This window comes from Streptomyces sp. NPDC096132, from assembly GCF_044763345.1.
Lineage (GTDB): Bacteria > Actinomycetota > Actinomycetes > Streptomycetales > Streptomycetaceae > Streptomyces.
Map to the genome: position 1 here is coordinate 1 of NZ_JBIWGA010000048.1, position 41,749 is coordinate 41,749.

The following is a 41,749-nucleotide window of genomic DNA, read 5'->3' on the forward strand; positions in this document are numbered from 1 at the left end:
GCGGGGCCCCCTCACCCGGGCCCGCGGCGGCCGTCCCCGCCCCGGGGGTGCGCCCCCCCCCTTTTTGGGGGGGGTGATGTCCCGGGGGCCGCCGCGGGGGGGGGGGGGGGGGGGGGGCGCCCGCGGTCCGGGGGCCGGTCAGCTCCAGGCGCTGAAGCTGATGCCGGACGGCTTGGCCTTGTTCAAGGTGTTGCGGAAGCGGTCGTTCTTGTCCTGGAGCGGGAAGTTGGCCTGGCCCCAGTCGGAGTCCGCGAGCGCGTTGAACGCCGTGCGGTACTTGCTCCACAGGGTGTCGTAGGGCGCCAGGGCCGGACGGTCCCAGCCGCCGTCGCCCCAGGCCTCCGCCCGCTCGCCCACCTTGGCGAAGCGGAAGGAGTGCGTGCCGAGGTCGCCCTCCTTGTGGTAGACGACCTTGAAGCGCTTGCCCACCCGCTCCACGTCGTTGAACCGCTTGGTGGTGTAGTTGCCGTGGGCGGACGTGGACACATAGCTCGGCCACTGGTCGCCGTTCTTGTACCAGACCACCGCGGCCTCCCACTCGTGCCGGTGCCCGATGTCGAGGACGGCGTTGCCCTGGTCCTTCTCGAAGTACAGGGTGTAGACGATGCCGCACCAGCCGGTGCCCTTGTCGCACTTGGACCGTGAGTAGGTGTTGGCCTTGCCGAGGTGGTTGGTGCGGCAGCCGCCGGTGATCGAGCCGGAGTTGTTGAGTCCGCCGTTGAGCCGGCCGCTCGCGTCGACGGCGGCCGCGGGGAAGCAGCTGTCGGAGTCGTAGTCGAACAGCGGCTGGAACATCTCCTGCGTGGGGGCGCCGGCCCCCAGGTAGGGGAAGGGGGTCAGGATCGCGGCGTCGGCGCTGCCGGTCAGACCGATGGTCAGCGCGGCGGCGCTGCCGGCGACGACGGCCGCTCTGCCGAGACGGGACGTGCGCTTGCTCTTGACTGCCTGGGACATGGGGATGTTCTCCAGTGGCTCCGGGTGCGGGGCGGTGCGCCACCGAAGCTGGCAGCCTCCGAGTTGATCAGCACCCCCTTTTCGTCACCGCAATCAATTCGGTGGGTCATCAACCTCACATCTTGTGTTGGTTCACGTCGGATCGTGGGGGAACGTAGGTTGTGGCCCGATGGGACGTCCCGAACGACCGCTGGACCCCGGGGCCGGCCCCGTTCAGCGCCTCGCGCACGACCTTCGCGAGCTGCGCAGAGCCGTCGGGGCCCCCTCGTACCGCGCGATGGCGAAGACGGCCGGCTGCTCCGCGACCACGCTGTCCCAGGCGGCCGCCGGGGAACGGCTCCCGTCGCTCGCGGCGCTCCGCGGCTACGTCCGGGCCTGCGAGGGCGACCCGGGCGAGTGGGAAGCCCGGTGGAAGGACGCGGAGGCCGAGCTGGCGCGGAGCCCGGTCGACCGCGATGAGGACGCGACACCGCCGTACCGGGGGCTGGCCCGCTTCGAACCGGACGACCACCGCCTGTTCTTCGGGCGGGACCGGCTGGTGGAGGACGTGCAGGAACTGGTGTGCGGCGAGCACCGGTTCGCGGTGCTGTTCGGCGCTTCCGGCAGCGGCAAGTCCTCCCTGCTACGGGCGGGACTGATCCCCCGGCTGCGGAAGAGGATCACGGAACTCGGCTGTCCGGCGGTGCTGCGCGTGTTCACCCCGGGGCCGAGACCGGCCGCCACCTACGGGCATCTGCTGGCCCCGGCCCCGGGGGAGCCGGACAGCTGGGTGGTCGTCGACCAGTTCGAGGAGGTCTTCACCCTCTGCCGGGACCCCGCCGAGCGGTCCCGTTTCCTGGAGTTGCTGCTCGCCGCCCGCGACCCGGACTCCCGGCTGAAGGTGCTGATCGCCGTCCGGGCCGACTTCTACGCCCGCTGCGCCGAGCACCGGGGCCTGGCGGACGCGTTGCGCTCCTGCGCGCTGCCGGTCGGCCCGATGACCGCGGACGAGCTGCGGGAGGCGGTGGTCCGGCCCGCGCAGGCGGCGGGGCTCCTGGTCGAGCGGGAGCTGACCGCGCGGATCGTCGAGGAGGTCCTGGAGCGGCCGGGCGGGCTGCCGATGCTGTCGCACGCCCTCCTGGAGACCTGGCGGCGGCGCAAGGGGCGCATGCTGACCCTCGCCGCGTACGAGGCGGTCGGCGGGGTCAGCGGCGCGATCGCGGCGAGCGCCGAGCAGGTGTACCGGCGACTCTCCCCGGTCCAGGCGCGTACCGCCCGCCGGCTGCTGCTGCGCATGGTCGAGCCGGGGCAGGGCACCCCCGACACCCGGCGGCCGCTGACCCGCGCCGAACTGGAGGAGTACGCGGACCCCGAGGCACGGGTCGTCCTGGAACGGCTGGCCGCCGCCCGGCTGCTGACCGCCGACGAGGACGGCTTCCACCTCGCCCACGAGGCCCTGATCGGCCGTTGGCCCCGGCTGCACGGCTGGATCGAGGAGGAACGGGAACGGCTCCGGCATCACCGGCGGCTGACCGAGGCGGCCCGTGCCTGGCTGGAGCACGACCGCGACCCCGGCGCGCTGTACCGGGGCAGCCGGCTGGCGCGGGCCGAGGAACTGTTCCCCGACCACGCGACCGATCCCGCCCTGACCGCCACCGAGCGGTCCTTCCTGCTCGCCGCGTGCGAGGCCCGGGAGGCGGAACGGCGGGCCGCCGCCCGGTCACGGCGCCGGGGGCGGATGCTGGTGGGCGCGCTGTCGGCCGTCATGGCGGTGTGCCTGGTGGTCGCGCTGGCCGCGTTCGAACAGCACCGGGACAACACGCGGCAGCGCACGCAGAACACCGCCCGCCGGATCGCCGCCGTCGCCGACGGTCTGCGGACGACCGATCCGCGGGCCGCGCTGCTTCTGGGGGCCGCCGCCTGGCGGATCGCCGAGCTGCCGGAGACCCGCCGGGCCCTGCTCGGCTCCCTCGCCCAGCCGGAACCGGACGCCTTCACCGACCCGTCCGCGCCCTCTCTCGAGCAGCGCTTCCTCGTCGACTCCGGCCGTACGCTGCTCGGCGTCGGGGACCACGTCTGGCAGACCTGGGACGTGGCCACCCACCGCCGAACGGGCCGGGGCACCGTCCCCGGCGGCGACGCGCTCGCGGCCGGACCGGACGGCCGGATCCTGGCGCTCGCCGGGGAGGACGGCGTACGGCTGTGGGACACGGCCACCGGTCGCTGGGCCGCCGCCCGGCCCGCCCCCTACGCGTACGACCTCGGGCTCGCACCGAGCGGCCGCAGCTATCTGCTCGGCCGGACCGACGCGGACGGTGTGCAGCTGCGCTCCGTCATGGACGACAGGCTGCTGTTCGAGACCCGGGACGCCGACCGGGCCAACGTGATGCCGAGCGCCGACGACCGGAAGGTGGTCGTCTGCCCCACGGGCCGCGCACCCCAGGTGTGGGACACGGCCGCCCGGCGCACCCTGCCCGGCGCGTGGCGGAAGGCCGGAGCGATCTGTGACGACGACACGTCGGCGGTGGCGTTCGGCCACGGCAGTCCCGACCGGTTCGCCGTCGTCACCGCGACCGGCGTCCGCGTCTGGGACATCCCGTCGGGACGCCTGGTCGCCGAGATCGCCGACCGGGGCGTGCAGCGCGTCTCCCTCAGCGCGGACGGCGCCTTCCTGGCCGTCGCCGGCACCGACGAGATCCGGATCTGGCGGCTGTCCGCCCCCGCCGCCCCCGTCTTCCGTCACCCCCTCGCCAACCAGCACGTCTACGACCGCCTCGCCTGGGACCCCGACCGGCCCTTCCTGCGCTACCTCGAGGGCGGCACCGTCCACACCCTCGACCTCACGACGGCCCTGACCTCCCAGTGGCGCGGGCACCCCCTGGACGGTGTCCTGCTCAGTCCCGACGGCACGACCCTCGCCACCGCGCAGCGCTCGGGCACCCACTACCGCTTCGCCCTGCACGCCACCCAGGACGGCAGGCACCTGCACACCCTGCCCTCCCCGCCGATGCCCGTCTCCCGGGACCCGAGCCTCCCGGTCGTCCCCCAGGACACGGCACCCCTGATGGCCTTCAGCCCCGACGGCGGCTCGTTCGTCTACGGCATCTCGGTCGCCGGACGGCAGTCGTCCCCCCAGCGCTTCACGGTCTGGGACACCGTCCGGGGCCGGGAGCGCACCTCGCTCGACCTGTCGGCGTCGGCGGCGGCGACCGCGGTGGTCGCCCTCGCCCTGGACTCCGGCGGCCGCACCCTCTACACCACCCGCACCCCGGCCATCGGCACGCTGAGCAACGAGGCGTGGGACGTCGCCGGGCACCGCCGGACCAACGCGGTCACCGACTCCGACCTGGCCGGCCTCCACCTCGCCGTCCGCCCGGACGGGCGGCTGCTGGCCGGCGACAACCGCGTGGCCCGTGTGCCCGACGGGCCGTTTCTGGCCAAGGACCTCGTCCAGGGCGAGGAGATCAACACCCTCGCCTTCAGCCCCGACGGGCGCGCGCTGGCGGCGGGCGACAAGACCGGCCGGGTCGGCCTGTGGGACGGCGGTCTGCGCCATCGTGAGGGTGTCCTGCGCAACGTCTTCCCCGCACCGCTCGGCGACGGCACCCCCGAGGCCGTCGGCGCCCTCGCCCTCAGCCCCGACGGCCACACCCTCGCCGTCGGCGGCGACGCGGGCACCCTCCAGCTCTGGGACACGGCCACCCAACAACCCCTCGGCGGCCCCCTCCCCACCCCCGGCGAGGCCATCGACACCCTCGCCTTCAGCACGGACAGCACCACCCTGTACGCCGGCGGCAAGCACGTCCCGCTCCAGCGCTACCACATCGCCCCGGAGCAAGCCGTCACCCACGTCTGCGCACGCACGGACGGCACCGACCTGACGAAGGCGGAGTGGCGGACGTACGTCCCGGACGCGCCGTATCGCAGGACGTGCGGGTAGCGGCGCGATGCGCTAGCGGCCCTCCGCCCGTTCCTGGGCCGTGGGTGGTGTGGGGGTCGCTCTCGCCGGGATCGCGTTGGCCGCGGTGATCAGGGTCGCGGCGGCCAGGACGGCGGCGGCGAGGGCCCTGGCGTAACGGTGTCCGTGGTGGGGGGATGTGGGTCCGGGCACGGCAACCTCACAACATCGGCGGACTACGGTTCACGACACTCATGTATTAAGCATGCTTAACTCGCCGTTTAACCTAGAGGCTGCGATAGTCCAACGGCAAGAGGCACAGGGGTAGTTGGGGGTACCGAGGCGTGGGAGAGCGGGACGAGCCGGAGGTCATCGGGCGGCGGGTGCAGCGGTTGCGCGTCGAGCGGGGGCTGACGCAGAGGCAGTTGGCGGAACCGACGTACACGCCCGCCTATGTGTCGACGCTGGAGGCCGGCCGGGTGCGGCCCTCCGACGAGGCGCTCAAGCACATCGCCGAGCGGCTCGGCGTGGACTTCGAGGAACTGGCGACCGGGCGTTCCGCACGGCTCGTCACCGACCTGCGGCTCCGGCTGACCGAGGCCCAGCGGGCCCTCGCCACGGGGGCGGCACAGGAGGCGGCGGCGCAGTACGCCGTGCTGCTCGCCGAGGCCGAGGAGCACGGGCTCGCCGAGGAGCAGGCCACCGCGCTGCTCGGGCTCGGCGAGTGCGAGATCTCCATCGGCGACCTGGAGAAGGCCCGGCAGTACTTCGAGCGGGCGGAGGGGTGTCTGGCCGACGCGCCGCTGCCCGTACGGGTTCCCGCCCTGCGCGGGCGGGCCGTCGCCCACTACCTCGCCGGTGAACTGCGGTACGCCGTCTATCTGCTGGAGTCCACGCTCGACGAGCTCAACCGGGGCGGACTGCACGACCCCGACGCGCTGCTGCTGCTGTACGCCTCCGTCATCGGGCCGTACATGGACATGGGCGCGCAGGCCCGCGCCGCCCAGGCCGCCGAGTTCGCGCTCGCCCTCGCGCCCCAGGTCGCCGACCCCGCGCTGGTCGCCCGTATGCACCGCTCCGTGGCCCGTACGCTCCTCGCCGAGGGCCGCCTCGCCGAGGCCGACGCGTCCCTCGCCAAGGCCGCCGAGCTGTACCGCCAGCTCCAGCTCCGTACCGAACTCGCCAACTGCCACTGGATGCGCGGCTACGTCTACGCGCAGAACGGCGAACTGGAGCGGGCCGAGGAGGAGTTGAAGCTGGCGCGGACCATGCTCGCCGCCCAGCGCGCCGCTCTCTACGGCAGTCAGGTCGCCGTCGAGCTGGCCGACGTACTGCACCGCCGAGGCAGGTCGGAGGAGGCCGCCGAGCTTCTCCACGGCGTCCTCGGGGACCTCTCCTCCGAGCGCGGTGCCGTCCACTCCGCCGCCGCTCACCGGCTGCTCGGCATCATCGCCGAGGACGCCCGGGACACCGAGGCGGCCGAGGAGCACTACGTCCGGGCGCTGAGCCTGCTGGAGCGGGCAGGAGCCGCCGGCGACCTCGCCGACCTGTGCCGTCTGCTGGGGGATCTGCTGCGGCGCACGGGACGCGTGGAGGCCGCCCTCGACGCCTACCGCACCGGCCTGGGCCACCGCACGGCCCCCGGCACCACGACCCTGGGCCCGGCCCCGGCCCAGCCCCCGCTCTAGGTCCTGTCCGGGTCACAGGATTCTCCGGGGAAGGACCCGGGGTGCCCACAGGTGTCCGCTCTAGCGTGCGCCGGGTGCAGAATCAACGGACTGTGGCCGACGGCCTGCGGGTCGTCGTGCGCGCGTTCGTGTACGCCGTGCTCGGCGGGGCCGCGCTGGTCGCCATCGCGACCGTCGTGTCCGTGCTGGGGCCGATGCTCGCGCTCGACCTGTACACCCCGCCGGTGGCCGCCTGGTGGACCGTGTTCACCGCCGTCGCCGTCCAGGGCGTGCCCTTCCTCCTCCTCGGTACGGTCGTGTCGGCGGCCATCGGCGCCTTCGTGCCCGAGAACGCCCTCCGACGCCTCCTGCCCCGCAATCCCGCGCTCGCCGTCCCCGTCGCCGGTGTCGCCGGGGCCGTGCTGCCGGGGTGCGAGTGCGCGTCCGTACCGGTCGCCGGGAGCCTGATGCGGCGCGGGGTCGCCCCGGCCGCGGCCCTCGCCTTCCTGCTCTCCGCGCCCGCCATCAACCCCGTCGTGCTCGTCGCCACCTCCATCGCCTTCCCGGGCCGCCCCGAGATGGTCCTCGCCCGGCTGCTCGCCTCACTGGGCACCGCCGTCGTCATGGGGTGGCTGTGGGCGCGGTTCGGGAAGGAGGAGTGGCTGCGGATGCCGAAGCGGGACACCCACCACAGCACCGGCGCCCGCGCCTTCCTCACCGGCCTCCAGTACGACTTCCTGCACGCCGGAGGCTTTCTGGTCCTGGGGGCCGCCGCCGCGGCGACCTTCAACATCGCCGTCCCCCGCTCCGTGCTCGACGTCTTCACCGGCTCCGCGTGGCTCGCGGTGCCGCTGCTGGCCCTCCTCGCCGTCGTGCTGTGCGTGTGCAGCGAGGCCGACGCCTTCGTCGCCGCCTCGCTCAGCGCCTTCCCGGCCACCGCCCGGCTGGTGTTCATGGTGGTCGGCCCGATGGTGGACCTGAAGCTCCTCGCCCTGCAGGCGGGCACCTTCGGCCGCTCCTTCGCCGTCCGGTTCGCGTCCGTGACCTGGCTGGTCGCCGTGACGGCCGGCGTGCTGGTGGGGTGGTGGCTGCTGTGAGGCGGTACGGCCCGACGGTCCTCCTCCTGCTCACGGGCGCGGCGGTCCTGCGGATCACCCTGTTCGGCGACCTCTACCTGCGGTACGTGCAGGCGGGCCTGCGGCCGTACCTGATCGTCTCCGGGGCGGCGCTGGTGCTGCTGGGGCTGGTCACGGCCGGGCTCAGGACCCCGGAGGACCATCAGGTCCGGGGAGAAGCCGAGGGACGGCCCGACGACGAGCACCGCCACCAGCACCGGCACGGTCCCCGTACCGCCTGGCTTCTCACCCTCCCCGCCCTCGCCCTCCTCCTCTTCCCTCCCCCCGCCCTCGGCTCCTACAGCGCCGGCCGGGAGGCCGCCCAGCGGGCCGCGCAGGGGGTCGGCACGTTCCCCGCGCTCCCCGCGGGAGACCCCCTCACCCTCACCGTCGCCGAGTTCAGCTCCCGGGCGATCTATGACAGCGGCCGCTCCCTGAAGGGCCGTACCGTACGGCTGACCGGCTTCGTCACCCGCGGTGACGACGGCGCCTGGTACGTCACCCGCCTCCTCGTCACCTGCTGCGCCGCCGACGCCACGACCGGCAAGGTCGAGATCCGGGGCGCCGACGACGACGCGCCCCCCACCGACACCTGGGTCACCGTCACCGGCACCTGGCGTCCGAAGGGCACCCTGGGCTCCGACGCGGCCTGGCCGCCGACGCTGGACGCGGAGAAGGTGACACGGGTGGAACAGCCCGCGGATCCGTACGAGAAGCCCTAGGGGGTGTCGACACCGGTTCCCGCCGTGGGCGGAGGGTACCCGGCGGATGCGGGAAGTGGTCGGACCAGCACGTTGTGCGGAGGTGATCGCCGTGCGCGACCGGGATCGGGAGCGGATCGCGGCGGTCATCGCCGACGCGGTCCGCGGTGCCGAACCGGGCGAGGTGCCCGGCCGGCTGTGCGCCGCCGCGGTGCGGCTGCTGCCGGTGACCGGCGCGAGCGTGTCGCTGTGCGGCGAGGGGATGCCCGTACCGCTGAGCGCGAGCAGTGAACGGGCCGCGCATCTGATGGAGGTGCAGGCCACCCTGGGCGACGGGCCGTGTCTGCGGGCCGCCGAGACCGGGGTGCCGGTGTTCGCCTCCGACCTGACGTCCGGCCGGGACGCCGTCCGCTGGCCGGTCTTCGCCCAGCAGGCGGCGGCCGCGGGGGTGCGCGCGGTGTACGCGCTGCCGCTCGGCGACCGTACGGTCTGCGTGGGCACCCTCGACCTCTACCGGGACGTCCCCGGCGAACTGGCCGGCGACGAGGTGCGTACGGCGCAGCTGGTGGCGGACGTGCTGATGGCGACCCTCATGACCCTGCCGCTCGCGGAGGACGACGGTCTGCGCCCGCCCGGTGAGGAACCCTGGCTGAGCACCCTCGCCACCGACCACGACGTCGTCTACCAGGCCGTCGGGATGGTCATGGCACAGCTCGGCGTCGGCGCGGACGAGGCACTCGCCCGGCTGCGGGCGCACGCCTTCGCGCACGGCCGCACGGTGCTCGACGAGGGCCGCGACGTGGTCGGCCGCCGCACCCGCTTCGACGAGGCCGACTGACCGCCGCTCAGACCTGCACCCGCCCCTGCTTGCGCACGTCCTCCAGCCGCCGCACCCCCAGCTGCACGGCCGCCTGTGTCGCCTCGTTCGGTACGTCGTCCAGGGCGCCGTTGGTCAGGGCGAACGCGTCCTCGCCCGCGCGGACGGCGGCCACGTCGAGGACGAGGACGGTCGGCTCCCCGTCGGCGTTGTCCTCGGCGGTCCCCCACAGCGTCAGCGACACCCGCAGCCCCTGCCGGGCGTCCCCCACCTCCGGCAGCGGCAAGTCGGTGACCTGCACGTCCTCCACGATGTCCTGGCCCGCCCTGGCCGTGAACCGGGCGCACTTCTGCGGCAGCGACCGCAGCCAGGCCAGTGTCCGGTCCGCGTCCGCCGGACCCTTACCGGTGAGCTGGTAGCGGAGCTGCGCGGACCGGTCGGGATCGTCGAGCCCCACGACCGCGCGGGCCGGGGCACCGAACAGCTCGTCGGTGTAGAGGGCGTCGAGCAGCTTCTGGCACTCGGCGACGGGCGTGCTCGCCTTCAGCAGCCCGTCCCGCCAGGTCGCCGCGCCCTGGGTGGGGATCCAGGGCGCGCCGAGGTCGGTGTCGGTGATGAGCGCCGCCTGCGCCTGGGTGTCGGTGAGGACGGGCGGGGTGCTCGGCGCGGCGGGCTTGGACGTCGACGCCCGGGCGCTGGGATCGGCGGGGTCGGCGGTCGGCGGGTGCTCCAGACCGAGGGCGGCGCACCCGGTGACCGTCGTGAGCAGCAGCGAGGAGACCAGGAGAGCGCGGCGGATCATCGAAAGGTGCCTCCTGCACTGGGGAAACGGTTCGGGCATACGGGCCTGCTCCCACGGCAACACCGCGGCCCCGGCGCGACCAGCGCGGCGGGCCGTACGGGTGACCGGCGTTGCTGCGCACGGTGGAAAACGTGTGGCGGAAAACAGGTCGTGCGCGGTCGGTCCCCGCTGCTACCGTCCCCGCATGCAGCGCGCCCAGCCGTCCTTCACGACGACGCCGGTGAGAGTCCCGGCGCGCTGAGCCGATCCATCGAATGGATTTCCGTAGCCCCGGGGCGAGTGCCCGGGGCTTCGTGCTGGGTGCTCGTCCGTCCCCGACCCGGAGGAGCAGCCCCATGAACGACCACCGTCGCCTCGGCCGCGAGCTCGACCTCTTCGACACCGATCCGCTGATGGGGGCGGGCCTGCCGTACTGGCTGCCCGACGGCGCGATCGTGCGCCACACCCTGGAGGAGTACGTCCGGGAGGCCGAGCGCGCGGCCGGCTACCGGCACGTGTACTCGCCCGTCCTCGGCAAACGCGAGCTGTACGAGATCTCGGGGCACTGGGACCACTACGGCGATGACATGTTCCCGCCCATGGAACTCGGTGCGGAGCAGGTGATCCTCCGCCCCAGCCTCTGCCCCCACCATGCCCTGATCTACCGCTCCCGCTCCCACAGCTACCGCGAACTGCCCCTTCGCATCGCCGAGTTGGGCGGCATGTACCGCTCCGAGCTGTCGGGGGTGCTCGGCGGGCTCACCCGGGTCCGGTCCATCCAGCTCAACGACGCGCACATCTTCTGCACCCTGGACCAGGCGGTCGAGGAGGCCCGCGCGGCCCTCGCCCTGATCGGCCGCGCCTACGCCGACCTGGGCATCAGCGCCGCCCGGTACCGCCTTTCCCTGCCCGGTGAGGGCGGCAAGTACGTCGCCGACCCGGAGCTGTGGAGCCGGGCCACCGCGCTGCTGCGGGAGGTGCTGGACGGCTCCGGGATCGCGTACGAGGAGGCCGAGGGGGAGGCCGCCTTCTACGGCCCGAAGATCGACGTACAGATCGTGGACCGGGCCGGCCGCGAGGCCACCCTGTCCACCGTGCAGATCGACTTCCACCAGCCCGAACGCTTCGACCTGCACTACATCGGCGCCGACGGGGCGAAGCACCGGCCGGTGATGGTGCACCGCAGTGTCATCGGCAGCGTGGAGCGGGCGGTGGCGCATCTGATCGAGGAGCACGGCGGGGCGTTCCCCGGCTGGCTGGCGCCGGTCCAGCTGGTCGTGCTGCCGGTGTCGGAGGCACAGGAGAAGGCCGCGGCGGACCTGGTGCGCAGGGCGTCCGAGGCCGGGCTGCGGGCCGAGGTCAGCGGCGAGGGCAGCCTCGGGGCGCGGATCCGGGCGGCGCGGCTGGTGCCGTACCAGGCGGTGATCGGGGAACGGGAGGCGGCGGACGGGCTGGTGGCGCTGCGGCTGCGGGACGGCCGCCGGCCGCAGGCGCTGGACGCCGGGGAACTGCTGCGCCGGATCGGGGAGCGGGTCGCGGCCCGCGGAACCGAGCTGTGGGCGTGAACGCCCGCGCGTAGGGTGCACGCAGCGACGGCTCGACGGAAGGACTCCCGAGGTGACCGACCAGCCCATACCCGTGATCATCGACTGCGACACGGGCGTGGACGACGCCCTCGCCCTGCTGCTCGCCGTACGCCATCCGGGACTGGACCTGCGCGCGGTCACCTGTGTGGCCGGGAACACCGGCGTCGACGGCGTGGTCCGCAACACGCTGACCGTGCTGGAGGTGGCGGGCGCCGGTGACGTCCCGGTCGCGCGCGGCGCCGAACGCCCGCTGATCGAGGCGGCCCGCTCGTCGACCGTGCACGGTGTGGACGGCATGGGTGACATCGACGGTCTGCCCGCACCGACGCGCACCGCCGCCGACGTGGACGCGGTGACGCTGCTGCGCCGCGAGATCCTCGCCTCCCCCCGCCCGGTGACCCTGATCCCCACCGCCCCGCTCACCAACATCGCCCTGCTGCTGCGGACCCACCCCGAGGTGACCCGCAACATCGAGCGGATCGTGTTCATGGGCGGCGCGGTGGCCGTCGGGAACGCCACTCCGGTCGCGGAGTTCAACGTGTGGCACGACCCGGAGGCGGCCGCGATCCTGCTGACCGCCGGGGTGCCGATCACCATGTACGGGCTGGACGTGTTCCAGCGGGTGGTGGTCCCGGGGGCGGACGTACGGCGCCTGCGCGCGAGTGCGGAGCCGGGTGCCCGGCTGGCCGGCGAACTGCTCGCGCACCGCCCGTCCGCCCCCGAGCCCGACGGCGACGAACTCGCCGGAGGCCTCGGCGACGCGGGCGCGGTCTGCGCGGTGGCCGACCCGGCCGGCCTGACCACCCGGCTCCTCCCCGTGGAGGTCTCCCTGGCCCCCGGCCCCACCCGCGGCCAGACCATCGTCGACCGCCGCCCACGCCCAGGGGAGTCGGAGCTCCACGGCGGAACCACCCGCGAACAGGCCCTGGTCGACGTGGCACTGGACGTGGACGTCAAGCGGTACGTGCAGCTGTACCTGGAGACGGTGGAGGGGGCCTGGGCGAGGCCTTAGGGGGTGCCGGACTCGTCCTTCCCCGGGGCGGGCTCGGACAGCTCGGCGAGGCCGGGGAGCATTTCGGCGAGCGCCTTCAGCAGCTTGTCCATGTCCACCACCTCGGGCAGCGGGTCGTAGAGGAAGCACACCCCGCCGGCCGTGCGGGAGACGGCCGGTCCGGCGTACCTCGCCAGGCGGTACGGCAGATCCGAGGCGTAGAACCGGTCGGTCGTGCCCGCGCGGTCCTCCTCGACCATCACCAGGTACGGGATGTCGACGGCGACCCGGAGGCCGATCTCCGCCGCACTCCAGCGGCGCTCCAGGCGCAGCATCGGCCCGCTGCCCTCCACCTCGAAGACCACGATCAGCCAGTGCCGCATGTCCCTGCGCCCCACCGGCTCCCAGCGCCTGGCGACGGTGACCCGGTGTCCGCCGAACGGGCCGGTCACGGCGGAGCCGGGCAACGTCCGCAGCAGCCAGGGGAAGTGGCCCGCGAACCCGGCCCACTGCGCTCCGTCCGGACCGACCGTGATCCGGCTCCAGCCCGGACGGGCGGCCAGGACCCCCATCGCCCGGTCCGCCCTGGTGACCCGCCTGGCGGTCCGGAACGCGAGCGTGCCTCCGACGACGAACGGCGCCAGGATGATGACCGACCACATGATCCAGGGGAACATGGACGTCCTTTCCTACCGGCTCGGGAAGCATATGCGCACGCATCTTCCCGTCCGGGGACCCGGCAGGACATCGGTGGATCCACGTAGAGGGCTACGGAGAAAACCGCCGCCCGCGCGGGCTCACACCCCGCCGCCGAAGAAGACCTGCACCTCCCGGATGAGCCCGTCCCGGACGGTGATCGCCTCGACGTTGCGGTACCGGCCGCCCTCCGCGAGCTCGTACTCGTAGTGGACGAGGACGAGTTCGTCGTCGGCCGGGGTGACGTGCAGCAGCCGCTGTTCCGCCATGCGGTCGGCCGTGGGGAAACACCGGGCGAAGAACGCCGCCTTGTCGATGTGGTCGTCCTGCGGGCTGGTGAAGGTGAAGTCGTCGGCGTAGAGGAGGACGGCCGCCGCCCGGTCCTGTGCCCTGTAGTGCCGGAACGCGGCCTCCACGACGTCTTTCGGGCTGCCGGTCATACGGCCACCGTACGACCGCGTGCCGCTGACCGCGTGCCGGCGGCCGGCCGACGCACGTCCGCCCCGGCACCGTGCGGGTGCCGGGGCGGACGTACCGGAGAAGCGAGGGTTACGCGCGGGTCGCCTTGCGGCGGCGGGTGGCGACCACGATGGCGCCGCCGCCGAGGAGCAGGGCGGCCGCACCGCTCACGATCAGCGGGGTGTTGCTGTTCGCGCCGGTCTCGGCGAGGTCACCGCCACCACCACTGCTGGTGCTGGGCGTGGAGGCGGGGGTGGTGGCCGACTCGGAGGCGGACGGGGTCGGGGTGCTCGACTCCGACTCCGACGCGGACGGCGACGGGCTCGTGCTCTCGGACGAGGAGTCCGAGGGGGTGGAGGCGGACGCCGACGGCGACGGCGAGGAGTCCCCGCCGCCCGCCGGGGCCGACGGGGACGCCGGCGGCTGCTCCGACGTGCAGTCCTTCGTCCCGCCGTTCCAGGCGGCGATCAGCTTGTCCTTGATGACCGGCCGGTCCGGTCCCTTGGGCAGGTCGCCGTGCTCGAAGCCGTCCTTCGCGTCGAGCTTGCCGTCGAACTTCACGGCACCCCGGTACAGGTCGATCTGCGCGTAGCAGCCCGCGTCGGGGACGGAGATGTCGAGCGTGTCGGTCTGCCCCGGCTTGACGGTGACGCTGTCGAAGTCGACGAAGACCTGCTCACCGGAGGTGCCGAAGGTGGCGCCGTGGGCGAGGTAGGAGGCCAGGGAGGCGGTGCAGGTGCTCGCGTCGCCGGCGGTGCGGACGGTGATGTGGACCTTGCCGTCCTGGGTCGGCTTGAGGTTCTGGTCGTCGACCCGGACCGAGTCGTAGAAGTTCTTGCCGTCGAGCGAGAACTGGCAGCGGTCGGTCCCCGTCTCCGTGCCCGCGCCCGTCCCGGGCTGGTAGTGCCCGCCGGACTTCCACCCGTCCCCACCGGGCGTACTGGCCCAGGCTCCGGAAGCGGCGGCGACGGAGGCGGCGCAGAGGGTGAGCGAAGCGGCGCCCGTCCCCAGCAGGCGGCGCGCGGTGACACGTCTCGCTATGGACATGCGTATCCATTTCTTGGCGAATGCCGGGGCAATGCCAGGGCTGATTGGTCAGATCAGAGAAGAGAGATGGTGCTCAGAAGAAACACCGGGCCCCTTGGTCACAGACGCCACAGTGTCCGCCCATCGTCGTGCGGACCTGAGAGCGCTGTCAACCTGCGCTAAACCCTGCTGAGTTCAAGTTTCCGTCACGACTTCATCACGTGTGGAACGATCCCCTCCGGACCACCCGGACGTTCGCTTTCCCGGCAACCTGGACAGACTTCCGTCCGTGACCGACTTCTCCTCCCGCAACCCCGACTGGTGGCGCCAGGCAGTCGTCTACCAGGTGTACCCGCGCAGCTTCGCCGACGCCGACGGAGACGGCCTCGGTGATCTGAGGGGCGTCACCGACCGGCTGTCCCATCTCGCCTCCCTCGGCGTCGACGCGCTCTGGCTCAGCCCCTTCTATCCTTCCGAACTCGCCGACGGCGGCTACGACGTGGCCGACTACCGGGACGTCGACCCGCGCCTGGGCACCCTGGCCGACTTCGACGCGCTGGCCGCCGAGGCCCACCGCCTCGGCCTGAAGGTGATCGTCGACCTCGTCCCCAACCACACCTCGCACCGGCACCCCTGGTTCCAGGAGTCCTTGGCCGCGGGGCCCGGCTCCCCGGCCCGCGACCGCTACGTCTTCCGCGACGGACGCGGCCCGCACGGCGAACTCCCGCCCACCGACTGGCAGTCGGTCTTCGGCGGCAGCGCCTGGGAGCGCGTCCCGGACGGCCAGTGGTACCTCCACCTCTTCACGCGTCAGCAACCCGACCTCGACTGGCGCCACGAGGAGGTCCGCGAGGACTTCCGTACGACCCTGCGCTTCTGGTCCGACCGGGGCGTCGACGGCTTTCGCGTGGACGTGGCCCACGCCCTCGCCAAGGACCTCGGCGAACCCCTGCGCGACCTGGGCGCACCGGAACTGAGCGGCGAGGAGGCCCTCGTCCGGCTGCCCGCCGGCACCCACCCCTTCTACGACCGCGACGAGGTCCACGAGATCTACCGCGACTGGCGCCGCGTCCTCGACGCCTACTCCCCGCCCCGCACGGCGGTGGCCGAGGCCTGGGTCCCGGGCGCCCGACGCGCCCTGTACGCCCGCCCCGACGAACTGAACCAGGCCTTCAACTTCGAGTATCTGCAGGCCTCCTGGGACGCGGACGCGATCCGGCGGGTGATCACCGACTCCCTCGCCACGGCCCGCACCGCCGGTGCCTCGGCGACCTGGGTGCTGTCCAACCACGACGTCGTACGCCACCCCTCCCGCCTCATGCTTCCGCCCGGCACGGACGAGAACACCTGGCTGCTGTCGGGCGGCCACGCACCGGCCGTGGACGAGGCGCACGGGCTTCGCCGGGCCCGGGCGGCCACGCTGCTGATGCTGGCGCTGCCGGGATCGTCGTACGTCTACCAGGGCGAGGAACTGGGTCTGCCCGAGGTCGCCGGTCTGCCCGTGGAGGTCCTCCAGGACCCCCTCTGGGAGCAGACGGGCCGGGTCCGCAAGGGCCGCGACGGGTGCCGGGTCCCCCTTCCGTGGACGACCACGGGACCGTCGTACGGCTTCGGCGCCGCCGGTGCCTGGCTGCCGCAGCCGACGTCCTTCGCGCGGTACGCGGTCGAGGCGCAGGACGGTGTGGCGGGCTCCACCCTGGAGCTGTACCGCACGGCCCTGCGCCTGCGCCGCAAACTCCTCGACGGAGAGGAACTGACCTGGCAGCCGGACACCCCGCCCGGCGTGCTGGCCTTCGCCCGCTCGGACGGCTGGCGGTGCGTCACCAACCTGTCGGCCGCGCCGGTGCCGCTGCCGCCGGGGGAGGTGCTGCTGAGCAGCGCACCGAAGTCCGACGGCACCGGGCCGGGCCCGCTGCCACCGGACACGACGGTGTGGCTGGCCTAGCCTCCCGTGCCCGCGTTCGCGGCGGCGCCGGCTGTCGAGTTGGCCGCGCCGCCCGCGATGCCGTCGATGTCCACCGGGGTGGAGGTGGCGTTCGGCGGCGGGGTGAGGACGACCTGCGGCTGACCGGCGGGCGGGGCCGGCGGGGTCAGGTCCGACTTGGGCAGCTTGGGCGCGGTGGTCTGCTGGAAGATCGTCGAGTCGAAGTCGACCAGGCCGGTCTTCTCCATCACCGTGATGTGGTCGAGGACGGTGTCGTTCGCCTGGTCGGCCAGGGCGCGCACCAGGGAGTTCTTCGTCGTCGAGCGGATCTTCGCCACGGTGTTGAAGATCGAACCGTGCGTCATGCGCAGGATGTTGGCGAAGTCGGTGTCGAACTGCGCGCCGGTCTCGCCCTTGAGCTGGGTCACGAAGCCCTCCTGCTGGGGGCTCGCCACGTTGGGGATCGTGATGTTGAGCATCGGCGCGATCTTGCGGCAGGTGGTGTCGAGGGCCGCGTGGCCGTCGACGAGGTGCTCGCTCGCGGTGAGGACCGCCTTGCTCGTGCCCTTCTGCAGGCCGATCTGGCCCAGCGGGTACTCCCACAGACCGGCGGCCCGCACCTTCACGACGAAGTCGCGGTCACCCTCGGTCAATGGACCCCACTGGGTGTTGGCGATGACTCTGTCGGTGGACGTCGACACCGTGTCCAACCCCAGCATCGAGGGGTAGGCCAGGGCGCCCAGAGTCAAGGTCAGGGCTCCGCCCACGAAGAGAGTTCCCATCGCGTTCCGCGAGAGTTGCACCGTTCCTCCTGCCCGGTCGGGAACCCGCCGGCGGTGGGACTCCGGCGGGTCGGACGCAGAGAAGTACGGACGAAGGGGCGCCGCGACTCTATGAAGTTCGTAAAATCTTTGCGGAACGGTGAGTTCCCACAAGAAACTCACTTCTGAACTCGGTTGTCGGGAGGGGGAGTCGATGAGGGCGAGCGTCGCCGGGATCACGTACTACCCGTTGAAGGGGTGCGCGGGGGTCCCGCTCACGGAGGCCACGGTGACACCGGCCGGACTGCCGCACGACCGCGCCTACGCGATCGTCGACGAGCGGGGCGAGTTCCGCTGGCAGGGGGCGGACCCCCGGCTCGCCCTGATCGTCCCGCAGCTGCGGGACGGAGAGCTGACGCTGAGCGCACCGGGGAGCGAGCCGCTGAGGGTGACGGGCGACGGCGGCGAGGCCGAGGACTGGCTGACGGAGGTGCTGGGCCGGCCGAGCCGGCTGGTCCGCCCGCCCGCCGGAAACCATTCCCGCCTGCACATCGTCTCCCGCGCCAGCCTGGACGCCCTGAACCGGCGCATCGCCGAGCGCGGCGCCCGCCCCCTCCCCATGAACCGCTTCCGCCCCAACCTCGTGATCGACGGCTGGACCACCCCCCACACCGAGGACGCCCTCCCCCGCCTCACCATCGCCGGCACCGAACTCGCCTTCACCGAGCGCACGGTCCGCTGCGCCATCACGACGATCGACCAGGACACCGGCCGCCGTGCGGGCCCGGAACCCCTGCGCACCCTCGCCGACTACCGCAGGGTGCGGGACGGCGGCGGGGTCGTCTTCGGCGCGTACTTCGCGGTGCGCACACCGGGGAGGGTGACGGTGGGGGACGAGGTGTCGACGCCCGGCTGACCCGCGCGACCCGGCGCCCGGCGCCGCCCGGCAGGTGGGCACCGCCCGGCCAGGGGGCGCCGCCCGGCCAGGGGGTGCCGCGCGGCCAGGGGGCGCCGCCCGGCCAGGGGGTGCCGCGCGGGCGGGTGGGTGCCGCTCCGGCCAGGGGGTGCCGCCCGGCCAGGGGGTGCCGCGCGGCCAGGGGGTGCCGCCCGGCCAGGAGGTGCCGCGCGGGCGGGTGGGTGCCGCTCCGGCCAGGGGGTGCCGCCCGGCCAGGGGGTGCCGCGCGGGCGGGTGGGTGCCGCTCCGGCCAGGGGGTGCCGCCCGGCCAGGGGGCGCCGCCCGGCCAGGGGGTGCCGCGCGGGCGGGTGGGTGCCGCTCCGGCCAGGGGGTGCCGCGCGGGCGGGTGGGTGCCGCTCCGGCCAGAGGGTGCCGCCCGGCCAGAGGGTGCCGCCCGGCCAGGGGTGCCGCCCGGGCCAGGGGGTGCCGCCCGGGCCAGGGGGTGCCGCTCTGGCAGGCGGATGATGCCGTGGTTCGGGGGAGGGTTGCCTCTTCGTACCGCCCACCCATACGGCCCACCCGACCCCTCCTCCGCGGCGCTCGGCGGGTCGAATGGGGGGATGACGCCTGACGAGGACGAGACGGAACGCGGTGGGGGCCCCGCGCCCTTCGGGAGGCAGGTGTATGTCGCCCGGCTGCGCCGGGCCGCGGACCAGGTGGCCGCCGCTCGTCTGACCGGGCTTCTCGTCGCCCCCGGCCCCGACCTGATCCGGCTGTGCGGTTACCGCCCGCGGACCGCCCCGGACCGTCTCACGCTCCTCGTCCTCACCCCCGAGGGCGAACCCCGGCTCCTGGTCCCCGCCCGCGACCGCGCGGTCGCCGCCTCGGCCCCCGCCGCGGGTGCCGTCCGTGTCAGCACCTGGGAGGACGACCAGGACCCGTACGCCGCCGCGGCCGGTCTGCTCCTGCCGCACGGTCACTACGGCATCTCCGACACCACGTGGTCCGTGCACCTCCTCGGCCTGGAGGAGGCCCTGCCCCTCACCACCTACCGGCCCCTGTCCACCGCCCTTCCCCTCTTCCGCGCGGTCAAGGACGAGGACGAGACGGCCCGCCTCACCGCGGCGGCCGTCGCCGCGGACGCGGTCTACGAGGCCGTCCTGGCCGTACGGTTCAGTGGCCGCCGCGAGTCCGAGCTGGCCGCCGACCTCGCCGGTCTGCTGCGGGCCCACGGCCACGACCGGGTCGACCGGGCCCGGGTCGCCTCCGGCCCCCACGGCGCGGACCCCGGCCACCGGTCAGGCGAACGCAGGATCGAACCCGGCGACACGGTCGTCCTGGACTTCGGGGGCCGCCGGGACGGCTACGCCTCCGCCCTCACCCGCACGGTCCATGTGGGGCCGCCACCGGACCAGGTGCGCAGGGTGCACGAGATCGTCCGTACGGCCCAGGAGGCCGCCCTGGCGGCGATGCGCCCCGGGGTGCCGTGCGCGGAGGCCGACCGGGCGGCCCGCGCGGTGCTCGCGGACGCCGGGCACGGCGAGCACGCCCTCCCGGCCACCGGCCACGGCCTCGGCGTCACCCCCTACGAGCCGCCGTATCTCGCCCCGGGCGGCACCCAGCTCCTCGCGCCCGGCATGTGTGTCCAGGCCGCCGCGGGCATCCTGCTGCCCGGCCGTCTCGGGGTGCGCCTCGGGGACGCCGTGACCTGCACGGCCGACGGCGTCCGGTGGCTCGGCGGCGCCCACCGCGAGCTCGCCGTAGTGGCCTGACTCAGGCCATCCAGAAGAACACCGCCGTCATCCGCTTCTCCTCCAGCGTCGTACCGGAGTAACCGGTCGCGCTGTGCACGAGGTTGGCGTGGTAGAGCAGCAGCCGGTTGTACTTGTGCGGAACCCGTACGTCCTCCTCGAAGGCGTCGGCCGTGACGAACCGGGTGCCGAGGGCCTCGACGAGGTTGGTGTGCGGGGCCTGGACGACGTTGCCGCCGAGCCGGCCTCCGGGGAGGGACTGGCGGTAGAAGCTGGTCCCGCAGTCCTTGGGCTGGGCGGGATTGAGGTACAGCACGGCCGCGTACCGGCACAGCGCGCGCGAGTCGGAGTGCGGGCGGGGCGTGCTCTCGCCCTCGCCGACGACCTGGACGCAGTTGTGGTTGAGGGTCCCGCCGCCGGGCGCCTGCTGCACCCACAGTCGCCGCGCGCCGGTCGCCTGCCTCACCAGCCGCTCCACCCGGGCCAGTTCACCCGGCTCCAGGCCGGGCATGGTGCGCAGTCCGGGCCAGCTCTCGGAGGTGTACGGGTACCCCTCGACCCAGTCGTCCTTGGCCAGACAGCGCTCCCGGATCGCCGCGATGCCGGCCTCGGGGAAGACGTCGTCCAGCACCCAGTAGTCGCGGCCTTTGGTGGGCTTGCGGTAGGGGAGGACGGGGAGAGTAGCGGCAGGCCTCGGCTGTGGCATGGACATGCTGCGAATCTAGGCCGGGGGTTCGTCAGCTCTCGCCCGCGAATTCCCCCGGAGTCTGGAGAGAAGTGGTCAACGGGTCGTCAATATCGGTCAAGAAAAGCCCTGTTCGCTGACCCTCGGGAATCGTGATGATCTTCCCGTTCTCGTCCAGGGTGCGGGTGCTCCAGTACTCGTCCCACTGGTCGCCGACGTGCTCGGGGACCTTGCCCTCCGGGTAGCGGGCGTACCCCTTCGGCGGCTCCTGGCCGTTGTCCACGCAGTCGCTGCCGCTGCTGCCGACGGCCAGGACCGGGTACTGGCCTCCGCCGCACTGGGCGTCCTGGATCGAGAACGAGCAGGCGGACAGCAGCCCGGCGGCGATGGCGCAGGCCAGGGCCAGGACCGGCACGGACCGGCGCGACGTACGGCGGACTCGGCTGCTGCTGTTCATGGCTTATCCCTCTCGGCCTCTCGCTCGACCTCGCGTCGGCGTGTGCCATCAGCCTGCGGGAAGCGGAAGGATCTCTCCTGAGTACGGCTACTCAGGCGGCCAGGGGTGCCCTACTCGACTCGAGAATCGACTCGCCCGGTTCAGAAGCCCTCCCCGAGCACCCGTTCCACCAGCTGGAGTTGGGCGTCCGTCAGCCCCGGGTCGGTGAACTCGGCCGGAGGCTGGTCGTCGACGGTCAGCGTGTACTGGTAGGCGTCGGGCACGCCGGGCCCGGCCGGGTGCCGCTCCTCGGCCTCGGCGAGGACCTCGCGCGCGAGCCGTTCCAGCGCGGCCCCGTCGGGCCGGACGGAGGTGTCCGCCTCGGCCCGGCGGGGCAGCCCGAGCAGCCCACCGCTCCTGATCAGCCGGATGCGCATGTCGGCGGAGGCTCAGTGGACGCTGAGACCCACGTCGGACCAGGCCTTGACCACCGACTCCAGCTCGTGCCGGGTCCCGTAGAGGCGCTCCGCCGTGTCCCTCGTCGCCCGCGCGAACTCCTCGAAGTCGCAGGTCTCGGAGAGCTGCCCGGAGGTCATCGTCTCGTACCAGATCCGTCCCGCCCGCTCCCAGGCGAAGCCGCCGATGGCGATCGCGGTCAGGTAGAAGGCGTGGTTGGGGATGCCGGAGTTGATGTGCACGCCGCCGTGGTCGAAGCTGCCGTGCACATAGTGCGTCATATGGGCCGGCTGCGGGTCCTTGCCGCCCAGCAGCGGGTCGTCGAAACCGGTCCCCGGTTCCTTCATCGACCGCAGCGCCTGCCCACGGATCTGCGGCGTGAACAGGCCCGCGCCGATCAGCCAGTCGGCCTGGTCGGCGGTCTGGTGGCGGTCGTACTGCTTGACCAGTGAACCGAAGACATCGGAGATCGACTCGTTCAGCGCGCCGGACTGGTCCTGGTAGACGAGGCCGGCGGTGTACTGCGTGACGCCGTGGGCGAGTTCGTGGCCGATGATGTCGGGCGCGATGGTGAAGTCGTTGAACACGCGGGCGTCACCGTCGCCGAAGACCATCCGCTCGCCGTCCCAGAAGGCGTTGTTGAACCGGCGACGGTAGTGGACCGTGGCGTCCAGCGGCAGATTGGCGTCGTCGATCGAGTGCCTGGCGTAGACCTCCTGGAAGAGCCTGAAGGTCAGACCGAGGTTCTCGTACGCACGGTTGACGACCCCGTCGAGCGACGGGTCACGCCCTTCCGCCCTCACCAGGTCGCCCGGCAGGTCCGCCGAGTGGTGGGTGTCGTAGATCGTCCGCTCCAGCACGAACTCCGTGGGCGTGGCGGGCGAGACCAGGCTGGGCGAGAGGATCCGGTTCTCCCGGAAATCGGCGTCCACGGCCAGCGTGTCGTGGGCGGCCTCGCGGACGTGCGGATTGTCGGCCTCGGTGAGCTTCTCGAGGATGAACGGCGGGAGGATGCCGCAGACGCAGCGCATGGGGAATCCCTCCTCGGAGGGCTGTGCGATGAGGTGACTCACGAGATCCCCTGCAGCGGGGACTCGTGGCGAAGGCCGCGTTCTCACGCCGGCCGGACGGGTCCCGTGCTTCTCATTCTGCGCCGGTGGGCGGACTCGCGCATGTGGAGCCGCTGACGGCGGCTCAGTACCGCACCGCCCTCGCCACCTGTGTCCTGACATCGCCGGAGAGGTCGCGGTTGCTGCGGGCCGTGGCGGTGCCGGTCTTGCCGGCGGCGACGTCGGAGAGGGTGACGACGACCGTGTCGAGGCGGTTGCCGCCGGTGTCGGTGAAGTCGACCTGGACCGCGAAGGACTTGGTCGAGTCGGTGGTGTTGGTGACGGTGACGTCGACCGTGGCGCGGCCGTCCTTGTCCTTGCCCGGGGTGCCGAGTTCGACGTCGGACGTCACGTCGACGCCGTTCTTGATCTCGTCCAGTTCACGGCCCGCCTCCGCCGTCGCCGAGGCGAACGCGGACGCCGCCTCCGAGGCGAGCGAGGACGCGGCCGACGAGGCCTCGCGGCCCAGTGACTCCGCCGCGGAGGCGGCCTTGCTGGCGGCCGACGACACGGACGAGGGGGTGTCGTCGTCCGAGCAGCCGGTCAGGACGGCGGCACAGCAGACCGCCGCCGCCGTCAGCAGCACGCCCTTGGTGCGCGGCATCTCGCCTCCTGGTGTCTCCCGCGGGACTCCTTCCAGTGAAGGGGTGGCCGGCTTCCCCCGCATGCCGGGTCACCCGGACGGATGGCCAAGGGAGGCGCGGGTCAGCGCTTCGCCTTCTCGTACCGGCGCGTCGCCTTCTTGTACTGGCGCGTCAGTTCTCCGCCGCGTTCATCCCTCGCGCGGATTTTCGACGGCGGTCCCCCTCCCCGGTGACACCTAGGCGAGCCTCACGCTCGGCGATCATGTGCTTACGCTGTGATGATTGATGGGTGGATCGGTGGAGAGCGTGTGCGGGAGTGGCATGGGATTCGGCTTCGGGCAGCGGCGCGGCGGCCAACTTCCCGTGGAGATCACCAGCTTCGTGGGCAGAGCCGAGGAACTCGCCCTGATCAGAGGCGCGGTGGGGCGGTTCCGCCTCGTCACCCTCGTGGGGCCGGGTGGTGTCGGCAAGAGCCGTACGGCGCTGCGGGCCGCCGGGGCCGCCGCGGGACGGTTCGGGGACGGGGTGTGGCTGGTCGAACTGTCCGGGCTGCACGATCCGGAGCTGGTGCCCGCCACCCTCGCCGGGGTGCTGCAGCTGCCCGAGCAGCCGGGGATGACCCCGCTGGACGCGGTCGTGGAGCATCTGCGGGAGCGGCGGATGCTGCTGATGCTGGACACCTGCGAGCACCTGGTCGACGCGTGCGCGATGCTCTGCGACATCCTGCTGCGGGAGGCTCCGGGCCTGACCGTACTGGCCACCAGCCGGCAGCCGCTCGACGTGCCCGGCGAGCACTGCGTCCCGATCGCCCCGCTGAGCAGGGAGGACGCCCTGGAGCTCTTTCTACGGCGGGCGGCGGCCGTCGCCACCCTCGGTGAGGCCGACCGGCATCGCACGCTCGCGCTGGTCGACCGCCTCGACGGGATGCCGCTCGCCCTCGAACTCGCCGCCGTCCGGCTGCGCGCGGTGCCGCTCGCGGAACTGGTCGCACGGCTGGACCAGCGGTTCGAGGTGCTGACCGGAGGGCGCCGCACCGCTCTCACCCGGCACCAGACCCTGCGCACGGCCATCGACTGGTCCTACGACCTGTGCACCCCGCAGGAGCGGCTGCTGTGGGCGCGGCTGTCCGTGTTCGCCGGTTCCTTCGAGCTGTCGGCCGCCGAAGTCGTGTGCGGGGGCGGGGAGTTACCGCGTGGCGAGGTGGTGGGCGCGCTCATCGGGTTGGTCGACAAGTCCGTGGTGCGGCGGATCGGGGAGGACGGCGGGCGGTACCGGCTGCTCGACACCATCCGGGAGTACGGCGCCGGGCGGCCGGCCGGCGCGGACGGTGCCGCCGACGCCGTACGGGAGCGGCACTTCGCCCACTACGAGCGGCTCGTCGGACGGTTCTGGGACGAGTTCCTCAGTCCGGCGCAGGTGGGGCTGCACCGGGCGGTGCGGGAGGAGATCGCCGATGTGCGGGCCGCCCTGGAGTACGGGTGCGCGGCCCCGGGGCGGGCGGTGGACGCGCTGTGGCTGGCGACCCGGCTCGGGCCGTACTGGCGGGCGGCGGGGACCCTGTCGGAGGGCCGGCACTGGATCGACAAGGCGCTGGAGCGGGTGGAGCAGGACTGTCCAGAGCGGGCCTGGGCGCTGCTGATGACCGGGATCTTCGGGGTGTGGACGGCGGATCTGGAGACGGCGCTGGAGCGGTTCCCGCAGGCGCACGCGGTGGCGCGCCGGGTCGGCGAGTCGCGGGTGGAGCTGTCGGCGGAGGCGTATCTCGGGGCCCTGACGGCCTTCGGCGGGGCCGTGGAGCAGGGGCTCGCCGAGGTGGAGGCGGCCCGGCTGCGGATCGTCGCGTCGGGGGACCGGCTCGGGATCGGGGTCGTGCACTACGAGGCCGCCCTGCTGCGGGCCGTGTTCGGGGACACGGCGGGGGCGCTGGAGCTGTGCGCGACCGGGCTGGCGTATCTGGAGGGGTGGGGCGAGCGGCAGCTGTACGCGTCGACGGTGACGACGAAGGGCGTCATCCACATGCTGACCGGCGAGGACGCGCAGGGCGAGGCGTGTCTGCGGCGGGGGCTCGAGGCCGTCAGCGAGATCGGTGAGGTGCTGGTCGGGGCGCTGGCCGCGCTGGGGCTCGCCTGGCACGCGGCCCGGGGCGGGCGGTGGGCCCGGGCCTGCTGGCTGCTCGGGTACGCCGAGAACGCGCGCCGGCTCAGCGGGGACCCGGTGGCGCTGCTGCCCCGCCTGGTCGAGGAGCAGGAGGCGGTGCAGCGGGCGGTGTGGGCCGCGCTGGGCGCGGAGGCGTTCGAGCGGTGGCGGGAGACGGGGGCGCGGATGTCGGGGCGGGAGGTGCTGGAGGCGGTGCGGGCGGACGCGGAGACGCCGGTGCCGCAGCCGGTGCGGGCGGAGGCGGAGGCGGAGGTGCCGGTGGCGGGAGGACCCGCGTTCGCCGTACGGCCGCCCGCTCCCCGTGGCGGGCCCCGCTCGGCGGACTCCCTCACCCGGCGCGAGCGGGAGGTCGCCGCGCTGGTCGCGCGGGGGCTGTCCAACCGGGAGATCGCCGAGCGGCTCGTCATCTCCAAGCGCACGGTGGACGCCCATGTCGAGCACATCCTCGCCAAGCTCGGCATCACCTCGCGCACGGAGATCCCGGCGACGGTGACCGGACCGTAGGGGTACGTAGGTAGGGGCGCGCGCGGGTCCCCTGTGGGGTAGGTGTACGGATCTTCCGCGCACCGGTGTGCGCCGCCGCCCCCGGCGCGGCAGCCTGGTGGTGCCGCCCGGGGCACGGGACGGGCCGGGGGCCGACAGGCCGGTCCCTCGGTCGGCTGTCATGGCAGGCGTCCGGCACCGGACCCTCCCCGGCGGTTCGCGGGGCTGCCCCTGGTCGGCGGGGCAGCCCCCACCAAGTGTGACGGGCGTCACATGGGGGGGCTGTCACGTCCGGCCCCGGCCACTTGTCCCATGGGCGTCACCGTCACCCACAGGGAGTGGTCACGATGAACACCCACCCTCGCATCGTCGTCCTCGGCGCCGGCTACGCGGGCCTGTTCGCCGCGATCCGGCTCGCCCACCGCACCCGGCGCACCGGGGCACGCATCACGCTCGTCAACCCGTCCGACCGGTTCACCGAGCGGCTGCGGCTGCACCAGACCGCCACCGGTCAGCGCCTCGCCGACCACCGCATCCCCGACCTCCTCACCGGCACCGGCGTCGTCTTCGTCCGGGGCACCGCCACCGACCTCGACCCCGAGGCGCGCACGGTGACCCTCGACGCGGGCGCCGCGACCCTCGCGTACGACACCCTCGTCATCGCCCTCGGCAGCGCGACCGACACGAGCCGGGTGCCCGGGGCGCAGGAACACGCCTGCACGCTCAACGGGCGGGACGCGGCCGAGCGGCTGGCGGCCCGGCTCGGCGAGGTGGAGACGGTGGCCGTCTGCGGCAGCGGACTCACGGGTGTCGAGATGGCGACGGAGATCGCCGAGTCGTACCCCCGGCTGCACGTCACCCTCGTGGGCGCCGAGGAACCCGGCGCGCTCATGGGCGCGGGGGCCCGGGCCCATCTGCGCCGGGCGCTGGACCGGCTCGGGGTCGAGGTGCGCAGCGGGCTGCCGGTCACGAAGGTGCTGCCGGACGTGGTGGAGCTGGCGGGCGGGGAGTCGGTCGCCGCCCAGGCGTGCGTGTGGACGGCCGGAGTGCGCGTCCCGGCCCTGGCCGCCGAGGCCGGGCTCACGGTGGACGAGCGCGGCCGGATCGTCACCGACGCGACGCTGCGGTCGGTCTCGCACCCTTCCGTGTACGCGATCGGCGACGCCGCCGCCGTGCGGATGCCGTGGGGGCTGCTGCACGGGACCTGCGGGAGCGGGATGCCGACCGCCCAGTACACCGCCGACGCCGTCGCCCGCCGGCTGCGCGGCAAGGAGCCCGGGCCGTTCCGGTTCGGGTACGTCCACCAGGCGGTGAGCCTGGGCCGCCGGGACGCCGTCATCCAGTTCACCCACCCCGACGACACCCCCCGCCGCGCCTACCTCAAGGGCCGCCTCGCGGTCCGCTACAAGGAGGCCGTCAGCTCCAGCCCGGTGCCGTTCTACCGGCTCAGCAGGCGGATGAACGTGACCGCGACGGTGTCGAAGGCCGGCCGCGCCGCCTAGTGCCGGGGCACTGGCTACGCCCTGGGAGACGATGGAGCCATGACCGAGACGGACGTCTATCTGGAGCACCGGCGGCTGCTGTTCGCGACCGCCTACCGGATGCTGGGCAGTGTCGCCGACGCCGAGGACGTTCTGCAGGACGCCTGGCTGCAGTGGCACACCGCCGACCGGGCCGCCGTCCGCAACCCCCGCGCCTACCTGGTCCGCACGGTCACCAACCTGTCCCTCAACCGGCTCACCTCCGCCCGCGCGACCCGCGAGCGCTATGTCGGCCCCTGGCTGCCGGAGCCCCTGCTCACCGCACCCGACACACCGGCCGAGGAGACGGAGATGGCGGACACCGTGTCCACCGCGATGCTGGTGGTGCTGGAGACCCTGACACCCGTGGAGCGCGCCGTGTTCGTGCTCCGGGAGGTCTTCGGCTACTCGCACGCGGAGATCGCCGGCATCCTCGGCCGGCCCGAGCCGACGGTCCGCCAGACCGCCCACCGCGCCCGCGCCCACGTCCAGTCCCGCCGCCCCCGCTTCGACGCCGACGACACCCGCCGCGCCGAACTCACCACCCGCTTCATCGAGGCCTGCGAGGGCGGCGACCTGAACGCGCTCCTGGAACTCCTCGCCCCCGACGTCACCTGCTGGTCCGACGGCGGCGGCAAGGTCACCGCCGCCCGCCGGCCGCTGCACGGCCCCGACCACGTGGCCCGCTGGATCCTCGGCGTCCTCGCCAAACCCCAGTCGGCGGGCGTCCGGATGCGGCCCACCGTGCTGAACGGGCAGCTGGGCGTGGTGTACGTCGTCGGCGGGACGCCGGTCGGCGCGCTCACCTTCGACCTGGTGGACGGCCGGATGCGGGACCTCCGTCTCCAGGTGAACCCGGAGAAGCTCAGCGGCCTGCGGGACTTCAGCCGCTGACCGGCGGGGCCTGCGCGGCGAGTGCGGCGAGGGGTTCGCCGGTGAGGTGGCAGACCCGCCAGTCGTCGATGATCTGCACGCCGATCGACTTGTAGAAGTTGATCGTCGGCTCGTTCCAGGCGAGCACGCACCACTCGAAGCGCTCGAAGCCACCTCGGGTGCACACCGCGGCGAGCGCGGCGAGCAGCGCCTTGCCATGGCCCGCGCCGCGCGCCCCCGGGCGGACGAACAGGTCCTCCAGATGCATGCCGCGCACGCCGGTCCAGGTCGAGAAGCTCGGGAACCACAGGGCGAACCCGACCGTCGCGGCCGTCTCGTCGTCTTCGGCGATCAGCGCGTACGCGGCGGGCAGTTCGCCGAACAGCGCCTCACGGAGCTGCTCCTCGGTGGCGCGGGCCTGCTCCACCTCCCGGTGGTAGGCGGCGAGTTCGCCGATCATGGCGCGGATCTCGGGGACGTCGTGGACGGTGGCGGCTCGGATCATGGTGGGGAGCATGGTTCACGGGGCGCGCGGTGTCCACCGTCGGCGGCCTCCAAGCGGAAGGCCCGCCTCACCTGCCGGTTCACCACAGGCACCATCCGTATCGAGCCGGACGGCCGACACGTGACGCTGCCCCGCCTGGGCACCATTCGCGTCCACGAGCCCGCCCGGGGCCTCCTCGACCGCGTCCGGACCGGGACGGCCCGCATCCTGTCCGCGACCGTGCGACACGAACGAGGACGCTGGTTCGTCTCCTTCCAGACGGAGGTCAAGCGGGAGATCCACCGCGTTGCCCGCCTGGACACGACGGTCGGGATCGACCTCGGAGTGAAGACACTCGCGGTGATGGCCGACAGCTCCGGAGAGATCCGCGAGGTCCCCAACCCCAGGCACCTGGACAACGCCCTGAAGCTCCTGCGCCGGGCCTCCCGCGTGGTGTCCCGCCGCCAGGGCCCCGACCGCCGCACCGGACGCAAGCCGTCCAGACGGTGGGAGAAAGCCAACGCCGCCCGCAATAGGGTGCACCACCGGGTCGCGAACCTCCGCGCCGACGCCCTGCACAAACTCACCACCGCCGTGACCGCCGAATACGGCACCGTCGTGATCGAAGACCTCAACGTCGCCGGGATGCTCCGCAACCGGCGCCTCGCCCGCAGGATCGCCGACGCAGGATTCGGTGAGATCCGACGCCAGCTCGTCTACAAGTCCCATCAGCGGCACGCGACCCGCGTGATCGTGGCCGACCGCTGGTACCCCTCTTCGAAGACCTGTTCCGGGTGCGGCGCGGTGAAAGCCAAGCTGCCGCTGCACATCCGGACCTACGAATGCGACGCCTGCGGCCTCGTCATCGACCGGGACGACAATGCAGCCCGCAACCTCGCCGCCCTCGCGGCGGCAGCAGCAACTGGTACCGGAGTGGCCGGAGACCAGGACACCGCCAAGGTGTCGAAGCCTCGTGGAGCCGACCAGAAGACCCGCGCCACCCGCCCCCGCCGCAAGGCCGGAGCGGGGCGGGCAGGTGGCGCAACCCTGCCGCACCAGCGCCAGACAGAAACGAGAGACCGTACTCAAACCGAAGCCCTCACGCTCTGGTGACGAGACGGACCTTCCGGGTAGAAATGCTCGGAGTGTCGAGACTTGACCATGGTCTCGGCGACGGCGGGATGCACGTACGTTCCGTTTCGCTCGTTGGTTGCCGCCGGACCCGCTCCGGGTTGCCCGCCCAAGCCGCCGTAGCATCGCCGCCATGGCGGACTGGAACACACGGCCGGCCACGGCGGGTGACCTCGAGGCGGTGGCGGAGGTACGGGCGGTGGTGATGCGGCCCGACCTGGAACGGCTGGGCCGTTACGACGAGCACCGGGTACGGCAGCGGTTGCGTGACGGGTTCGTGCCCGCGCACACCCTGGTCATCGAGGCCGACGGCGCGTTCGCCGGCAGCGTGGCCCTGCGTCCGGCCGAGGACGCGGACTGGCTGGAGCACTTCTACCTCGCCCCGCACGTCCAGGGCCGGGGCATCGGCACCGCCGTGCTCGCCGGGCTGCTGGACACCGCCGACCGCGACGGCCGGCGGGTGCGTCTGAACGTGCTTCAGGGCAGCCCGGCCCGCCGCCTGTACGAGCGTCACGGGTTCACGCTGGAGCGGGAGGATGCCGTGGATGTGTTCCTCGTGCGGGAGCCGCGTCCCCGGTACGGGTGGTTCGATGGCGAGTCCGGGGTGCGGCCGGGGGACGGGACGTCATCATGACCGGGTGCTTCAGTCGGCAGTTCGTCCACTTTGTCCCGTCCGCTCCCGTCGTCCCGTTCGCCCTTTCCTGAGGCTCCTTCTGGTCGTCCTCGTCCTCGTCGCCGGACCCGCGTGCGTCCCCGGCGGGGAGTGGGCGGCGGGGGTGCCCGACGGGAAGGAGGCCGGCGGGCCGCCGCCCGCGCCCTTCGGGGCCTACGTCGGATACGGCTCCGAGGGGGTGCGGCGGATCTCCGAGCTCGACGGCTGGCTCGGGCCGGCCACGCCCCGGGTCGGGCACGCCTACCTGGCGGGGGACACGTGGGACCACATCGAGGGGGAGCCCGGAGACCTCCACCACTGGGCGGAGTGGCGCCGGGCCCGCTCCGACCGGCTGTTCGTGCTCAACGTGCCGATGCTGGACCGCGCGGAGGCGCACCTGTCCGACGCGGCGGTGCGCAGGCTGCTGCGCAGGGGGGCGGACGGCGCGTACGACGGGCACTTCCGGACGCTGGCCCGACGGCTCGTGTCGCTCGGGATCCCGGACACCGTGCTGGTCGTCGGGTGGGAGATGAACGGGATCACCTACACCCACCGGTGCGGGCCGGACCCCGACGCCTGGAAGGCGTACTGGGTGCGGATCGTCGAGACCATGCGGTCCGTGCGTGGGCAGCGGTTCCGGTTCGAGTTCACGCCGAACCGGGGCCGGGACGCGATTCCGTGGACCGCCTGCTATCCCGGCGACCGGTATGTCGACGTGTTCGGCATGGACGCCTACGACCAGCCGAGCGGCATGTCCTTCGACGAGCAGGTCCACGAGCCGTACGGCCTCGCCGCGCACGTGCGGTTCGCGCGGGAGCACGGCAAGCCGTTCTCGTACCCCGAGTGGGGGCTGTTCCGCAACGGCGACAACCCGTCGTACGTACGCGGCATGCTCACCTGGTTCGCCCGGCAGCGGCCGCTCTACCAGACCATCAGCGACTACTGCCCGCACGGGGTGTGGCGGTGTCCCGCGAATCCGCGGTCGTCGTCCGTGTACCGCAGGCTGACGGCGGGGCCGTTCGACTGAAACCCGGTGCGTGTCCGGTGGCGTACCGCGCCCCGCCCCCGCCACCGGTCTGATGATCCCAATATGCGACGAGAACACTTGCGTGCTGCGGCGACGGCCGGACTGTCCCTGTTGCTGGTCCTGCTCGCCGCCGCGCCCTCCGGCGCCGAGGGCGGCGTCAACAGCGGCAGCGGCGGAGCCCGTACGACCGCCGTCGACGCCGCCGTCCACGCCCACGAGCAGGCCCGCCTGCTGGTCGAACGGCTCCGGGAAGCCGGTGCCCGTCCCGACCAGGTCGAGGCCGCCGAGCGCCGCCGCGAGGACATCCGGGCCGGGTTGTGGGATCTGCTGTGGGCGGCGGAGCGGGGGATCGGCGACCCGGTCGTGGTCGACCCGTCCGGGCAGGGCGGCCGCTGCCCCGTGGACCGGCGCAGCCGCAACCCGCACCATCGCACCGGCGGCCCCTGGACCGCGCCCACCCGTGGCTACTGGCTCTCCGCCGGATACGCCGAGCGGGGCGCCCGCTGGGCCCGCCGGCACACCGGCCAGGACTTCGCCGTGCCCACCGGCACCCCCGTGTACGCCGTCGGCCCGGGCACCGTCCGCGCCACCACCTGCGGCGACGGCTTCGGCAACCAGGTGCTGATCCGCCACCCCGACGGCTACTTCACCCAGTACGCCCACCTCTCCCGCATCGACGTCCGCCCGGGCGACCGCGTCTCGCCGGGCACCCGCATCGGCCTCTCCGGCGCCACCGGCAACGTCACCGGCCCGCATCTGCACTTCGAGGTGCGGATCACGCCCTACATGGGGTCGGCGGTGGCGCCGCTGCCGTGGCTGCGGCGCAAGGACGTACGCCTGGACGGATAACCCCGTGGATGCTCCGCGACCTCTGGCGCCACCTGAAGGGCAGGTACGGGTTCTGACACGGCCGGTCGGCCGCGGCTGACAACCCTGACTGCGGCGGCCTCTCCCGGCTGTCGCCGTACGGTTTTCCGGCGGATCGCCCCGAGATCAACCCTCCTGCCACTAGAGTCTCACCGCGCGTGACATGTGTCGCGAGTCACATCGGTGGGGGCCGTCAGGGGGGCTTGTGTACGAGATGGTCAAGGGCGCCAACGTGGGGTTGGCGACCCTGAGTGAGAACGTCGACTCGGTGATCGTGAGCCTCGGATGGGCAAGCCCCACCGGAGAGGGCGACGCGGACGTCTCCGTTCTCCTGCTCGACGGGAACGGGAAGGTGCGCAGCGACGCCGACTTCTACTTCTACAACCACCCAGTAGCCCCCGACGGGAGCGTGCAGCTCCTGGGCAAGGTACCCACGGGCGAGGGCAGCGAGGACCGGATCGGGTTCGATCTGACGGTGATCCCGGCCGATGTGGACCGGATCGTGGTCGCCGCCAGCCGGTACGAGGGTGCCCGCTTCGGCGAACTGGAGGACCTCAGGGTCACGTTGGCCGACGGAGCCGGTGAGGACCTGCTGCGGTTCGCGATCGACGACGCCGGATCGGTGAGCGCGTTCATCTTCGGTGAGCTGTACCGGCGCGGGGAGGAGTGGAAGTTCCGGGCGGTAGGCCAGGGATACGACACGGGCCTGGCCGGACTCGCCACCGACTTCGGGGTGGACGTCGAGGACGACGCCGCCGAGGACATGGGCGTGGACGCCGAGGCTGACGATGCCGAGGACTACGTCGTAGCCGCGCCTGGCGTCGAGCACGCACCGCCGCCTCCGGCCACCCTCCCGGCGGTGCCCGCGCCGCGCCCGGCCGGGGACGACACCGAGCGGACGAGATCCGGCCCCCGGCCCCGTACCGCCAAGAAGAAGGTCACCCTGCCGAGGACGGCGAAGAAGTCCCTCGCGGAGAACGAGTCCTGGAAGGACGCCCGGCTCTTCCCGGTCTCCGCGCTCAAGAGCGACCGGGACCGCGAGACACGGGCGACCTCGGTGCTGCTGTCCGTGATGGCACAGGTCCCTGAGTTCGGCCGGCGGCTCACGGCGGCCTTCGGGGCGCCGGCGGGCCGAATGGAGACCTTCACCGAGGTGTCCCTGCCGCACGGTGACACCCCGCGCCGTCCCGACGGTGTGATCCGGGTCGAGCGTGCCGGGAAGTTGTGGACCGCTCTGATCGAGACGAAGACCAACGGCAACGCCCTCAGGTCCGAGCAGGTGCAGGCGTACATGGACATCGCCGCGAGGCGCGGCTACGAAGCCGTCATCACGCTCTCCAACGACGTCGCCCTCGAAGGCAGCCCCCTGGTCGACGTGAAGATCGACGGACGCCGCAAGCACAAGGTGGCGCTGCGGCACCTGCCCTGGGCCGAGGTGGCCCATCAGGCCCAGATGCTCATTCGGCACGAGGGCGTGGGCAACAGCGCCCACGCCTGGCTGCTTCAGGAACTCCTGCACTACCTCCAGCACGAGAACTCCGGCTGTCACGGTTTCCAGAACATGGGCGCCGCGTGGGTTCCCGTGCGCAAGGGCATCGAGGACGAGACCCTCTGCCAGGGCGACCCGCGGGCCCTGGAGGTCGTGGAGAGCTGGGAGCGGCTCGTCCGACAGGTCTGCCTGGGGCTCGGCGGCGAACTCGGCCAGAAGGTACTGCCCGTTCAGCGCGCCCGGCGCGGAGCCGATCCCGGAGCGCGCCGTGTCCTTATGGCCGACGAACTCTGCGCCGACGGCAGGCTGCGGGCCGAACTGCGGATCGAGGGGGCGCCCGGCCCCCTTGCGGTGGGTGCCGACCTGCGCACCGGCAGGCTGCGGACGTCCGTCGAGATTCCGGCGCCCGACCAGGGCTACCCCCTGACTTGGGCCAAGCGGCTTGTCCGGAAGCTGGCGGAGGCACCGGCGGACCTCCACGTGGAGACCCTGGTCGAGGAGGCCACGGGCGGACCGCGTGGCACCCTGGAACGGCTCCGCCCTGAACCGGCGGACCTGCTGCCGAAGAACGGCGCGCGGATCACCGGCTTCCGGCTCACCCTCTTCAAGGGCATGGGCAGCAGCCGGGGCAACGCGGAGTCAGGTTTCATCCGCAGCGTCGACGACGCCGTTCAGCGCTTCCACGGCACGGTCCTGGTGCACTTGGAACGCTCCGCTCCGCGCCGCTCCTCGGCCGCCGAACCCTCGGCAGCCGACTGAATCATTCGTTTCTTCCTCAACAGGCAACCCTGGCACGCCTTTTACCTCTCTCACAGGGTGCTCACAGTCCTCGGCCCGATCGGGTGGGCGGGGTGCGCCCGTCGTATGGGGGCCGGGGTGTGGGTTGTCCAGTCCGATGCCACTGACCATGGCACTCGCAGACGAGGAACCGATGACCAGACTGCACCACCGCAAGGGCCTCAAGCGCGGCGCGTTCGCCGCGGGGGCCGCGCTCACCGTCGTCGCCGTCGCCGGGGCCGCTCCCGGTGCCGGCGCGGCGCCGCAGAGCACGGCCGGGAAGCCCAAGCTCAAGCTGATCGCCGCGTCGAAGGCTGTGACCCTCGACCGCTACGAGTGGGACGAGGGCTTTCAGCTCAACTTCGACCTCGGCACCTATCTGACGGTCGACAACGCGCCGCTGGAGTTCAAGACGACGCGCAAGTCGTACAAGGACCCGGTCGTCGTGCAGCAGATCCTGCGCAACGGGTCCAAGGTGACCACGAAGAAGCTGCCCGCCGGGCTCGTCAAGGACTTCAGGGGCCTGCCGGGCTTCCTGGAGATCTCCATCAAGGACAGCACCGGCGCCGAGGTGAAGAAGGTCAAGAGCACCTTCTGCCCGAACAACGCCGCCGGACGACTGCGTCCCAACGCGCCGGCCACCTCGCACTATCCGGAGAGCTGCCCCACCAACCCCTTCACCCTCGGCTCGGTCTGGGGCGTGGAGAAGGGCTGGGCGGCCAACACGACCACCGACGAGTACGACAACCCGGTGGACCTCCCGGCCGGCGAGTACACGGCCAAGGTGACGGTCGCGAAGAAGTACCGCGACCTGTTCGGCATCCCCAACGACCAGCCGACCATCAAGGTGACCGTCCGGCAGTACAGCGACGGCGGCGGCGAAGGGGGCGGGGTCGGTCTCACCCGGGGCTCCATGTCCCATGACATGGCCGGCATGGACCACAGCGGCATGGCGGGCATGTCCGGCATGGACATGAGCGGTGGCGGGCACCACTACGGTCCCCGCGGCGCCGACGCCCCCGTCCCCTCCGCCCTCTCCCACGCCCTCGAGGACCGCGGCCTGGCCAGTCACCTCGGTGACGGCACCGGTCACACCGACGGCTCGCGCATCGCGCCCGCGCTGAAGGCCAACACCAAGCGGCCCACCGGCCGTGCGAGCGTCCCGGCCAACGCGCCCAAGCCGGACCTGCGCTCCCTGCCCGCCTGGGACATCGCGATCACCGACGGCGAGGACGGCGACGCCGCGGGCCGGGACTACCTCGCCTTCAGCGCCAACGTCTGGAACGCGGGCCCCGCCCCGCTCGTCGTGGACGGCTTCCGCAAGCCGGGCGCCGACCTGATGGACTCGTACCAGTACTTCTACGACGCCAAGGGCAAGCAGATCGGCTACACCCCGGCCGGCACCATGGAGTGGGACCCGCGGATCGGCCACGAGCACTGGCACTTCACGGACTTCGCCAGCTACCACCTGCTGTCCGCGGACAAGAAGGACATCGTCAAGAGCGGCAAGGAGGCGTTCTGCCTCGCCAACACCGACGCGGTCGACTACACGGTGAAGAACGCCAACTGGCACCCGTACAACACCGACCTGTCCACCGCCTGCGGTCAGCAGAACTCCATCTCGGTGCGTGAGGTCCTCGACGTCGGCTCCGGTGACACCTACACCCAGTACCGTCCCGGCCAGTCCTTCGACATCACCGACCTGCCGAACGGCACGTACTACATCCAGGTCGTCGCCAACCCGGCCAACCGCCTGAAGGAGACCAGCACCAAGAACAACATCTCGTACCGCAAGGTCGTCCTCGGCGGCACCACCGGTGCCCGCACGGTGACGGTCCCGCCGTACCAGCTGATCGACGCCCGGTAATCCGGGGGCGGGGGTGGTCACGTCGGCGTGACCGCCCCCGTCGCGGAGCTCAGCCGAACATGCCGGGCTGGTAGTCGCCGGCGGGCTGCTGGACGACGACGTTGAGCCGGTTGTAGGCGTTGATGAGGGCGATGAGGGAGACGAGGGCGGCGAGCTGGTCCTCGTCGTAGTGCTTGGCGGCGTTCTCCCAGGCCTCGTCCGAGACGCCGCCGGCCGCGTCGGCGATCCGGGTGCCCTGTTCGGTCAGCTCCAGCGCGGCGCGCTCGGCGTCGGTGAAGACCTTGGCCTCGCGCCAGGCCGCGACCAGGTGGAGGCGCTGGGCGGTCTCCCCGGCGGCGGTGGCGTCCTTGGTGTGCATGTCGGTGCAGAAACCGCAGCCGTTGATCTGGCTGGCGCGGATCTTCACCAGCTCCTGCGTCGCGGCCGGCAGCGTCGAGTCCGAGACCGCCTTGCCGGCGGAGTTGATGTAGCGGAGGAACTTGCCGGCGACCGGGTTGCCGAAGAGGTTGAGGCGAGCGTCCATCGTGAGCTCCAGTGTCGTTGTCGTGGTTACACCTCTCTGACGGAACCGGCCGCGGGAATGTGACAGGGCGGGACTCAGGCGCCGAGACTTTTTTCCAGGAGTTCCACGTACCGGTCGACGAAATGGTCCCGTACGCCGTCCGAGGCGGGTGCGAAGAGGTCGGCGGTCGCGCCCCTCACCTTGTCGGCGAGCAGGGCCGGCGTGGGCATCCGGTCGTGCAGTTTGCCGCCGGCGTCGAAGTACCGTACGGCGTCGACGTGGTGGAAGGCCGGGGTCGGCGGGACCTGCGGGACCACGTCGTTGTTGTTGACGAAGCGGAAGGTGCGGCCCTTGAGGGCCTGGGCCTCGCAGTGCATACGGGCACCCGACAGCATGGCGAGCGCGCCACCGAGGCTGTGGCCGGTGAACCAGACGGACTGCCCGTTGTCCTTGAACTCGGCGACCGTGTCACGGACCTTCGGGTGCACGACGTCGAGAGCGCGATGGAAGCCGTGGTGGACGAATCCCTTGCCGGCCGGGCCGGGGACGGGCGGGGTGTTGGCGTCGCTCAGCCAGTCCCGCAGGTTCTCCGGCTCGGTGCCGCGGAACGCCACGAGGATCATGTGCTCGCTCGCGGCCACGTACGCCTGGGTGTCCTCGAGGGGGAAGGGCATGGTGTGCGGCGAGGAGAAGTGACGGAAACGGTCGAAGCCCCAGCCGTCGGCGAGCCGTTCGGCCTGCTCGGGGGACTTGTAGGCGGCGCGGGCGGCTTCGGCCAGCCAGTAGGCGTGGTTGAGGGAGTAACCGGAGACCGAGTGGTTCAGGGGGGTGGGCGCGGACATGGGGGACCCTCCGACGTACGGGACGTGCTGCTGGTGTGCCGTCGATCCTTGCCGCCCACCGCCCGCCCCGGTGGTCAGCCGTCCGGCGAACGGCGGGCGCGCGAGAGCGGTGCGGAGGCGTGAGGGAGCGTCACCGACCGTGTGGGTGACCTCTTCTGACGGTCCGGAGGGCAACCCTTGTGCGACTCCGTTCGTCTCCTGAGACGTCTGTGCTTGCCGGACGTATTCCTGCGTGTGTGCAGGGTTCCGGCGTTCGGCGGTGACCACGCCGACGGTCCGAGCACGGTGTACGGGGTGGAACGGCCGATGCGGAGGAGCGAGCGCCGATGAGCGGAACGAGGGGGCGCGGGCGTACTCCCGTGGGGGCGGCCGGCCGGGGCAACAGGGGCCGCGGCGGGGGCGGTACGAGGCTCACCCGGCGTGGGCGGGTCGTCGCGTGGGGCGGCGGGGTGACCGCCCTGGTGGTGCTCGGCGTCGGCAGCGTCGGTGCCTGGATCTACCAGGACCTCAACGGCAACATCAAGCAGGCCGAGGTCGACGACAAGCTGGGCGCGGACCGGCCGGTGAACCTCAGCCCGGGCTCGAAGAACATCCTGCTCGTCGGGTCCGACACCCGTGACGGTGCCAACGCCAAGTACGGCAAGGACCTGACCACCATGCAGTCGGACACGCTGATGGTGCTGCACATCCCGGCAAACCGTGAGTGGGCCTCGGTCGTCTCCTTCCCGCGTGACTCGTGGGTGGAGATACCGTCGTGCGAGACGGGCGACGGCGGTACGTCCGACCCGCAGCACTTCAAGATCAACAAGGCGTTCGCGATCGGCGGCAGCAGCGGCAAGGTCGCCGAGGCCGCCGCGTGCAGCATCAAGACCATCGAGGCCAACACGGACCTGCGCATCGACCACTTCATGTCGATCGACTTCTCCGGCTTCAAGGGCATGGTCGACGCGCTGGACGGTATCGAGGTCTGCCCCGAGCAGGCCATCCACGAGAAGAACTCCAAGCTGGACATCGAGGCCGGCTGCCAGACGGTGAAGGGCGAGCAGGCCCTCGCCTACGTCCGCGTCCGCTACGGCGTCGGCGACGGCTCCGACATCGGGCGCATCGGCCGCCAGCAGGAGTTCATGGACGCCCTGACGAAGAAGGCCCGGGCGAAGCTCACGGACGCCGACGCGATGTACGGCTTTTTGAAGTCCGTCACCAACTCCCTCACCGCGGACCCCGACATGGCCGGCATACAGCCCCTGTACGGGCTGGCGAACGAGCTGAAGGGCATCCCGGGCGACCGTCTGAGTTTCCTCACCGTGCCGAACTACGGGCGTGAGGCGGACGACCCCAGCGACAAGGCCAACGTCGTCTGGCAGTACCCGCAGGCCGCCGACCTGTTCACCTCCCTGGCCAAGGACAAGGAGGTCACCAAGGCGCAGGTGGATGCCGCGAAGAAGGACGTGGTGTACGCGTCCTCCGTGAAGTTCCAGGTGCTCAACGGCACCGGCATCGGCGGACGCGCGGCGGCCGTCGCCGAGCGGCTCACCGAGGCCGGCTACGGCCTCGCCGGTACGGGCAACGCCCCCGCGAACGTCACGAAGACGACCGTCACCTACCCGGCGGGCATGGAACGCCAGGCCGCGGCACTCGCCTCGCGTCTGCCGGGCGTCCGCGCGGTGCAGGACGCCTCGGCGGCGGCCGGCATGGTCACCGTCGTCGTGGGTCCGGAGCTGAAGGTCGAGGACGTCGCCTGATCATCGGTGGTGCACAGGTGGTCCCCGGATGGGGTAAAGTTGATCTCGAGCCGGTCACCGGGAAACAAAAGCGGTGAACGACCTCTGCGTTGGTGGTCCAAGGAAAGACGCCCCGCTTCCTGCGGGGAAATGCAGGTGCAAGGCCTGCCCGGCGCTCCAGTGACGAGTCCCATCCCGTGTCAGGCGGGGTGGGACTCGTTCGTTTTGTGCGCGAGTCCGCCTCGATCTTGCTTGAGTTAGGCAAGTATCTGTACCGTGGAGTAATGCCCACACCGCCACCCGCCGCGCCGGTCCCCACCGATGTGATCGCGATCGAGCGGGCCCTCACCCGCATCACGTATCTGGCCGGCCGCGCCCGCCAGCACGAGCGGCTGATGTCGCTCGCCGGGTTCTCGCTGGACCGCGCCGCCGTGGCGATCCTGCGCCACCTCGCCGCGGACGAGCTGCTGCGCCCCGGCGTGCTGGCCGTCCGCCTCTCCGTCGAGGCGTCCCATGTCACGCGCCAGCTCAGGCAACTGGAGAAGGCGGGCTTCGTGGCCCGGGTCCCCGACCCGGAGGACGGCCGCGCCCATCTCATCCGCCTCACCGAGGCCGGCCGCACCGCCGCCCACCGCATACGGGACGCGGGCCTGCGGGGCATGCACGCCGCCCTGGCCGACTGGACCCCATCCGACCTCCACCAACTGGCCTCTCTCTTCGAGAGGTTGGTGGAGGACTTCGTGACCCATGCGGAAACGGCGGTGGAGGGCGCCGCCTGAGGCGAGTCGTTCCGCGATGATGTGGTCATGGCCCTGTCGGTCATGTTCCTCCGGGGGATCCGAGGCCGGGAGGCGGGCCGCCGGGCGTATCTCTTCACCTTCGGGTGGGGGCAGTTCGTCTGACGGGAGGTGCCCGGGCGGCTCGGCGAAGCCGCCTGCGGACCTGGGGCGGGGTCAGATCCAGGTGGGCACGTGTCCCTCGGCGTAGCGGGCGCCGAAGCCGCCGTGGGGCAGGATCTCGTCGATCGTGGTGAGGTCGGCCTCGGTGAGGGTGACGTCGGCGGCGCCGGTGTTCTCCTCGATGCGCTTCGGGCTGCGCGTGCCGGGGATGGGTACGACGTGCTCGCCGCGGGTGAGCAGCCAGGCCAGGGCCAGTTGGGAGACGGTGATGCCCTTGGTGGCGGCCAGGTCGGCGAGCTGGTCGACGGCCTCGATGTTCTTCTCGTAGTTGCCGGGCTGCCAGCGGGGGTCGGAGTTGCGCATGTCGGTGGCGTCGTAGGTGCCGGCCGGCTTGGCGGTGCCGGTGATGAAGCCGCGGCCCAGCGGGGAGTAGGCGACGAAGCCGATGCCGAGTTCGTCGAGGAGCGGGAAGAGCTGCTCCACGTCCCGCTCGAACAACGAGTACTCGGTCTGCAGGACCGAGACCGGCTGTACGGCGTGGGCGCGCCGGATGGTCTGCGGGCCCGCCTCGCTCAGGCCGAAGTACTTCACCTTGCCCGCGTCGATCAGCTCCTTGACGGTTCCGGCGACCTCCTCGATCGGCACGTCCGGGTCGACGCGGTGCTGGTAGAGGACGTCGATGTGGTCGACGCCGAGGTGGCGCAGGCTGTCGTCGGCGACCTTGCGGATGTTGTCGGGGCGGCTGTTGAGCCCCAGGCCCTTGGACGGGTCGGAGAGGTCGAAGCCGAACTTGGTGGCCAGGACCACCTCGTCGCGGAAGTCCCTGACCGCCCTGCCGACGAGGATCTCGTTGGATCCGGTGCCCCAGCCGTAGAGCTCGGCGGTGTCGAAGAAGGTGACGCCCAGGTCGTGGGCACGGCGGATGGCCGCGAGGCCCTCCTGCTCGTCGCCCGGGCCGTAGGCCATGGTCAGGCCCATCGAGCCGTAACCGATCGCCGAGACCTTCAGTCCCTGGCCGCCGAGTGTCCGGTGCTGCATGACGCACTCCTCAGGTCAAACCAAAATGTTTGTTTTTACCGTACGCCCCGCCGACCGCCTTTGCCAAACAAAACTTTTTGGTTAGGTAGTCTTACGACATGGCTTCTTCGACCGCCGCGGACTCGACCCGCGACCGCATCGTCACCGCG

At 72.4% G+C, this 41,749-nt stretch carries 36 protein-coding genes and 1 pseudogene; 21 read left to right on the forward strand and 16 right to left on the reverse strand.

Features of this window, described 5'->3' with window-relative positions:
* Window positions 1-138: 138 nt before the first annotated feature.
* On the reverse strand, window positions 139-954 hold the full coding sequence (locus tag ACIRF9_RS49350) for an NPP1 family protein (RefSeq protein ID WP_403836935.1): 816 nt from the start codon (window positions 952-954) through the stop codon (window positions 139-141).
* A gap of 169 nt (window positions 955-1,123) precedes the next feature.
* Between ACIRF9_RS49350 and ACIRF9_RS49355 the strand changes: the two genes are divergently transcribed.
* Window positions 1,124-4,873, forward strand: a complete 3,750-nt coding sequence (locus ACIRF9_RS49355; protein ID WP_403836937.1) for a hypothetical protein — start codon at window positions 1,124-1,126, stop codon at window positions 4,871-4,873.
* Between the two features lie 12 nt (window positions 4,874-4,885).
* On the opposite strand, the gene ACIRF9_RS49360 is transcribed toward ACIRF9_RS49355, so the two are convergent.
* On the reverse strand, window positions 4,886-5,044 hold the full coding sequence (locus ACIRF9_RS49360) for a hypothetical protein (protein WP_403836939.1): 159 nt from the start codon (window positions 5,042-5,044) through the stop codon (window positions 4,886-4,888).
* Between the two features lie 131 nt (window positions 5,045-5,175).
* On the opposite strand from ACIRF9_RS49360, the gene ACIRF9_RS49365 reads away from it, so the two are divergent.
* The 4 genes from ACIRF9_RS49365 to ACIRF9_RS49380 all read left to right on the forward strand — a co-directional run bounded on the left by ACIRF9_RS49365 (window position 5,176) and on the right by ACIRF9_RS49380 (window position 9,152).
* Window positions 5,176-6,519, forward strand: coding sequence for a helix-turn-helix domain-containing protein (locus ACIRF9_RS49365; RefSeq protein WP_403836941.1), 1,344 nt, complete (start codon window positions 5,176-5,178; stop codon window positions 6,517-6,519).
* A gap of 74 nt (window positions 6,520-6,593) precedes the next feature.
* Entirely contained in the window at window positions 6,594-7,595 is a 1,002-nt protein-coding gene (locus tag ACIRF9_RS49370) for a permease (protein ID WP_403836942.1), read from the forward strand.
* Window positions 7,592-8,335, forward strand: a complete 744-nt coding sequence (locus ACIRF9_RS49375) for a TIGR03943 family putative permease subunit (RefSeq protein ID WP_403836993.1) — start codon at window positions 7,592-7,594, stop codon at window positions 8,333-8,335. Before ACIRF9_RS49370 ends, ACIRF9_RS49375 begins: the two co-directional genes overlap by 4 nt.
* 91 nt (window positions 8,336-8,426) lie before the next feature.
* On the forward strand, window positions 8,427-9,152 hold the full coding sequence (locus tag ACIRF9_RS49380) for a GAF and ANTAR domain-containing protein (protein WP_403836944.1): 726 nt from the start codon (window positions 8,427-8,429) through the stop codon (window positions 9,150-9,152).
* Window positions 9,153-9,159: 7 nt separating this feature from the next.
* On the opposite strand, the gene ACIRF9_RS49385 is transcribed toward ACIRF9_RS49380, so the two are convergent.
* On the reverse strand, window positions 9,160-9,933 hold the full coding sequence (locus tag ACIRF9_RS49385; protein ID WP_403836946.1) for a hypothetical protein: 774 nt from the start codon (window positions 9,931-9,933) through the stop codon (window positions 9,160-9,162).
* A gap of 335 nt (window positions 9,934-10,268) precedes the next feature.
* Here ACIRF9_RS49385 and thrS point away from each other — a divergent pair, with 335 nt between their 5' ends.
* Together thrS and ACIRF9_RS49395 are read left to right on the forward strand one after the other, a co-directional pair.
* The gene (thrS, locus tag ACIRF9_RS49390) at window positions 10,269-11,477 is read left to right on the forward strand and encodes a threonine--tRNA ligase (protein ID WP_403836948.1); all 1,209 of its coding nucleotides are present in this window, start codon (window positions 10,269-10,271) and stop codon (window positions 11,475-11,477) included.
* Window positions 11,478-11,529: 52 nt separating this feature from the next.
* The gene (locus ACIRF9_RS49395) at window positions 11,530-12,510 is read left to right on the forward strand and encodes a nucleoside hydrolase (RefSeq protein ID WP_403836950.1); all 981 of its coding nucleotides are present in this window, start codon (window positions 11,530-11,532) and stop codon (window positions 12,508-12,510) included.
* Here the strand turns inward: ACIRF9_RS49395 and ACIRF9_RS49400 are convergent.
* The 3 genes from ACIRF9_RS49400 to ACIRF9_RS49410 all read right to left on the reverse strand — a co-directional run bounded on the left by ACIRF9_RS49400 (window position 12,507) and on the right by ACIRF9_RS49410 (window position 14,691).
* Window positions 12,507-13,166, reverse strand: coding sequence for a hypothetical protein (locus ACIRF9_RS49400; RefSeq protein ID WP_403836952.1), 660 nt, complete (start codon window positions 13,164-13,166; stop codon window positions 12,507-12,509). The genes ACIRF9_RS49395 and ACIRF9_RS49400 overlap by 4 nt on opposite strands.
* Before the next feature lie 120 nt (window positions 13,167-13,286).
* Window positions 13,287-13,625 carry a nuclear transport factor 2 family protein gene (locus ACIRF9_RS49405; protein WP_403836954.1) on the reverse strand — a complete coding sequence of 113 codons (339 nt, stop codon included), beginning with the start codon at window positions 13,623-13,625 and terminating at the stop codon, window positions 13,287-13,289.
* A 109-nt stretch (window positions 13,626-13,734) separates the two neighbouring features.
* Window positions 13,735-14,691 (reverse strand): LAETG motif-containing sortase-dependent surface protein, encoded by a 957-nt coding sequence (locus tag ACIRF9_RS49410; RefSeq protein WP_403836956.1) that lies wholly within the window; start codon window positions 14,689-14,691, stop codon window positions 13,735-13,737.
* 268 nt (window positions 14,692-14,959) lie between these two features.
* Here ACIRF9_RS49410 and ACIRF9_RS49415 point away from each other — a divergent pair, with 268 nt between their 5' ends.
* Complete coding sequence (locus tag ACIRF9_RS49415) at window positions 14,960-16,615, forward strand: glycoside hydrolase family 13 protein (protein WP_403836957.1); 1,656 nt, start codon at window positions 14,960-14,962, stop codon at window positions 16,613-16,615.
* Here the strand turns inward: ACIRF9_RS49415 and ACIRF9_RS49420 are convergent.
* The gene (locus tag ACIRF9_RS49420) at window positions 16,612-17,376 is read right to left on the reverse strand and encodes a DUF4142 domain-containing protein (protein ID WP_403836994.1); all 765 of its coding nucleotides are present in this window, start codon (window positions 17,374-17,376) and stop codon (window positions 16,612-16,614) included. The two genes, ACIRF9_RS49415 and ACIRF9_RS49420, sit on opposite strands and share 4 nt — an antisense overlap.
* A 193-nt stretch (window positions 17,377-17,569) precedes the next feature.
* Here ACIRF9_RS49420 and ACIRF9_RS49425 point away from each other — a divergent pair, with 193 nt between their 5' ends.
* Both ACIRF9_RS49425 and ACIRF9_RS49430 read left to right on the forward strand, forming a co-directional pair.
* A complete protein-coding gene (locus ACIRF9_RS49425; RefSeq protein WP_403836959.1) occupies window positions 17,570-18,271 on the forward strand; it encodes an MOSC domain-containing protein in 702 nt (233 codons plus the stop codon).
* A 599-nt stretch (window positions 18,272-18,870) separates the two neighbouring features.
* Window positions 18,871-20,022 carry a M24 family metallopeptidase gene (locus ACIRF9_RS49430; RefSeq protein WP_403836960.1) on the forward strand — a complete coding sequence of 384 codons (1,152 nt, stop codon included), beginning with the start codon at window positions 18,871-18,873 and terminating at the stop codon, window positions 20,020-20,022.
* Window position 20,023: 1 nt separating this feature from the next.
* Here ACIRF9_RS49430 and ACIRF9_RS49435 read toward each other — a convergent pair whose 3' ends face one another.
* The 5 genes and pseudogenes from ACIRF9_RS49435 to ACIRF9_RS49455 all read right to left on the reverse strand — a co-directional run bounded on the left by ACIRF9_RS49435 (window position 20,024) and on the right by ACIRF9_RS49455 (window position 23,291).
* Window positions 20,024-20,713, reverse strand: a complete 690-nt coding sequence (locus ACIRF9_RS49435) for a DUF6445 family protein (RefSeq protein WP_403836962.1) — start codon at window positions 20,711-20,713, stop codon at window positions 20,024-20,026.
* A 112-nt stretch (window positions 20,714-20,825) separates the two neighbouring features.
* A pseudogene (locus ACIRF9_RS49440) lies at window positions 20,826-21,143 on the reverse strand (SCO0607 family lipoprotein); the annotation flags it as partial.
* A gap of 140 nt (window positions 21,144-21,283) precedes the next feature.
* On the reverse strand, window positions 21,284-21,559 hold the full coding sequence (locus tag ACIRF9_RS49445) for a protealysin inhibitor emfourin (RefSeq protein WP_403836964.1): 276 nt from the start codon (window positions 21,557-21,559) through the stop codon (window positions 21,284-21,286).
* Between the two features lie 12 nt (window positions 21,560-21,571).
* Entirely contained in the window at window positions 21,572-22,609 is a 1,038-nt protein-coding gene (locus ACIRF9_RS49450; RefSeq protein ID WP_403836995.1) for a M4 family metallopeptidase, read from the reverse strand.
* Window positions 22,610-22,772: 163 nt separating this feature from the next.
* Window positions 22,773-23,291 (reverse strand): FxLYD domain-containing protein, encoded by a 519-nt coding sequence (locus ACIRF9_RS49455; RefSeq protein ID WP_403836966.1) that lies wholly within the window; start codon window positions 23,289-23,291, stop codon window positions 22,773-22,775.
* Between the two features lie 301 nt (window positions 23,292-23,592).
* On the opposite strand from ACIRF9_RS49455, the gene ACIRF9_RS49460 reads away from it, so the two are divergent.
* The 3 genes from ACIRF9_RS49460 to ACIRF9_RS49470 all read left to right on the forward strand — a co-directional run bounded on the left by ACIRF9_RS49460 (window position 23,593) and on the right by ACIRF9_RS49470 (window position 28,325).
* Window positions 23,593-25,932: a LuxR C-terminal-related transcriptional regulator gene (locus ACIRF9_RS49460; RefSeq protein ID WP_403836968.1), complete on the forward strand. Its 2,340-nt coding sequence runs from the start codon at window positions 23,593-23,595 to the stop codon at window positions 25,930-25,932.
* Window positions 25,933-26,258: 326 nt separating this feature from the next.
* Complete coding sequence (locus ACIRF9_RS49465) at window positions 26,259-27,413, forward strand: NAD(P)/FAD-dependent oxidoreductase (protein ID WP_403836970.1); 1,155 nt, start codon at window positions 26,259-26,261, stop codon at window positions 27,411-27,413.
* A gap of 39 nt (window positions 27,414-27,452) precedes the next feature.
* A complete protein-coding gene (locus ACIRF9_RS49470; protein WP_403836972.1) occupies window positions 27,453-28,325 on the forward strand; it encodes an RNA polymerase sigma-70 factor in 873 nt (290 codons plus the stop codon).
* On the opposite strand, the gene ACIRF9_RS49475 is transcribed toward ACIRF9_RS49470, so the two are convergent.
* Entirely contained in the window at window positions 28,315-28,809 is a 495-nt protein-coding gene (locus ACIRF9_RS49475; protein ID WP_403836974.1) for a GNAT family N-acetyltransferase, read from the reverse strand. The genes ACIRF9_RS49470 and ACIRF9_RS49475 overlap by 11 nt on opposite strands.
* On the opposite strand from ACIRF9_RS49475, the gene tnpB reads away from it, so the two are divergent.
* The 6 genes from tnpB to ACIRF9_RS49505 all read left to right on the forward strand — a co-directional run bounded on the left by tnpB (window position 28,786) and on the right by ACIRF9_RS49505 (window position 36,598).
* The gene (gene tnpB, locus ACIRF9_RS49480) at window positions 28,786-29,901 is read left to right on the forward strand and encodes an IS607 family element RNA-guided endonuclease TnpB (RefSeq protein ID WP_403836976.1); all 1,116 of its coding nucleotides are present in this window, start codon (window positions 28,786-28,788) and stop codon (window positions 29,899-29,901) included. The two genes, ACIRF9_RS49475 and tnpB, sit on opposite strands and share 24 nt — an antisense overlap.
* A 151-nt stretch (window positions 29,902-30,052) precedes the next feature.
* Complete coding sequence (locus tag ACIRF9_RS49485) at window positions 30,053-30,553, forward strand: GNAT family N-acetyltransferase (RefSeq protein WP_403836978.1); 501 nt, start codon at window positions 30,053-30,055, stop codon at window positions 30,551-30,553.
* A gap of 142 nt (window positions 30,554-30,695) precedes the next feature.
* On the forward strand, window positions 30,696-31,598 hold the full coding sequence (locus ACIRF9_RS49490; RefSeq protein WP_403836980.1) for a glycoside hydrolase family 26 protein: 903 nt from the start codon (window positions 30,696-30,698) through the stop codon (window positions 31,596-31,598).
* 63 nt (window positions 31,599-31,661) lie between these two features.
* A complete protein-coding gene (locus ACIRF9_RS49495) occupies window positions 31,662-32,447 on the forward strand; it encodes a M23 family metallopeptidase (RefSeq protein WP_403836982.1) in 786 nt (261 codons plus the stop codon).
* Between the two features lie 223 nt (window positions 32,448-32,670).
* The gene (locus ACIRF9_RS49500) at window positions 32,671-34,713 is read left to right on the forward strand and encodes a TerD family protein (protein WP_403836984.1); all 2,043 of its coding nucleotides are present in this window, start codon (window positions 32,671-32,673) and stop codon (window positions 34,711-34,713) included.
* Between the two features lie 148 nt (window positions 34,714-34,861).
* Window positions 34,862-36,598, forward strand: coding sequence for a lysyl oxidase family protein (locus ACIRF9_RS49505; protein ID WP_403836986.1), 1,737 nt, complete (start codon window positions 34,862-34,864; stop codon window positions 36,596-36,598).
* Window positions 36,599-36,647: 49 nt separating this feature from the next.
* Here ACIRF9_RS49505 and ACIRF9_RS49510 read toward each other — a convergent pair whose 3' ends face one another.
* Both ACIRF9_RS49510 and ACIRF9_RS49515 read right to left on the reverse strand, forming a co-directional pair.
* Window positions 36,648-37,121, reverse strand: coding sequence for a carboxymuconolactone decarboxylase family protein (locus ACIRF9_RS49510; protein WP_403836988.1), 474 nt, complete (start codon window positions 37,119-37,121; stop codon window positions 36,648-36,650).
* A 74-nt stretch (window positions 37,122-37,195) separates the two neighbouring features.
* Window positions 37,196-37,942, reverse strand: coding sequence for a lipase family protein (locus ACIRF9_RS49515; protein ID WP_403836989.1), 747 nt, complete (start codon window positions 37,940-37,942; stop codon window positions 37,196-37,198).
* A gap of 326 nt (window positions 37,943-38,268) precedes the next feature.
* Between ACIRF9_RS49515 and ACIRF9_RS49520 the strand changes: the two genes are divergently transcribed.
* Together ACIRF9_RS49520 and ACIRF9_RS49525 are read left to right on the forward strand one after the other, a co-directional pair.
* Complete coding sequence (locus ACIRF9_RS49520) at window positions 38,269-39,684, forward strand: LCP family protein (RefSeq protein ID WP_403836990.1); 1,416 nt, start codon at window positions 38,269-38,271, stop codon at window positions 39,682-39,684.
* A 263-nt stretch (window positions 39,685-39,947) separates the two neighbouring features.
* The gene (locus ACIRF9_RS49525; protein ID WP_403836991.1) at window positions 39,948-40,442 is read left to right on the forward strand and encodes a MarR family winged helix-turn-helix transcriptional regulator; all 495 of its coding nucleotides are present in this window, start codon (window positions 39,948-39,950) and stop codon (window positions 40,440-40,442) included.
* A gap of 174 nt (window positions 40,443-40,616) precedes the next feature.
* On the opposite strand, the gene ACIRF9_RS49530 is transcribed toward ACIRF9_RS49525, so the two are convergent.
* Window positions 40,617-41,600 (reverse strand): aldo/keto reductase, encoded by a 984-nt coding sequence (locus ACIRF9_RS49530; RefSeq protein WP_403836992.1) that lies wholly within the window; start codon window positions 41,598-41,600, stop codon window positions 40,617-40,619.
* Window positions 41,601-41,749 lie beyond the last annotated feature (149 nt).

Coding starts and splice junctions, on each gene's coding strand:
- ACIRF9_RS49405 (WP_403836954.1), bottom strand. CDS start 13,625: ATGACCGGCAGCCCGAAAGACGTCGTGGAGGCCGCGTTCCGGCACTAC.
- ACIRF9_RS49430 (WP_403836960.1), top strand. CDS start 18,871: ATGACGCCTGACGAGGACGAGACGGAACGCGGTGGGGGCCCCGCGCCC.
- thrS (WP_403836948.1), top strand. CDS start 10,269: ATGAACGACCACCGTCGCCTCGGCCGCGAGCTCGACCTCTTCGACACC.
- ACIRF9_RS49355 (WP_403836937.1), top strand. CDS start 1,124: ATGGGACGTCCCGAACGACCGCTGGACCCCGGGGCCGGCCCCGTTCAG.
- ACIRF9_RS49420 (WP_403836994.1), bottom strand. CDS start 17,376: ATGGGAACTCTCTTCGTGGGCGGAGCCCTGACCTTGACTCTGGGCGCC.
- ACIRF9_RS49505 (WP_403836986.1), top strand. CDS start 34,862: ATGGCACTCGCAGACGAGGAACCGATGACCAGACTGCACCACCGCAAG.
- ACIRF9_RS49510 (WP_403836988.1), bottom strand. CDS start 37,121: ATGGACGCTCGCCTCAACCTCTTCGGCAACCCGGTCGCCGGCAAGTTC.
- ACIRF9_RS49475 (WP_403836974.1), bottom strand. CDS start 28,809: ATGATCCGAGCCGCCACCGTCCACGACGTCCCCGAGATCCGCGCCATG.
- ACIRF9_RS49455 (WP_403836966.1), bottom strand. CDS start 23,291: ATGCCGCGCACCAAGGGCGTGCTGCTGACGGCGGCGGCGGTCTGCTGT.
- ACIRF9_RS49465 (WP_403836970.1), top strand. CDS start 26,259: ATGAACACCCACCCTCGCATCGTCGTCCTCGGCGCCGGCTACGCGGGC.
- ACIRF9_RS49520 (WP_403836990.1), top strand. CDS start 38,269: ATGAGCGGAACGAGGGGGCGCGGGCGTACTCCCGTGGGGGCGGCCGGC.
- ACIRF9_RS49400 (WP_403836952.1), bottom strand. CDS start 13,166: ATGTTCCCCTGGATCATGTGGTCGGTCATCATCCTGGCGCCGTTCGTC.
- ACIRF9_RS49350 (WP_403836935.1), bottom strand. CDS start 954: ATGTCCCAGGCAGTCAAGAGCAAGCGCACGTCCCGTCTCGGCAGAGCG.
- ACIRF9_RS49460 (WP_403836968.1), top strand. CDS start 23,593: ATGGGATTCGGCTTCGGGCAGCGGCGCGGCGGCCAACTTCCCGTGGAG.
- ACIRF9_RS49530 (WP_403836992.1), bottom strand. CDS start 41,600: ATGCAGCACCGGACACTCGGCGGCCAGGGACTGAAGGTCTCGGCGATC.
- ACIRF9_RS49495 (WP_403836982.1), top strand. CDS start 31,662: ATGCGACGAGAACACTTGCGTGCTGCGGCGACGGCCGGACTGTCCCTG.
- ACIRF9_RS49445 (WP_403836964.1), bottom strand. CDS start 21,559: ATGCGCATCCGGCTGATCAGGAGCGGTGGGCTGCTCGGGCTGCCCCGC.
- ACIRF9_RS49450 (WP_403836995.1), bottom strand. CDS start 22,609: ATGCGCTGCGTCTGCGGCATCCTCCCGCCGTTCATCCTCGAGAAGCTC.
- ACIRF9_RS49485 (WP_403836978.1), top strand. CDS start 30,053: ATGGCGGACTGGAACACACGGCCGGCCACGGCGGGTGACCTCGAGGCG.
- ACIRF9_RS49425 (WP_403836959.1), top strand. CDS start 17,570: ATGAGGGCGAGCGTCGCCGGGATCACGTACTACCCGTTGAAGGGGTGC.
- ACIRF9_RS49385 (WP_403836946.1), bottom strand. CDS start 9,933: ATGATCCGCCGCGCTCTCCTGGTCTCCTCGCTGCTGCTCACGACGGTC.
- ACIRF9_RS49515 (WP_403836989.1), bottom strand. CDS start 37,942: ATGTCCGCGCCCACCCCCCTGAACCACTCGGTCTCCGGTTACTCCCTC.
- ACIRF9_RS49525 (WP_403836991.1), top strand. CDS start 39,948: ATGCCCACACCGCCACCCGCCGCGCCGGTCCCCACCGATGTGATCGCG.
- ACIRF9_RS49435 (WP_403836962.1), bottom strand. CDS start 20,713: ATGTCCATGCCACAGCCGAGGCCTGCCGCTACTCTCCCCGTCCTCCCC.
- ACIRF9_RS49410 (WP_403836956.1), bottom strand. CDS start 14,691: ATGTCCATAGCGAGACGTGTCACCGCGCGCCGCCTGCTGGGGACGGGC.
- ACIRF9_RS49470 (WP_403836972.1), top strand. CDS start 27,453: ATGACCGAGACGGACGTCTATCTGGAGCACCGGCGGCTGCTGTTCGCG.